Source organism: Mesorhizobium sp. B2-4-12 (assembly GCF_006441575.1).
GTDB lineage: Bacteria > Pseudomonadota > Alphaproteobacteria > Rhizobiales > Rhizobiaceae > Mesorhizobium.
On sequence record NZ_VFVC01000043.1, the window covers coordinates 1 to 51548 of the forward strand.

Genomic DNA, 51548 nt, shown 5'->3' on the forward strand with positions numbered 1-51548 from the left:
TTCGAAAAGACGGTGTCGAACATGCAGGAGGTGGCGGCGCGCGGCGGCAAGATCATCCTGATCACCGACGCCAGGGGGGCGGCGCAGGCGAGCGTGACCACGATGGAGACGATCGTGCTGCCGGATGTGCCCGAAATCATCTCGCCGATCATCTACGCGCTGCCGATCCAGATGCTGGCCTACTTCACCGCCGTGTTCATGGGCACCGACGTCGACCAGCCACGCAACCTGGCGAAGTCGGTGACGGTGGAATAGGTTTCGTCCTTTCGTCATCCTCGGGCGGAGCAGGCGCGGAGCGACTGCGCAGACCCGAGGATCCATTCCGTGACCTTTGTGGCGGATCTAAACGGTGCAAAACCGAGCGCTACCATCCGATTCCACGGAAAAGCTCGAACCACTCTGAATTGGCCTTTTCGATCAGTTCGATCTTTCATTGGCGGCCAGCATTTCAGCGACTTCTCGCGCTGAATTGCATCGCGAATGTCGAAGTATTCCTCGTACCAGACCAGCCGCTGCACGCCGTAGCGCCCGGTAAAGCGCGAGCCTTCACCGGATTTGTGCTCTGGCATCCGGCGCCCGAGATCGTTTGTGACACCAATGTAGATGGTGCCGCGCTTCCTGCTTGCAGTCATGTAGACATAGCCCGTAACGAGCGAAGGGATAGCGGCCAGACGGCCCGGCGACAATCTTGAGGTTTTGCATTCTTCGGCGCACGTCACGGAATGGATCCTCGGGTCTGCGCAGTCGCTCCGCGACTGCTTCGCCCGTGGATGACGAAGGGAAGGATGTTTCGGCTAATCGAGGATGGAAGCGGCTTCCGCTCGAACCACTCGGGGCTGCGGCATAACAAGCGCTCTTTAAAAACTTCGCAGTTCCAAACCGGCTTCCGGTTCACTAATGTTGCGTTGCAACCCGCGCCTCCGGTGAACCATGTCCGATGCTCCGAAGACCTCCGGCATGACCCGGCTGAGGAACTATTTCCTCACGGGCTTCATCGTCTGCGCGCCCTTGGCGATCACCGCCTATATCGCCTGGTCGTTCATCGGCTGGGTCGATTCCTGGGTAAAACCCTATATTCCGGCACGCTACAGCCCCGATACCTACCTGCCATTCCCGGTGCCCGGGTTCGGGCTGATCGTCGCGCTTATCCTGATCACGCTGATCGGTTTCTTCGCCGCCAACATTGTCGGTCGTGCCATTGTGGGTTTCGGCGAGCGCCTGCTTGGTCGCATGCCGCTGGTGCGCGGCATCTACGGCTCGCTGAAGCAGATTTTCGAGACCGTCCTGTCGAACAAGGGCGACATGTTCCGCCAGGTTGGGCTGGTCGAATATCCGCGCAAGGGCGTCTGGTCGCTGGTGTTTGTTGCCAGCGAAAAGGAGACAGAGATCAATGAGAAGCTTGACCAGGAGGGCGACCCGCTGATCGCCGTGTTCATGCCTTGCACCCCCAATCCGACGACCGGCTTCCTTATGTATGTGCCGAAGTCCGACATCGTGCTGCTGGACATGACGATCGAGGACGGCGCAAAGCTGATCGTGTCGGCTGGACTGGTGGCGCCGGAAGTAAAAACCAAAGTGGTGACGCTGAATGGCGAGCCAATCAACGGAACCGTGGCCAACCCGCCGCTAGGACCTCATCCGGCGCGAAGAAGCCGAACGGCCTCGTCGCGACCGAACAAATAGAGCAGCAGGCGCAGCGCTTCCCCACGGTCGGATTGCAGCTCCGGGTCGCGCGACAGGATCAGCCTTGCGTCGTCGCGAGCGGCCTCGAGCAGATCGGCATGCGCCTCGATGCGCGCCACCTGAAAACCCGGCGTGCCGGACTGGCGGGTGCCCAGCAATTCGCCTTCGCCGCGCAATTTCAGGTCTTCCTCGGCAATCAGGAAACCGTCTTCGGTCTCACGCATCACCGACAGCCGGCGTCTTGCGGTCTCGCCAAGCGGATCCTTGTAGAGCAGCAAGCAGGACGAGGGTTTGTCGCCGCGTCCGACCCGGCCACGCAGCTGGTGCAATTGGGCAAGGCCGAAGCGTTCGGCATGCTCGATGACCATCACGGTGGCGTCCGGCACGTCGACGCCGACCTCAATGACCGTGGTGGCGATCAGGATGCGCGTCTCGCCCTGCTTGAAGGCACGCATCGCCTCGTCCTTCTCGGCACCCTTCATGCGGCCATGGACGAGGCCGATCCGGTCGCCGAACAGCGGTTTCAGCGAGGTGAAACGGTCCTCGGCCGACATCAGCTTGATCTCTTCGGATTCCTCGACCAATGGGCAGATCCAATAAATCTTCTGGCCACCGGCGACGGCGTCGACCATGCGGCCAACCAGTTCATCGAGCCGCTCCAGCGGCAGTGTCACGGTGCGGATCGGTTGGCGGCCGGCAGGTTTCTCCGTTAGCTTCGACACATCCATGTCGCCGAAGGCGGTCAGCACCAGCGTGCGCGGGATGGGAGTTGCCGTCATCACCAGCATGTCGGGCGCATCGCCCTTGGCGGTGATGGCAAGCCGCTGGTGGACGCCGAAGCGGTGCTGCTCGTCGATGACGGCCAGCACCAGACCATGGAAGGCAACGGTCTCCTGGAACAGAGCGTGGGTGCCGACGACGATGTCGATGTCGCCGCTTGCCAGGCCGGTCAGCGTGTCGATGCGCTCGCGGCCTTTCTCTCGGCCGGTCAGGATGGCGATGCGCAGCCCGACCCTGGCGGCAAGCGGCGCGATCGTCGCTAGATGCTGGCGCGCCAGGATTTCTGTCGGCGCCATCAGTGCCGCCTGGCCGCCGGCCTCGACGGCGCGCGCCATGGCCAGTAGTGCGACAACCGTCTTGCCGGAGCCGACATCGCCCTGCAGCAGCCGCAGCATGCGTTCGGGGTCGGCAAGGTCGGCATTGATCTCGGCGAGCGCGAATTCCTGGCTTGATGTCAGCGAATAGGGAAGGGCGGCGCGCAGTTTCTCAACGATGCTGCCGTCACCCACCAAAGGACGGCCGGACAGCCGGCGGACCTTTGCCCGGACTAGCGCCAGCGAGACCTGGCCTGCCAGAAATTCGTCATAGGCGAGGCGTCGCCAGGCGGCGCCGTCAACCGAGACATCGATCGGGTCCGCTGGATTGTGAATACGGGAAAGCGCGTCGGCAAAGGCGGGAAAGGTGTGCCGGCGCATGAAAGCGCCATCCTGCCACTCTGGCAAATCGGGCACGCGCGCCAGCGCCTGGCCGATCGCGCGGCGCAGCACCTTGCCCGAGAGGCCGGCGGTGAGCGGATAGACCGGTTCGACGAGCGGCAGGTTTTCCGCTTCGCTGGCCAGCGCGATATGGTCGGGGTGGACCATGGTCGGGCGGCCGTTGAACCATTCCATGCGGCCGGAGACCACGACATGCTCGCCCACGGGCATTGCTTTTTCGAGATAGGCAGCGTGGGCATGGAAAAAGGTCAGGCCGATTTCGCCGGTATCGTCATGCGCGAAGACCCGGTAGGGTACCGACCTGTTGCCGCGCGGTGGCGGCTGGTGGCGATCGATGCGCACCTCGAGCGTGACGATCGCGCCTTCGGCGGCAAGCGCAATGCCGGGCCGGTTGCGGCGGTCGATGACGGTGTGCGGCAGCACGAACAGAAGATCGCCGGCGCGCGCGGCGCGATCGCCGAGATCGGCGGCTACCACCTTTTCGATCAGCGCGCCGACCTTCGGCCCGACGCCGGCAAGCGAAGTGATCGGGACAAACAGCGGATCGAGGATGGATGGGCGCATGATGTCAGCTTATGTCGCGACGGCCGCAGCGCAAGGCTGACAGCACCTTCTATCCACGCTATATGCGCCGCAGCAAGCGAGGATGCGGCACAATGACCGGAACGAAACGATCAAGCGAGGGGCTGGATGCCCGCCGCCGCAAACTCCTGTTCCGCTCCTGGCATCGCGGCCTGCGCGAGATGGACCTGATCCTCGGCACGTTCGCCGACGCCGAGATCGGTTCCTTGACCGGCGAGGAAATCGACCAATATGAGAGGCTCCTCGACATTCCCGACGCCGAATTCCTGCCGCTGGTCACCGGCGAGCGCCCCGTTCCGGCGGATATCGATTGTGCTGTCCTGCAAAAAATCCTGGCGTCCCGCCGGACCATGACTTTCTGAACACAAGCAATTCCAGGAAAAGTGCGAAGCGGTTTTCCGTCCGGAATTGCGACAACCAAGACCGTGATTTTGATGAGCCTCATTCCAACCATTGGCCTGCCGAAGGGCCGCGCCGGCCAGTTCATCGTCGATGGCGTCGCCGACGGCTATGAAGCCTTTGCCCTGGTGCAGACAGCCCTCGAAATCGCACCCGACAAGCCGGTGCTGTTCGTGGCGCGGGACGGCCAGCGCCTGCCGGCGATCATCGAAGCGCTGTCCTTCGCCGCACCCCGCCTGCCGGTACTGGAGCTGCCGGCGTGGGATTGCCTGCCCTATGACCGGGTGTCGCCGGGTTCGGATGCCGCCGCCAAACGGCTCGACGCGCTGACAGCCATGATCGCGTTGGCGAAGAAGCCGCATCGTGCCGTCATCCTCACCACCGCCAATGCCTTGCTGCAGCGCGTCCCGCCGGCCGATCTCGTCGAGGCGCAGACCTTCCATGCCAGGCCGGGCAACCAGATCGACATGAACGTGCTGATCGCCCGACTGGAAACGTCAGGTTTCGAACGCGTGCCGACGGTGCGCGGCATCGGCGAATTCGCGGTGCGCGGCGGCATTCTCGACCTGTTCGCCCCCGGCTGGACCGAAGCGCTGAGGCTCGATTTCTTCGGCGACACGCTGGAATCGATTCGCGTCTTCGATGCCGCCACCCAGCGCACAACCGGCCAGCGCAAGTCGATGGCGCTGCAGGCGATGAGCGAAGTGGCGCTGACGCCCAAAACCATCAGCCGCTTCCGCCGCGCCTACATCGAAGCATTTGGCGCGCCGTCGCGTGACGACGGCCTCTACGCCGCGGTCAGCGAAGGCCGGCGCTTCGCCGGCATGGAGCATTGGCTGCCGTTCTTCTATGAGCGGCTGGAGACGGTATTCGATTATCTGCCGGACACACCCGTAGTTTTCGACCATCTCGCTCATGAGGCGCTTGCCGAACGCCACACGCTGATCCTCGACCATTACGAGGCGCGCAGGAAGCAGGCCGACAGCGCGCTAAAGGATGCCGTGCCTTACAAGCCGGTGGCGCCGGATCTGCTTTACCTCTCGCCGGAAAACCTGATCGCCTCGCTAGGACCGCGCGAAGCGATCGATTTCACGCCCTTCGACGCGCCCGATGCCGGCGCCAAGAAAGTCTATCACGCCGGCTCACGCCATGGCCGCAGCTTCGTCGAGGAACGCGCCGATCCGAACGTCAATGTCTTCGATGTTGTCGTCAGGCATATCGCCGACGAACGCGCGGCGCGCCGCCGTGTCGTCATCGCCGGCTGGACCGAAGGTTCGCTCGACCGGCTTGGGCAAATCCTGGCCGAGCATCATCTCGGCAATCTCAAACAGGTCGACACGCTGGCGGAGGCCGAACAGCTTGAGCCGGGGCAGGCGGCATTGGCCGTTCTGCCATTGGAATCCGGCTTCGAGACCGGAAAGCTGGTCGTCGTCGCCGAACAGGACATTCTCGGCGACCGGCTGATCCGGCGCTCGAAGCGCAAGAAGCGCGCGTCCGACTTCATTGCCGAAGCTTCGGCTCTATCGGCCGGCGATATCGTCGTCCATGCCGACCATGGCATTGGCCGTTTCATCGGCCTGCGCACCATCGAGGCGGTCGGCGCGCCGCACGACTGTCTCGAGATCCATTATGCCGGCGACGACCGGCTGTTCCTGCCGGTGGAAAATATCGAGCTTCTGTCGCGCTACGGTTCGGATTCGGCCGAAGCGACGCTCGACAAGCTCGGCGGCGGTGCCTGGCAGTCGCGCAAGGCAAAGCTGAAGCGGCGCCTGCTCGACATGGCCGGACAGCTGATCCGCATCGCCGCGGAGCGGCAGATGCGCGCCGCACCGCCGCTGGTGCCGGCCGAAGGCCTCTATGATGAATTCGCCGCCCGGTTCCCCTACGAGGAGACCGACGACCAGCAGACAGCGATCGATTCGGTGCGGGACGACCTCGGCGCCGGCAAGCCGATGGACCGGCTGATCTGCGGCGATGTCGGCTTCGGCAAGACCGAAGTGGCGCTTCGTGCCGCCTTCATCGCGGCGATGGAAGGATTTCAGGTCGCCGTCGTGGTGCCGACGACGCTGTTGTCGCGCCAGCATTTCAAGACGTTCTCCCAGCGTTTCTCAGGGCTTCCCATCCGCGTCGCCCAGGCCTCCCGGCTGGTCGGCGCCAAGGAGCTCGCGGAAACGAAGAAGGCTTTGGCCGAAGGTCAGGTCGACATCGTCGTCGGCACCCATGCGCTGCTCGGATCCTCGATCTCGTTCAAGAATCTCGGCTTGCTGATCATCGACGAGGAGCAGCATTTTGGCGTCAAGCACAAGGAACGGCTGAAGGACCTGAAGACCGATGTGCATGTGCTGACGCTGTCGGCGACGCCGATCCCGCGCACGCTGCAACTGGCGCTGACGGGCGTGCGTGAACTGTCGCTGATCGCCACGCCGCCGGTCGACCGCATGGCGGTGCGCACCTTCATCTCGCCGTTCGATCCGCTGGTCATCCGCGAAACGCTGCTTCGCGAGCGCTATCGCGGCGGGCATTCCTTCTATGTGGTTCCGCGCATCAGCGATCTCTCGGAAATTCATGATTTCTTGAAAGAATCCGTCCCCGAACTGAAGGTGGCGGTGGCTCATGGCCAGATGCCGCCTGGTGAACTCGACGACATCATGAACGCCTTCTATGACGGCCAGTACGATGTGCTTCTGTCGACGACCATCGTCGAATCCGGCCTCGACATCCCGACCGCCAACACGCTGATCATCCACCGCGCGGACATGTTCGGCCTGTCGCAGCTCTACCAGCTGCGCGGCCGTGTCGGCCGCTCGAAGGTGCGCGCCTACGCGCTCTTCACGCTGCCGGCCAACCGCAAGCTCACCGACACGGCCGAGCGCAGGCTGAAGGTGCTGCAATCGCTCGACACGCTGGGCGCCGGCTTCCAGCTTGCCAGCCATGATCTCGATATCCGTGGCGCGGGCAATCTTCTGGGCGAAGAGCAGTCCGGCCACATCAAGGAGGTCGGTTTCGAGCTCTACCAGCAGATGCTGGAGGAGGCCGTCGCCGAGGTGAAGGATTCCGGCGAGGTTCAGGATGGCGGCTGGTCGCCGCAGATCGCCGTCGGCACGGCGGTGATGATCCCGGAAAGCTATGTGCCCGACCTGCAACTCAGGCTGGCGCTCTACCGCCGTCTCGGCGATCTCGAAAGCACCGAGGAGATCGATGGCTTCGGCGCCGAGCTGATCGACCGTTTCGGCCCGCTGCCGGAGGAGGTGAAGCATCTCTTGAAGATCGTCTTCATCAAGGCGCTCTGCCGCAAGGCCAATGTCGAGAAGCTCGATGCCGGGCCGAAGGGCGTCGTCATCCATTTCCGCAAGCGCGAATTCCCCAATCCGGTCGGGCTGGTCAAATTCATCGGCGAGCAGGGCTCGCTGGCCAAGATCAGGCCAGACCACAGTGTCGTCTTCGTGCGCGACTGGCCGAATGCCGAAAAACGCCTGGCGGGATCCGCGGTTGTGATGACGCAATTGGCGAAGTTGGCGGAGAAGGCGGCCTGATCTGAGGTTTCAGGCCGTCTTGCGTGCGGCAACCCATTCGCCAGCGCTGAAATTCCGGTCTAGAATAGGAAATCGGCTTCGTGTATGGAGCCGCCACCCCATATCGGGGCAGATAGTGTGGGCGAGGTCGCCCATTCGTTGGTTTGACGCAATTCCGGACGGAAAACCGTTTCATACTTTCCTGGAATTGCTCGGAAAGAGCGTTGGTGCAGCGATGACGAAATGGTCGCCGAATTCTTGGAGAGCAAAACCGATCAAGCAGGTTCCCGCCTATCCGGATCTTGCAGCTCTGAAGAACACGGAAGCCCAGCTCGCCACCTTTCCGCCGCTGGTCTTTGCCGGTGAGGCACGCAAGTTGAAGAAGCAGTTGGCGGCGGTCGCCGCCGGTGAAGCCTTCCTGCTTCAGGGCGGTGACTGCGCCGAGAGTTTCGCCGAGCATGGCGCTGACAACATCCGCGATTTCTTCCGGGTCTTCCTGCAGATGTCGGTCGTGCTGACCTTCGCCGGCGCGCAGCCGGTGGTGAAGGTGGGCCGCGTTGCCGGCCAGTTCGCCAAGCCTCGCTCCTCCGACAACGAGACCAAGGGCGATGTGACGCTGCCGAGCTATCGCGGCGACATCATCAACGGCATCGAGTTCGACGCCAAGTCGCGTATTCCCGATCCCGCCCGCCAGGAAATGGCGTACCGCCAGTCGGCGGCGACGCTCAACCTTTTGCGCGCCTTCGCGCAGGGCGGCTATGCCAGCCTGGAGAACGTGCATCGCTGGATGCTCGGCTTCGTGTCAGACAGCCCGCAGGGCGAAAAATACGAGTCGCTGGCCAACCGCATCACCGAGACGATGGACTTCATGAAGGCCGTCGGTATCACCTCGGAAACCAACTACGCGCTGCGCGAGACCGATTTCTACACCAGCCACGAGGCGCTGCTGCTCGGCTACGAGGAAGCGCTGACCCGCGTCGATTCTACCTCGGGCGACTGGTACGCCACCTCTGGCCACATGATCTGGATCGGCGATCGCACACGCCAGCCCGACCACGCGCATGTCGAATATTGCCGTGGCATCAAGAATCCGCTCGGCTTGAAATGCGGCCCCTCGCTGACGCCTGACGGCTTGCTGGAACTGATCGACCTGCTCAATCCCGAGAACGAGCCCGGCCGGCTGACGCTGATCGCTCGCTTCGGTTCGGACAAGGTCGCCGATCATCTGCCGAAGCTGGTGCGCGCGGTGCAGAAGGAAGGCCGCAGCGTGGTCTGGTCATCCGACCCGATGCATGGCAACACGATCGAGGCCGCGGGCTACAAGACGCGGCCGTTCGACCGTATCCTGAAGGAAGTGCAGACCTTCTTCGAGGTGCATCGCGCCGAAGGCACGCATCCCGGCGGCATCCACGTCGAGATGACCGGCAAGAACGTCACCGAATGCACGGGCGGCGCGCGCGCCATCACGGCCGAGGAATTGCAGGACCGCTACCACACGCATTGCGATCCGCGCCTCAATGCCGACCAGGCGATCGAACTGGCCTTCCTGGTGTCGGATCTGCTGAAGAAGAGCCATCCGGTCCAGCAGAAGCACGCCGTCAACGGCTGATTCGGCCAAATGGGCCGATAAACAAAGGCGCCTGGGAAACCGGCGCCTTTGCTTTTTCAGCTCATGGCTGGTGCCTCCGCCGATGCCGGCGCGATCGACGAACAGGAGGCATCAGTCCTTCTTGTAGAGAAGCCAGCTCTTGCCGGAGCGGCCGGCCATCGTCGAATGCCTGGTGACGCGGTTGCGGCCGCTGACCTTGGAGCGGTACAGCGCTCGGTCGGCCTTGGTGTAAAGGTCCTCGGGACCGTCGGCCTCGGATGCCATGCAGATGCCCATCGAGACCGTCACGGTACCGTATTTCATGCCGGTCTGGCTGCTGGTGAATGGCGTCTGTTCGATCAGCGCGCGAATGCGCTCCGCGATCTCGTAGGTGGCGTCCTCGCTGGCACCCTCGATGATCAGCGCGAACTCCTCGCCGCCGGTGCGCGCGACGAACATATCGCCGCGAATGCTGGTCTGGAAAATCTCGGCGATGATCTGGATGATCTTGTCGCCGACCGGATGGCCATACCGGTCATTGATGTCCTTGAACCGATCGATGTCGGCAAGGATCAAGGCATTGAACAGGATGCCCTTGTTGCTGTTGTAGATTCGGGTGATTTCCCTGTCGAAGGCGCGACGGTTCCAGATCTGGGTCAGCGGATCGGTGTTGGCCAGCCGCTTGTATTCCTCGAGCTTCGACTTGACGCTCTCGAGCTCCGCCGTCTTGTCATTGAGCGTCGAGGCGACCTGTCGGCCGTGGTCGATCGTCGAATTGGTAGCGATCGACATGGCGTTGGCGATTTTTTGCAGAAGATCCTGGGAGAGCAGGCTGCGGCTGTTCAGGCCGTTCGATGTCTCATCGAGAATCCTGCCGTATTTCTCGATGTGGCTGCGCTCGCTGCGCAACAGCGATGCGACTTCCTCGAGTTCCCTGGCGATGACGTCCCGCGCATGCTCCACGATGCCTGGGCCATGGTTCTGGGCAAAGAAAGAACGGCCGATCTTGTCCAACTCGTCCTGTGTGGGCCGGCTGTTCAGCGAAAGCACCGCAAGGCTGAGCTCGCGATTGGTGCCACTCAGTGCTTCATAGAAGATCTCGTAATTGCGCGGCAGGCCGAGCACGCCCAACTGGCGCATCGTCGCGACAACAGCGGATGCGATGTCAGTGTTCTGTTCGGTTGGTGCTGCTGCCGGCTGCATGTATGATACACTCTTCCCTTGGATTCCGACGCAGAATATGCGGGTCCACTGATCGCCGAACTGGGGAGTGGCCTGCCGACATTCCAGAACATCTTGCGAAGATACGCGTCCCCACCCACGACCTTTGCTTAAGAGACCATAATTGCGTCAGCGCTAAAGTTTCCTTAATTCGCATGACTTCCACGGGTTTTTCTCTACCTGTGGCTGTAGAGACATGAATTTCCGCACCACCAATCGGGAGACAACACGCAGTTTGGCGGCTTTGAATTCGAAACCTCGCGGCGCGCTGCTGAAAATGAAATTGAATTTCGAAATCGTCACGCCAGTCGGAGTCGTATTTGCTTGCGCGTAACCAACGCAAAGCTGGAATCCTGATGACGATGATGGACGAGGTTCTTCAAGGAGTGCCGAAATGAGTGACAGTCACCAGGGATCGTGCCTGTGCAAAGCGGTCCGCTTCGGGACGCGCGGCGCGCTGCGGGGCGTCGTCTACTGTCATTGTTCGCAGTGCCGTAAACAAAGCGGGCACTTCTATGCCGCGACCAATGTCGCCGACGCCGACATCGTGATCGAAGGCGCGGAAAACATCACCTGGTACGAGGCGTCCGACTTCGCCAGGCGCGGCTTCTGCAAAGTATGCGGGTCAGTGCTTTTCTGGAAACCGAGGGATCGAGACTACATTTCGGTCCTGGCGGGATCGTTCGACAAGCCGACAGATCTCAAGGGCGAATACCATATCTTCGTCGGCGACAAGGGCGACTATTATTCGATCCACGACGGGCTGCCGCAGTTTGAAAAGTCGACGCCGTCGATACTGGTCGCTGAATGAATTTTGGACAAGACGCCTTATTCCATTGACCGGGCCGTTGCTTTATCCCGTGCCGGTGGTTCGCAAAGGGGTCTAGCATGCAGCGGCTGATCGATGCTTTTATCAATTCGGTGCGGGCATTTCGCAAGCTCGCCGTTAGCGAGAAGGCTTTCCAGCAGGAACTGATGCTGCTGGTGCTGGCTTTGCCCGCGGGCTGGTTCATTTCGGTGTCGTGGCGCAGCTACGCGCTGCTGATCGGCGCAGTGCTGCTCCTGATCATGGTCGAGGTGCTGAACACCGGCATCGAGGCGGCCTGTGACGCAATTTCTCGTGAATTCCACATCGACATCCAGCTCGCCAAGGATTGCGGCTCGCTGGCGGTGCTGATTTCGGTAGTGATTGCTGGTGGCGTCTGGGGCATCGCTCTCATCGAGCGCGTAACCGGGGTTCCGATCTGAGACTCTGATCCCTACATGATGGTCACCAGAGCCTGATCCCGATGAAATCGGGACGCTCTGGTTTATGTTGGCCATGATCTTTTCCGAAGACCGATTTTACGTTTCGGGATCATGGCTAAGGAAACCGTCATGTCCGAATTTACAAAATCCCTGCTTCTCGAACGCAAAGGCTTGCCGGATGACCTGCGCTGGCTGACCGAGAAATATCCACGCGAAACCTGGCGGGGCCATGCCAACGTTCACGGCATCGCCAATATGTGGCTGCAGCGGCACGACATGTTCCGCGAGCTCGGCGGCATGCTCACCAACGGCATTGGCGACTATCGCGAAGGCAGGCTGGCGGCACCCGATTTCGCGCGCTGGTTCGCACCGCGTCTCAATCATTTTCTTGGAAATCTCGATGGTCATCACAATGTCGAGGACCATCATTATTTTCCGGTCTTTGCCAAGGCGGAGGCGCGGCTCAAGCGCGGCTTTGAAATCCTCGACGCCGACCACCACACGATCCATGAAGGACTGGAACGTAACGCCGAGGCGGCGAATGCCTTTATCCGCACGCTTCAGGAAGGCGAGGACAAGCAGCGCTTCGCTGCCGATGCCTATGCCGACGAGAACAGCCGGCTGATCGCGATGCTGACCCGGCATCTCGCCGACGAGGAGGATCTGATCATCCCGCTGATCCTCGACCGGGGCGATCGGGCGCTGGATATAGACTGACGATCAGCTCAGCTTTCCCTGGCGCGCTCCTTGCTGGCGACATGGCGCGCCACAAGCCAGGCAATGATGGCCACCGCCAGACCGATCCCCAGACCGATCAACAGCCGCTCGTGGCGGGCCAATGCCTTGCCGATAAGCTGCTCGGCTCCCAGCCCGAAGACGTAGCCGATCGTGCCGAACAGGATTGCCCAAACCGTCGACGAGACGGCGTTGAGGACGACGAAACGCAGCATCGAGATGCGCGACAGTCCGGCCGCTATGCCGCCGACGAGGCGCATGCCGTAGACGTAACGGTTCGACAGTACGAAGATGTTGGGATGGGTGTTGAGCAGATGGTAGGCGCGGCGGAAACCGGGGCGCCGGCGCAATCTCACGACATAGCGATGATCGGCAAAGCTTCGCCCAAGGATGAAGAAGCCCGTATCGCCGGCGAAGGCGCCGAGTGCTGCCGCGACGAAGGCATGCCACAGCACGAAGATATGCTGGTGGGCGAAGAAGCCGCCGAGGATGGCCGCACTTTCTCCTTCGGCAACGCAGCCGAGAAAGACCGCAAGCAGCCCGTATTGTTCGATGAAATGATGGATCGGGTCGGTCATGAAGCCGACTGCTGCTGCGACAGCCTTTCATCGATCCGTTGTACCTGTTCGGCCAGCCGCACGATCTCGTCGCGCATGCCGAGGATCTGGCTGTGGCGCAGTTCGTCGAGCTTTTCATGCAGCGCCATGATTTCGATCTCTGCCTTCAGATTGACCTCGTAGTCATGGGCGGCATCGATGCGGTCGCGCTCGGTCTGCCGGTTCTGCGCCATCATGATCACCGGCGCCTGAATGGCGGCAAGCATCGACAGGATGAGGTTGAGGAAGATGAACGGGTAGGGGTCGAAGGCATCGCGTGACAGAAGCCAGACATTGCCAGCGGTCCAAAGGACCAGGAAAGCCAGAAAGGCGAGGATGAAGGACCAGGAACCGCCGATGCGGGCGATGGTGTCGGCAAGCCGGTCGCCAAAGGTCTGGTGGAAGGCGACAGCCTTGTTGGTGTCTCTGGTGATGGTGGTGCGCTCGAACGTTGACTGCAGCACACGGCTCTCCAACTGGGTGAGGCCGTCCGGCCGTCGCTTGAACCAACGATTCGCCAGTTCATCGATCGTCTTGTACATGGGTGTCTCCAGGTCTGGGCTGGCGATAGAGGTAGAGGCTGCCGGCTCCCACGGGAAGTGCTACATTGCGGCGGACAGCGAGGACCGATGGCCGATTTTCAGAAAATTCGCCTGCGCGCGGCAAAACGCAAGGGCGGCGAAGCGGAGCTTTCGACGCTGCTGGGCCCGGTACCCGACAACACCGCCGTCGCCGCGATCGCGGACGACCGCATTCTCTCGACCATGGCCGAGCGGATTTTCGCCGCCGGTTTCGTCTGGCGCGTCATCGAGCAGAAATGGCCAGGCTTCGAGGAGGCGTTTCTGCGTTTCGAGCCGAAGCGGCTGTTGTTCCAGCCTGACGATTTCTGGCACGATCTGGCTTCCGATCAGCGCATCGTGCGCAATCCGCAGAAGATCAGGTCCGTTCGCGACAATGCCGCCTTCGTCGAGCGTGTGTCCAAAGAGCATGGCGGCTTCGGTCATTTCCTTGCTGAATGGCCGGCCGACGACCAGGTCGGACTGATGGCCTATCTCGGCAAGCATGGCAGCCGGCTCGGCGGCAACACCGGCCAGTATTTCCTGCGCTGGCTGGGCTGGGATGCCTTCGTCATTTCGACCGATATGGCGGCGGCACTTCGCGACGCCGGGCTCGACATCGCCGAAAGCCCGACCTCGAAAAAGGATCTCGACAAAGTCCAGGCGCAGATCAACCGGTGGGCTGCCGAGACAGGTTTGCCGCGGCGGCACATTTCGCGCATCCTGGCGATGTCGATCGGCGACAACCATTCTCCGCAAGCGCTGCGCGAGTATATGGGCGAGGACTGATCATCGGTCTGGACACTGTTCACCCAGGTCATTCGGCCTGACACGACTGACGTATGTCACTTGGTCCGAGTGGTCCAAGCGAACGCCATTGCGAGGCGGATTTTGCCGCGCTAAGTCAGCAGGCATGACCAAGAAGCCTGACATCCTGCGCATCGCAATCGCTCAGCTCAACCCGACTGTCGGCGATGTCGCCGGCAACCTCGCCAAAGCCCGCGAGGCGAGGGCGGATGCCGCCCGCCAGGGGGCCGATCTCGTGCTCTATACGGAGCTTTTCCTCGCCGGCTATCCGCCGGAGGATCTGGTGCTGAAGCCGGCCTTCCTGAAAGCCTGCGAGCGGGCGGCGCAAGACTTCGCCGCCGACACCGCCGATGGCGGCCCCGGTGTCATCATCGGCACGCCGCTGAAGCGCAAGAGCGGCACGCACAATTCGATCGTCTTCGCCGACGGCGGCAAGATCATCGCCGAACGCTACAAGCTCGATCTTCCCAACTACGGCGAATTCGACGAGAAGCGCGTCTTCCAGGCCGGGCCCGAGATCCAGGGGCCGGTCAATTTCCGCGGCGTGCGCATCGGGATTCCGATCTGCGAGGACATCTGGGGCGAGATCGGCATCTGCGAGACGCTTGCCGAAAGCGGGGCGGAAATCCTGCTGGTGCCGAACGGCTCGCCCTATTACCGCGCCAAGATCGATGTCCGCCAACAGGTCGTCATCAAGCAGGTCATCGAGTGCGGCCTGCCGATCATCTATGCCAACCAGCTCGGCGGCCAGGACGAGCTGATCTTCGACGGCGCGTCGTTTGCTATCGGCGCCGACAGACGGCTTGCCTTCCAGATGAGCCAGTTCGAGGAAGCGGTCGACGTCACCACCTGGAAAAGACAGGACGATCATTGGGCCTGCTCTGAGGGGCCGATGTCGAAAATCCCCGAGCGGGAGGAAGCCGACTACCGGGCCTGCATGCTGGGTCTGCGCGACTATGTCAACAAGAACGGCTTCAAGAATGTCGTGCTCGGCCTGTCGGGCGGCATCGATTCGGCGATCTGCGCGGCCCTTGCCGTCGACGCACTTGGCGAGGAACGGCTGCGCGCGGTGATGATGCCTTACCGCTACACGTCGAAGGATTCGCTGAAGGACGCCGAGGACTGCGCCCGCGCGCTCGGCTGCCGCTATGACATCGTGCCGATCTTCGAGCCGGTCGAAGGCTTCATGCATGCGCTGACGCAGCTTTTCGAGGGCACCAAGGAAGGCATCACCGAAGAGAACCTGCAGAGCCGTGCGCGCGGCACCATCCTGATGGCGATCTCCAACAAGTTCGGCTCGATGGTCGTCACCACGGGCAACAAGAGCGAGATGTCCGTCGGCTACGCCACTCTCTATGGCGACATGAACGGCGGCTTCAACCCGATCAAGGACCTCTACAAGATGCAGGTCTACGCGCTGTCGCGCTGGCGCAACAGCCATGTGCCGCCGGGCGCGCTCGGGCCTTCCGGCGAGGTCATCCCCAAGAACATCATCGACAAGGCGCCGTCGGCGGAATTGCGCGAGAACCAGACCGACCAGGATTCGCTGCCGCCCTATCCGGTGTTGGACGACATCCTGGAATGCCTGATCGAGAACGAGATGGGCGTCGATGACATCGTGGCGCGCGGCCACGACCGGGCGACGGTGACGCGTATAGAGCATCTGCTCTACATCGCGGAATACAAACGCCGGCAGGCGGCACCGGGCGTGAAGATCACCAGGAAGAATTTCGGCCGCGACCGCCGCTATCCCATCACCAACCGTTTCAGGGATCGCGGATAGGCGCGTTTCGCCTGCTGACCGAAAATTTCGCCGCACTGTGGCGAGGACAGAGCCATGCCTGAGTGTGAAATCAGCTTCGACCTGTCGCGGATCGATTTCCGGGCGACGTCGGATCTGTTGATGGCGAGCTACTGGGGCGACGGGCGCAGCGATGAAACGCACCGCCGCGCCTTTGCCCATTCGTTCTGCGCCGCCGCCTATATCGACGGCAAACAGGTCGGCTTCGGTCGGGCCATCACCGACCGCACGGTGTTCGCCTATCTCGCCGACATCATCGTCTGGCCGCAGCATCGCGGGCGAGGCATCGGGTTGCGGCTGGTGCGGGCACTCATCGACCATCCGGAGCTAAGCACCGTTTCGCATTGGAGCCTGTCGACCAGCGATGCGCATGGGAGATCGAGCATGCCGCCAGACTGGCGAGCGCGCATGATTTCATCGTCAACCTGCCGAAGGGCTACGGCACGCTGGTTGGCGAGCGTGGCGTGAAACTGTCGGGGGGCGAGCGGCAGCGCGTGGCCATCGCGCGCGCTTTCCTTGCCGATGCCCGCATCCTGATCCTGGACGAGGCGACATCGAGCCTCGATTCGGAATCGGAGGTGCTGATCCAGCAAGCCATGGAACGGCTGATGGTCGGCCGCACGACGCTTGTTATCGCGCACCGGCTGTCGACGGTGCGGGCGCTCGACAGGCTGCTGGTCTTCGACCGAGGCAAAATCGTCGAGGAAGGTTCGCACGACGAACTGATCCGGCTGAAGGGCGGCATCTACCGTCGTCTGTTCGAGCGCCAGGCGCTGGAGCTGACCAAGGGCATGGTCATCTGACGGGATCGGGGCCATGCAACACGCATGGCCCCGCTCTTTTCATTATGCGCGCCATGTTCTATGTCTGCGGCACGGTGCGGGGGCGCATCTTGTCAATCACAAAAGCATCCGGTACGCCCCGCTCATGACAGTTACCGTTCGTTTCGCTCCGTCACCGACCGGCCGCATCCATATCGGCAATGCGCGCACCGCTTTGTTCAACTGGCTGTTTGCCGTGAACAACAAGGGCCGTTTCATCCAGCGCTTCGACGACACCGACATTGCCCGCTCGAAGCAGGAATTCTCCGACGCCATCCTCTACGACCTGCATTGGCTGGGCATTTTCCCGGATGCCACCGAATATCAGTCGCGGCGCTTCGAGGTCTATGACGCCGCGGTCGAGCGGCTGAAGGCGGCGGGGGTTCTGTACGCCTGCTACGAAACGCCGGAGGAACTGGATCTCAGGCGCAAAGTGCGCCGCACGCGCGGCCTGCCGCCGGTCTACGGCCGCGAGGCCTTGGCGCTGACCCACGAGCAGGTGGCCGAATATCAGGCTGATGGCCGCAAGCCGCACTGGCGCTTCCTGCTGCCCAATTTCACTGGCGATCCGCAGCAGCCAGAGCGCACCGAGGTGCACTGGAACGATCTGGTGCGTGGCGAGGAAACCGTGGATCTGGCTTCGCTGTCCGACCCGGTCCTGGTGCGCGAGGACGGCACTTATCTCTACACGCTGCCATCGGTCGTCGACGACATCGATATGGGCGTCAGCCATGTCATCCGCGGCGACGACCATGTCACCAACACCGGCGTGCAGATCGCTCTGTTCAAGGCGCTGGGCGCCGAGCCGCCGGTCTTCGGCCACCACAATCTCTTGACCACCGTGTCGGGCGAGGGACTGTCGAAGCGCACCGGGGCACTGTCCATCGAAAGCCTGCGTGAGGAAGGCATCGAGCCGATGGCTGTCGCTTCGCTGGCCGTGCTGGTCGGGACTTCGGAGAATGTCGCGGCCGCGCATGACCTGACCGAACTGGCCGGTCATTTCGACCCGGCCGCGACGTCAAAATCGTCGGCCAAGTTCGATCCGGACGAGCTTTTCGTGCTCAACCGGGCCCTGCTGCACCACATGCCGTTCGACGAGGCACGAGACAGGCTGATGGTGCTCGGTATCTCCGGCGAACAGGCCGAGCCCTTCTGGCTGGCCGTGCGCGGCAACCTTGACCGGCTCGCCGACGCCGTGGGCTGGTGGCGCATCCTGCGCGAGGGGCCGCAGGAGCGGTCCGAATTCTCCGCCGACGACCGCGATTTTCTGCATCAGGCCTTTGATATCCTGCCGGAGGAGCCCTGGAACGGGACGGTCTGGAAGGACTGGACGGGCAAGATCAGGGAAGCGACCGGGCGCAAAGGCAAGGGGCTGTTCATGCCGCTCAGACTTGCCCTTACTGGGCTGCCTTCGGGGCCGGAGCTTGCAGATTTATTGCCGCTGATGGGTCGGGAAGGAACGTTGGCCCGACGACCCTGACCTTGCGCTGCTCCGGCGGCAGGGCCGAGACGGGCGACGTCACCGGCTTCGCGGAAAGCCGCTTGATGGCTTCACGGTCGAGCCCGCCTTCTCTATTGGCCAGCGTTTCCGAGTCGGCACCCGGATCTGGCTTGGAGGCCGGAACGGGAACGAAGGGCGCGGCCGCTTCGGGCTGCGGTTGCGTCGGGTTCGACGGATTGCCGCCAATGATCTGGAAATTCTGCGCGGCGTTGCAGCCGCAGGCCGGCGGCCGCGACACATTGGACTGCTTGTAGAGATAGGCGGTCGGCAATTCGCTGTAAGGCCTGCCGGTGACCGACGACGTCATCGAGGCCGAATCGTCATCCATGCCGCGCGAATAGAAAACCTGCATTTCGGTGCCGGGGCAGCTCGATTCGCAATTCTTCTGGTCGCGTTCGAAATCGCCGGCCGAGGCAGCGTTCGACATGGGGAAGAAATAGCCGTCGCAAGTACGCACGCAGGTGGTGTGGAACTCTCCGCCGGTGCCCGCAAAATCCGGAGTGCCGGGCAGGTTCAGGACGCGGCGGACGTTGCGCTCCTCGCCGGAATCATCGGGCTGGTCCAATGTATCGACCTGTCGGCTGTCGCCGCCGAAAAGCTGGTCGAACAGGTTCGTGTTGTCGTCTTCCCCGCGCTCGGCGTCCTGCAGCGGAGCGCGGCGTTGGGGGGCAGCATCGTCGCGGCAGCCATTGGCGTCGAGCGCCGCCAGGATGCGGCCACGATCGCGGCGTGAGCCGCCGCCGGCGAGCTGTGCACGCTTGGCCTGCAGGCTGTCGAGATTGGCGTTCATGCGGTCGATGGTGGCGTTGAGACCGGCGCATTGATTGATGTTGCGGGAAAACAGCGAAAATCCGCACCCGACGCTGCTCGCCTGATCGCGTGCCCTCGATATCTGTTGGCGCTGCCTATCGATCGCGGCATCGTATTTCCGGATCATTGCCGGACCTCCGCCCCCGCCGCGCGAAGCCGCGGCAAGATCGGCCTCCAACTGGCGGCAGACCCGCGAGGCGGCCTGCGGCTTGGTGATCGCGGCACCGGACAGGAAGAGGCCGAGCAGCACGGCAGCATGCGCCTGCTTCCACCCTCCGCCTGTCATCCGCCCAACTCCGCCATCGTCCGCAAGGCTACCGTGTTCGCGGTTAATCGCAGTTTACCGCGAAATCGTGGCTCAGCCCAGGTTGGCGATCGCCTGTGCCTTGTGCGCGGCCTCGACCACGGCCAGCGCCGTCATGTTGACCACACCGCGTGACGTGACCGACGGCGTCAGAATGTGCGCCGGCTTGTCGGTGCCGAGCAGGATCGGCCCGACATGCAGGGCATCCATCATGGCGCGCAGCGCCGTCAGCGTGATGTTGGCCGAATCGAGGTTCGGGAACACCAGCAGATTGGCTTCGCCCTTCAGGCGCGAATGCGGATAGACGCGCTGGCGCAGATGCTCCGACAAAGCGGAATCGGCATGCATTTCGCCGTCGCACTGCAGTTCCGGCGCGATCCGCGCCAGGATCGCCGCCGCCTGCCGCATCTTGAGCGCGCTCGGCGAATCGCGCGAGCCGAAGTCCGAATGCGAGAGCAGCGCTGCCTTCGGCTCGATGCCGAAGCGCTGGATTTCCTCCGCCGCCAGCACGGTCATCTCGGCGATCTCCTCGGCCGTCGGGTCGACGGAGACGTGGGTGTCGGTGAGAAAGATAATGCCGCGCTGCGAGATCAGCATCGACAGCGTCGACAGGTCATAGTCCCTGATGCCGGCGCGCGGCCCGATGATCAGCGTGACGTTGCGCAGATGCCGCTCGAAGCGCCCTTCGAGGCCACAGACCATGGCGTCCGCATCGCCGCGCTTCAGCGCCAGGGCCGCGATCACCGTATTGTCGGTGCGCACCATCGTGCGCGCGGCCTCCGTCGTCACGCCGCGCCGGCCCGCGAGTTCGATCAGGAGGTCGACATAGTGGCGATAGCGCGGATCGTCCTCGGGGTTGATCAGGCCGAAATCGACGCCCGGCTTGATGCGCAGGCCGTAGCGTTTCAGCCTGACCTCGACGACATGCGGACGGCCGATCAGGATCGGCTCGGCGATGCCTTCCTCAAGCACCACCTGGGCGGCGCGTAGCACGCGCTCATCCTCGCCGTCGGCATAGATGACGCGCTTGGCGCTCGAAGCCTTGGCGGACGAGAACACCGGCTTCATCACCAGGCCCGAGCGGAAGACGAAGCGATTGAGCTTGTCGACATAGGCGGCGAAGTCGGTGATCGGCCGTGTGGCGACACCGGTGTCGCATGCCGCCTTGGCAACCGCCGGCGCGATACGTAGGATGAGACGCGGATCGAAGGGCGAGGGGATCAGGAATTCGGGTCCGAAGATCGGCGTCTCGCCGGAATAGGCGCGTGCGGCGACGTCCGATGGCTCCTCGCGGGCAAGGGCGGCGATGGCCCGCACCGCGGCCATCTTCATCTCCTCGTTGATGGCGCTGGCACCGCAATCCAACGCGCCTCGGAAGATGTAAGGGAAACACAGGACATTATTGACCTGATTGGGAAAATCGGACCGGCCGGTGCAGATCATGGCATCGGGACGCGCCGCGCGCGCCACTTCCGGCATGATCTCCGGATTGGGGTTGGCCAGCGCCAGGATCAAGGGCTTCGGCGCCATATGCTCGAGCAGTTCCGGCTTCAGCACGCCCGCCGCCGAAAGGCCGAGGAAAACGTCGGCGCCTGGGAGGACATCGGCAAGCGTGCGCGCCTCGGTGTTCTTCACATAGGGGTCTTTCCAGCGATCCATCTCGTCGGCCCGGCCTTTGTAGGCGACGCCGAAGCGGTCGGTGACCCAGATGTTTTCGACCTTGGCGCCAAGTGAGACCAACAGGTTCAGGCAGGCGAGCGCGGCCGCACCCGCGCCGGAGGTGACGATCTTGATGTCCGATATGGTCTTGCCGGCGAATTCCAGCCCGTTGAGCACGGCGGCGGCGACGATGATGGCGGTGCCGTGCTGGTCGTCGTGGAACACCGGAATCCCCATGCGGGCCTTCAGCCGTTCCTCGACTTCAAAACACTCCGGCGCCTTAATGTCCTCTAGGTTGATACCGCCGAAAGTGGGCTCGAGAGCGGCGACGGTCTCGACCATGCGCTCGATCTCCGGGGCGTCGATCTCGATGTCGAAGACATCGATACCGGCGAACTTCTTGAACAGGACCGCCTTGCCTTCCATGACCGGCTTCGAGGCCAGCGGGCCGATATTGCCGAGGCCGAGCACGGCCGAGCCGTTGGAGACGACGCCGACGAGGTTGGCGCGCGCCGTGTAGTCGGCGGCGGTCGCCGGATTGTCGCGGATTTCGAGGCAAGGGGCCGCCACGCCGGGCGAATAGGCGAGCGCCAGGTCGCGCTGGTTGCCGAGCGGCTTGGTCGCCTGGATCTCAAGCTTTCCCGGCGTCGGATGCTTGTGGAAGTAGAGGGCGGCTTCGTCGAGATCCGAACGTGCCGTCTTCTTGTTCTCGCCTTCCATGCGGCCGCTCCCTCGAAACCTGCTTCGAGAGTCCTTTTAGCATGAGGTCAGCGGTTTTCGCGACGCTAATTGACGCGCCGATGGCTTTATGGGTCGGCACGTCGAAAATCACTAGATGTCAGATATTTGCGGCTGTTTCATGCCAGATGAGTCGCGCCGTTTTGCCGCCCCTCCGATCAGAAGGCGCTGACGTAGAGACCGCCGTCGACCGGCATGTTCTGTCCGGTCAGATAGCCGGCATGGACCGAGCACAGGAAGGCGCAGATCTGGCCGAATTCCTCCGGCGTGCCGAGCCGCTTGGCCGGCACATCGGCGCTGATGCGGGTCTTGCGCGCCGCGGCCGCCGCGGGATCCTCGACGGTACCGGCCTCGTGCGGGCCGCGCAGGCGGTCGGTGTCGAGCTTGCCGGGCAAGAGAGAGTTGATGGTGACGTTGCGATCGATCACCGTTCGCGCCACGCCGGCAAGGAACGAAGTCAGGCCGGCGCGCGCGCCGGACGACAGGTCAAGGCCGGGGATGGGGACATAGACCGACAGTGAGGTGATGTTGACGATACGGCCGAAGCCGCGCGCCGCCATGCCGTCGAGGACGGCCTGCACCAGCTCGATCGGCGTCACCATGTTCTGGGTGACGCCTTCAAGGATCTTGGCGCGATCGAGCTCGCGGAAATCGCGAAGCGGCGGCCCGCCATTGTTGTTGACGAGGATGTCGGGTTCCGGGCAGGCGGCAAGCAGCGCCTTCTGCACCTCCGATTTCGAAACATCGCCAACGACTTCCGTCACCGTCACGCCATAGCGCTGGCGCAGCTCGGCGGCGGTTTTCGCCACCAGCTCCGCGTTGCGGCCGTTGACGACGATATCGCAACCGGCTTCGGCCAGCGCCATGGCACAGCCTTTCCCAAGCCCCTTGCTCGAAGCGCAGACGATAGCCTTCTTTCCCCTGATACCGAGATCCATGACGAATTTCTCCTGTGATTTGCCCGGCAGGCTAGCGCCAGCGCTGGACCAATCGCAACCGTCATACGGTTGTTGCATGAATCGGCGCATAGGCTGCTCGAAAGCAAGGGTGAAATCGCGATGTCAGGCCAAGAGCCCCGCACTTTCCGCAGCATGTTCATTTCCGACGTCCATCTGGGCTCGAAGGCGGCGAAGGCCGAGTTCCTGATCGATTTCCTGCGTTATCATGACGCCGACATCATCTATCTGGTCGGTGATATCGTCGACGGCTGGCGGCTGCGGCGCAGCTGGCACTGGCCGCAAAGCCACAACGACGTCGTGCAGAAACTGCTGCGCAAGGCGCGCAAGGGCGCCAGCATCACCTATATCGCCGGCAACCACGACGAGTTCGCTCGCCAGTTCCAGGGCGTGCATTTCGGCGGCATCGTCGTCGCCGACCGTGCGATCCACGAAACCGCCGATGGCAAACGCCTGCTCGTCATCCATGGCGACCAGTTCGACACCGTCGTCCACAATCAGCGCTGGCTCGCCTATCTCGGCGATCATGCCTATGACGCCGCGATGATCGTCAACCGCGTGGTGACACGGCTGCGCCAATTGCTCGGCCTGCCCTACTGGTCGTTCTCGTCCTGGGCAAAGGTCAAGGTCAAGAAGGCGGTCAACTTCATCGGCTCGTTCCAGACCGTGCTCACCGAGGAGGCGCGCCGCTCGCATGTCGACGGCGTCATCTGCGGCCACATCCACCATGCGGCGATCGAGAATTTCGAGGACGTGCGCTACATCAACACCGGCGACTGGGTGGAGAGCTGCACGGCCGTGGTCGAACATTTCGACGGCCGGATGGAAATCCTGACCTGGGCGCATGTCCTGCCCGAGGCGCCGGACGAGCCTTTCATTCCGTTGCTCATCGAAGATCGGGTAGGGCAGGCGGCCTGAGCCGAATTTCCTCAGAGGTTCGGCACTAATCGATTAGTCCAACCGGTTTCGCCCGGTTTTCCCCTATGTTATGGGTCGACCCACGTTGCTGACCGGCTGACGGAATGCGGCGCAATTGGATCGATTCATGTCCCTGCCGCCGCTTTCGCCAGAACAACTCCTCAAGCCACGCCATTTCGAACTGCGCATGAGCCTGATCTTCGGCACGTTGTTCCTGTCGCTTGGCACGCATCTGCCCTATTTCCCGCTCTGGCTGCAGGCCAAGGGGTTTCACGCCGAGCAGATCGCCGTCATCCTGGCGGCGCCTATGTTCATGCGTGTGGTGACGACGCCGTTGCTGACCACACTCGCCGATCGGGCGAGGGACCGCGCCGATGTCTATGTCGCGCTGGTGGCGGCCGCGCTGCTTTTGTCGGCGGGGTATTTTCTCACGCCGACCTACTCGACGGTGCTGGCTGTGTCGCTGGCGCTGACTATCGTCTGGACGCCGCATTCGCCGATCGCCGATTCGCTGGCGCTTTCGGGCGTGCGCCGCTTCGGCTCGAACTACGCCAGCATGCGCAAATGGGGTTCAATCTGTTATCTCTGCGCCAATGTCGCGGGCGGCTTCATCCTGGCGGCCAGCGGTCCTCAAGCCGTTCCGGTCATCATATTCCTGGCCCTTGGCGCGGCACTCACTGCAGGGCTGCTGGCGCCGCGCATGGGGCGGCCGCGCAAGGCCTCGCCGTTGTCGGCGGTGGAAATCCAGCACGCGGCGCCGAGTCTCTTCAACGCCTATTTCCTCTACTTCACCCTTGGCGTCGGCATCATCACCGCCAGCCATGCATTCCTCTATGGCTTCGTTTCCATCTACTGGAAATCGATCGGCCTCAGCGATTCGGTCGTCGGCCTGCTGTGGGCCTGGGGCGTGGTTTCCGAAGTCTGCATGTTTTTGTTTTTCAACCGCATTTTTGCCTCTGTGCCCGTCGTCAGGGTGATGGTCATCGCCGGCATCGGGTCGATCGTACGCTGGATCATCTTTCCACTGGTATGGCCGCTCGGCCTTGGCATCGCCGGCTTCTTCGCCGTGCAGTCGCTGCATTCGGTGTCCGTCGCGATGGTGCTGATCGGCCTGCAGAAGATGATCGGCGAGACCGTCTCGGAAGAGCGCACGGGCGCTGCGCAAGGCATCGCCTATTTCTTCAACGGCTTCTTCATGGCCGCCGTCACGCTGGCTTCCGGTCCGCTCTATGATCGTCTCGGGGTCGACGGTTTCCTGGCGATGATTCCGATCGCCATCGTCGGCCTGGTGCTGATCGGGCTTGCCGCGCGCTCAGCCCCACAGCACCCGGTCCGGCGGTGAGACCAGCGAACCCTTGTAGACCAGGCCCGGCTGGCGGTCGCGCGCAAGCAGCAGCGGGCCATCGAGATCGACGAAATCGGCTCCTTGCGCAAGCAGCACCGCCGGCGCCATCGCCAGCGATGTGCCGACCATGCACCCGACCATGATGCCGAACCCCAGATCCCGAGCCCGGTCGCGAAGCACGAGCGCCTCCGTCAGGCCGCCCGTCTTGTCGAGCTTGATGTTGACCGCGTCATAGAGGCCGACCAGCGAACCGAGGTCCTTTGTCTCATGCACGCTTTCGTCGGCACAGATCGGCACCGGATGCGCAATTCGGCGCAGGATCTCGTCGTGTCCAGCGGGCAGGGGCTGTTCGACAAGCGCGATGCCATGTTGTGCGGCAAAGGCGAGATTGGCCTCGATGTTCTCGTCGGTCCACCCCTCATTGGCATCGAGGATGATACGGCCTTGCGGCGCAGCCTCCGTGACAGCGCGAATCCTGGCCATGTCGTTGTCGCCCCCGATCTTGACCTTGAGCAGAGGCCGCATGGCATTGGCACGCGCCTGCGCCGCCATCGCCTCCGGTTCGGCGAGCGACAGGGTGTAGGCTGTTTCGAGGCTCGACAGCGGAGCGGAATGCATGGCGTCGGCCACCGGTATTCCGCTGATCTTTGCCTCGAGATCCCACAGGGCACAGTCGACAGCGTTGCGCGCGGCGCCGCCCGCCATGGCCGAGAGCAGGGCGGTCCGATCCATGCCGCCGGCAATCCGTTCGCGCATGGCCTCTATCGCGTCGCGCACACCGTCCATGGTCTCGCCGTAGCGTTTGTAGGGAACGCATTCGCCGCGCCCGACATGTCCGTTTTCACGGATCGTGCAGGTGATGACCTCGGCCTCGGTCTTGGAGCCGCGCGAAATGGTGAAGGTTCCGGCGATCGGGAAACGTTCCGCCTCGACCGAAATGACACGCGCCATATTTTTCTGCTCCGGCTGTGCGAGAAGGGTTGTCGGCAAATCGACAAGGTCGGACCCATCAGGCTAAACAGGACGCCATGTTGACCATCGGCAAGCGCGACGCAAGCGGTACGACCGCCTCGGAGGCTGACCACGGCCCACGCGTGGCGGTCGGCGAGGAGGGCGACGTTCTCGGTTGCGCGTTCTCCGGAATCTGGACGACACGAACCGTTGCGCTGATCGACGCCGACATGCGCAAGATCGAGAAGCGAAGCGGTTTCAGGACCTTGGCCCTCGATCTTTCGAAAATCGAGAAGATCGATACCGCCGGCGCCTGGTTGATCGACCGGCTGGTCAGCGTGTTCGAGAAGAAGAACGTCGAGGTCCGGATGCAGGGCCAAAGCGAGATCGCCTCCATCCTGCTCGACGCCGTGGGCGAAGCCGTGCGCCGCGAGCCCGAATCGGGGCCGGCGCGGCCGCCGAACATCATCATTCGTGCCCTGGAGGCGGTTGGCCGGCGCGTTTACGAGATGCGCGACGATTTCCTCGCCTCGATGAACATATTGGGCGCCACCATCCGCGGCGCGCAGATGAAGCTCGGCCGCGGCCATGCCGTCAACCCGGCGGCGATCTTCAACCAGATCGATCGCATGGGCGTCGGCGCCATTCCGGTGGTGGTGCTGATGTCGGCGATCGTCGGTGCCATCGTTGCCCAGCAAGGCGCCTATCAGCTCCGCTATTTCGGTGCCGATATCTTCGTCGTCGACCTCGTCGGCGTGCTGATCCTGCGCGAACTCGGCGTGCTGATGACGGCAATCATGATCGCCGGCCGCTCCGGCAGCGCGATCACCGCCGAGATCGGCTCGATGAAGATGCGCGAGGAGGTCGACGCGCTGAAGGTCATCGGTCTCAATCCGATCGGCGTCCTGGTCTTTCCGCGCCTGGTTGCGCTGGTGATCGCCTTGCCGTGCCTGACGATCATCGCCAACTTCGCCGCACTCGGCGGCGGCATTGTCGCGGCCTGGCTCTATTCCGACATTCCACCGGCCGCTTTCCTCGACAGGCTCCGGGTCGCCATCGATCTCAGCACCATCTTTGCCGGGCTGATCAAGGCGCCGTTCATGGCGATGATCATCGGCACCATCGCTTCCGTCGAAGGCATGAAGGTCGGCGGCAGCGCCGAGTCACTCGGCCAGCACGTGACTGCCTCGGTGGTGAAGTCGATCTTCGTCGTCATCATCCTCGACGGGCTCTTCGCCATGTTCTACGCCGCGATCGAGTTCTAAGATGGCGAAGGGCAGTGGGATGACGACGCAGGAACAGGACGAGAGCGAAATCGTGCTCTCGGTGCGCGACGTCACCGTTGCCATCGAGGACAAGCTGATCCTTGACAAGCTGTCGCTCGACATCAGACGCGGCGAGATCCTGGGTTTCGTCGGTGCGTCGGGCGCCGGCAAGTCCGTCCTGTTGCGAACCATTCTCGGGTTGGTGCCGAAGCAGTCTGGAACGATCCGGCTGTTCGGGGTCGATGTCGACAAGGCAAGCGACATCGAGCGGCTGCGCATCGACATGCGCCTTGGCGTGCTGTTCCAGCATGGCGCCCTGTTTTCGGCGCTGACCGTGCTGGAGAACGTGCAGGTGCCGATGCGCGAATATCTCGACTTGCCGAAGAAGCTGATGGACGAGCTGGCGCTGCTCAAGATCGAGTTGGTTGGACTGCCGCCGGATGCGGCGCAGAAATTCCCCTCCGAACTCTCCGGCGGCATGATCAAACGCGCCGCGCTTGCGCGCGCCCTGGCGCTCGATCCGGACATCGTCTTTCTCGACGAGCCGACGTCCGGCCTCGACCCGATCAGCGCGGCCGAGTTCGACGAACTCGTCGTCAAGCTGCGCGACACCATGGATCTGACCGTCTATATGGTCACGCACGACTTGGACACCCTGTTCACCGCTTGCGATCACGTGGCGGTACTCGGCAAGAAAAAGGTGCTGGTCGAGGGCACAATCGACGACATGCTGAAGAGCGAGGAGCCGTGGGTAAAATCCTATTTCCGCGGAAAACGCGCCCGGCAACTTGATCTTGCCACGCGTGCATAGCCATAAGTGAAGCAATGGAAACCAGAGCCAACTACGTCATTGTCGGCATTTTTACGCTGGTTGCGATCCTGGCGGCGTTCGGCTTCGTCTATTGGACAGCCGCGATCGGCGACAGGGGCGAGACGGCCCTGCTGCGCGTGCGCATCCCGGGCTCGGCTTCCGGCCTCGGCCGCGGCAGCTTCGTGCTGTTCAACGGCGTCAAGGTCGGTGACGTCAAGCGTGTCTATATCGACGTCGACAATCCGACTGTCGCCATTGCCGACACCGAGATCGATCGGCTGACGCCGATCACCAAGTCGACGCAGGCCGATATCGGCCTTGCCGGTCTTACCGGGCAGGCCAATATCGAACTCAAGGGCGCCGATCCCAAGGAAGTGAAGCTGCTCGACCAGGCGGAAAAGGAAGGCAAGGTCGCCGAGATCATCGCCAACCCGTCGGCCGTGACCAATCTGCTGCAGACCGCGCAGAACATCTTCAACCGCGCCGACAAGGTGCTGAGCGAACTCGAGGGCTTCACCAAGGATGTCCGTGGACCGCTGACGCAGACCGTGCACAACGTGCAGACCTTCTCCGATGCGCTGGCCAGGAATTCCGACGGCATCGACAAGTTCCTGTCCAGCGTCAGCGCGCTCTCCGACGAGTTGAAGGGTGTGTCCGGCAAACTCGACGGCACGTTGAAGGCGGCGGAAGGACTGCTCAATGCCGTCGACAAGGACAAGATCAAGAGCATCGTGGCCAATGTCGATACCGTGACCGCGAACCTCAAGGAAACGTCACGGCAGCTCGACGGCGTCATCAGGAATGTCGATACCGCGGTCGGGTCGGTCAATGATTTCGCCAAGCAGACGCAAGGCACGCTGGCCAAGGTCGACGGGGTGCTCGACGGCATCGACCCGGCGCAGGTGCGTACGGCTCTAGCCAACATCCAGAAGGCCAGCGAAAGCGCCAACAAGGCCGCCGCCGATATCGCCGTCGTGACCAACAAGTTCGCCAACCGCGCCGACGATATCAACCAGACCATCAAGGACGCCAAGCAGCTTGCGCAACGGCTCAACGATGCTTCGGTGCGTGTCGACGGCATCCTCGCCAGGGTCGACACCTTGCTCGGATCGGGCCAGGCCGATGGCGTGATGGCCGATGCCAGGGCGACGCTGAAATCATTCAAGCAGGTTGCCGATACACTGAATGCGCGGCTTGGGACCATCACCGACAATCTGGCGCGCTTCTCGGGCCAGGGACTTTCGAATGTCGAGGCGCTGGTGCAGGACAGCCGCCGTTCGATCGGTCGCATCGAGGAGGCGGTGACAGATCTCAGCCGCAATCCACAGCGCATTCTCTCGGGTGGCGAAGGCGAGGTTCGGCAGTTCGACGGCAGGGCGCGGCGTTGACTTCGGCGTCTGCTCGCCTCAGAAACAATCATTGCGGATGTAGGTTATTTTTGAGGTCGATAAATAACGGGGATGGTAGGGGGCGTGCGTGAAGTCGATTGTGTCCAGATCGGGCGTGGCATTGCTTGCCTTGGCCCTCGCCAGCTGCGCGGCTCTGCCGGGCGGCGGACCCGCGCCACTCGACACGTTTGAGCTGTCGGCACCTTCGGTCGAGGCACATGGCCACAGCCGTCGCCAGATCCTGATCGCCCAGCCTTCGGCGCTCAAGGCGCTGGACAGCCAGAACATCGTCATCAAGCCCTCCGACCGCTCGATCCAGTATCTGAAGGGCGCGCAATGGGCTGACCGCCTGCCCCTGATCGTGCAGGCGCGGTTGGCCGAGACGTTTCAGCGCTCGGGCAGTTTTGCCGGCGTCGGCAAGCCGGGCGAGGGGCTGGCGATCGATTACCAGGTGATTGTCGAGATCCGATCCTTCGAAGTTCGCGTCGAGGGCGGCGAACATGCCGAGGTTGACCTGTTCGTGCGCATCCTCAACGACCGCAATGGCGAGGTGCGCGCTTCCAAGAGCTTCACCGCGACCGCGCCCGTTTCGGGGCGCGGCAATCCCGCCTATGTCAGTGCGCTCGACAGCGCGTTCGGCGATGCCGCCAGGCAAATCGTTCGCTGGACCGATTCGGTGATCTGAGCGGCAGGGGCGGCGACGCTTTCTGGCTATCTGTGCTCGAAGACATCAGGCCGCAGCTTTCCAGTCTTCATCAGGTGCTGCAGGGTATAGGTCGGGGACAGCGCATCGTCGAGCGCGTCTTGTCCCCTGCAACGCGGGTGGTCGACGCGATAATAGTCCGCAAGCCTTTTGCTCGGCGTCCTGGCCAAATCCTCGATCGGCATCCCAACCGCGATCAGCAGCTTTACGGCGTTGCCAAACCGGGTGGCCGGGACGGAAGGGGAAATGCCCGCGACATGGCAACTGATGACGATCGTGTTCAGTTCGTCCTTGCCCCAGGACAGAACAGCGCCCCATGGGGACAGGGTCAGCATGCGCCGGAAAGTTTAGGATAGTCACAGGCGAGGCCAAGGCCCCGCCTGTTCAATTCCCGGTTTAATGCAAGCGACCGCTGGCGTGGGCCAGCATGGTGTAGACCTTACCGGTGTCCGAGGTCAGATAGGTCTGCGCCATGATGTTGTCGCGATCGTTGCGCGAGACATCCTTGAGCAGCTTCTCGAAGTCGTCGCAGTAGCGGTCGACGGCGGCGCGGAATTCGGCCTCGGCCTGATATTTGCGGCGAATCTCGTCGAATGTCTGCTGACCCTTCAGCGTGTAGAGCCGGCGGGTGAAGACGTCACGTTCGCCGCGCCGATAACGGTTCCACAACTCGATCGAGGCATCGTGGTCGATGGCTCGCGCGATGTCGACTGAGAGCGAGTTCAGTGATTCCACGACATGCAGCGGCGAGCGCTGGGCAGGGGTTGCGCGCGGTGCTTCCGCGGGCGCCGCCGGTGCCGTGGGCCCGAGGTCTGCGTCGTTCGATGCCGCGGTCAGAAGATCGCGCACCCAGCCGCCCTGCGGCGTCCGGGCACTGGCGTCGGAGCGCGGGCGCGGTGGCGCTTCGGCCGGACGATCGAGGTCGAGCGTGCCGCGCAGCGCCGTGCCACCCAGCGGCGCCTGCGGCGCACGAAGTTCCGGCTGCGGTGCAGGGGCACGACGCGGCGGTTCGGCGGCGCGTGGCGCCGGCGGCGCCGGGCGCAGGCCGCGCGGCTCCGAGGCGTCGCCACCGCGACCGGACTTCGCAACGATGTCCGAAAGCTCCTTCAAGGCGTTGATCTGCTCCGAGACGGCGCGGCGGATGGCAGAGGTCGATTCCTTTGCCTCTTCCGGCATCTCGATGACGCCCTTCTTGAGTTCGGCGCGGGTGAGGTCGAGTTCGCTCTTGATCGAGCCGGCGGTGCGACGCATCTCCTCGGTCGCATCGGCGAAGCGCTTGGTGGCCGAATCAACGACATCGGTGATGGCGTTGCGGATCTTGTCTGCGGACTCCAGCGTCTTGCCCTCGGCGTTCTGCAACGTCTGACCGACGAGGTTTTCGAAGGAGCGCATGACCCTTTCGAGGTCCTCCGACTTCTTGACCAGGCCGACGGCGAGCTCTTCGAGCGACGACTGCCTTTCCAGCGTGTGCTCGAGGTTGCTCTGGGCCGAGCTCAGGAGGTCCGAGGCGCTGACCAGCAGGCGGCTGTGCTCGTCGAACTTGGTGGCGATCGATGCCACTTCGCGCAAGGTCGACGACGACAGCTCTGTCAGTCTCGTGGTGTTGGAATCAACCAGGCGCGCCGAGCTGGCAAAGGTCTGAGCCGCCTTTTCGGTGGTGGCCGCGAAGCTTTGCGTGCTGCCGGTCAGGCGTTCGTCGACCTGGCTGAGGTTGACCGCGGCCTGCTCGATCAACTGACCGAGCTGCGAACTGGACTTTGTCATGCGGCCGATGAGGTCGGCGACGCTGTCGGACAGCGACGAGCGGGCGCCTTCGACCGCCGACAAGGTCTCGGCGGTGCGGCTGGCGAGCGCGTTGACAAGAGCTGCATTCTCGCTGCGCAGCTTCTCGGCGGCGCGTTCGGTGACCTCTTCCATGCTCTTTTGCAGTTCGGAGCCGCCCTGGGCGAAGCGCTCGACCAATGGCCGTGCGGTCTCATCGAGGATCTTCGACATTTCGGCCGACCGCGCCGCGAGCATGGAGTTGAGCTCGCGGGTATTGGCGCCGATCGTCTTGGCGGCGTCGTTGGTGCTTTGGCCGATATGCTGGCCTACCGCGGTAAAGGTCTCCGCGATCACATTGGCGCGCGAAACAAGCTGTGCCTCGGCGGTCGAAACCTGCTCATTGAGCTTTTGGCCGATCGTTTCCGTGGTGTTGGCGAGCCGGTTCTCGACCCCGGCGATCTGCTCCTCGACACGAGCGGCCGCGGCCGCCGCGCTCGATGCCAGACGCTCGTCTGCGCCGGCAAGCGCCTGCTCGATCTCGCGGGCATGCACGGCCAGTTCCTGGCCGGTCTGGCGCGCACGGTCGGCGACCCTCTGCTCGGTGCTGGCGAAAGCACCGACGATGGTCTGCGCATGCTCGCCGATCGTCGAAGAGCTGTCGGCGATGCGCGAAACCAGACGCTGGTCGGCCTCGTCAAAGATACGGCCGATTTCCGACGCACGGTTGGATAGCGCGTCCGATCCTTCCGCGATGCGCGCGACCAATTGCTGGTCGGCGGCGTCGAAAATACGGCCGAGATCGGATGCTCGGGCGGCGAGCGCCTCGGCCGATTCGCCGATACGCATGCCGAGCCTCTGGTCGGCGCTTTCGAAGTTGCGCAGGATGTCGCCGGCGCGGGCGGCCAGCGACTGTGCCGTCTCGACGGCACGGGCAACCAGCTTCTGGTCGGCGTCGTCAAACGTACCGGCGATCTCGCCCGCGCGGGCAGACAGATGATCGGCGGTTTCCTGGGCCCGGGCAGCAAGCTGATCCGCGGTTTCCCGGGCGCGCGCGGCGAGCTTCTGGTCCGCCGCGTCGAAGGTGCCGGCGATTTCGCTTACACGGGCGTTTAGCTGATCGGCGGTTTGCTGGGTGCGCGCGGCGAGCCTCTGGTCCGCCCTGTCGAAGGTGCCGGCGATTTCGCTGGCACGGGCAGCCAGCTGATCGGCGGTTTCGTAGGCACGGGCCAGCAGTGAGCTGGAGGTATCGTCGGCACGGGCAAGCAAGGCGTTCGACGTATCTTCCGCACGGGCGTGGAGGCGGCGATCGGCCTCCTCGAAGGTACGGGCAATATCTTCGGCCCGCGCCAACAGGGCCGCGGACGTCTGTTCGGCGCGCTCGGCGATCTTGCGGTCCGCGTCGCTGAAGGCCGCGCCGGCCTGCTCATGCAGCGCGCTAGTGACTTCCAGGACCTTTTCACGCAATGCGCCGGCAACGAAGACCGCGCTCCTCTCGAGCACGCCGCGAACATTGTCGACACCGGTCGAGAGCGCGCGCTCCATGGTCCCGGCGCGTTCCTCGATGATACCGGTCTGGCGGCTGAACGCCTGCTCGATCTTGTCCACATCGGCTGCGATAGCGGCCGAAATGTCGGTGCTCCTGGCCGCGATCTGGTCGATATGGCCGGACAGGGAGCGATCGACATCCTTGCGGGTCTCGGCGAGCTTGCCGAGATCGTCTTCCAGAGCGCGGCTCAGCATGTTGCGGCCTTCAGCCAGCTTGCCGACATGGCCGGAGATGATGTCATCGATGTCGCTGCGGCTTTCGGTCAGCTTCTGCAGATCGGCTTCGAGCGCGCGTTTGAGAATGTCGCGACCTTCGGCCAGCTTCTCCACCTGACCTGCGACCACGCCGTCGATGCTGGAGCGGCTTTCGGACAGTTTGGCCAGATCGGCTTCGAGAGCGCGCGTGAGAATGTCGCGGCCTTCGGCCAGCTTCTCCACCTGGCCGGCGACCAGACCGTCGATGCTCGAACGGCTTTCAGCCAGTTTGGCAAGATCGTCCTCGAGCGCCCTCGACAGGGTCGAACGATCCTGGACGAGCCGTTCGGCGTGGCTGTTTACCAAGCCGCTGACGCTTTCAAGGTCGGCTTCGAGAGCCCGGGCGAACTGTGCGCGGTCATCCACCAGTTTCTGCGACTGATCAGCAATGGTGCCCCTGATCGTCTCGAGATCGCCATCGAGCGCACGCTTGAGGATGTTGCGGCCTTCGGCCAGCTTCTCGACCTGGCCCGAAACCAGCCCATCAATACTCGAGCGGCTCTCGGCCAGTTTGGCGAGATCGTCTTCCAATGCCCTGGAAAGTGTCGATCGGTCCTGTGCAAGCCTTTCGGCATGGCCCTGGACAAGGCTGTTGACGCCTTCGAGATCAGCCTCGAGGGCCCGGGCGAACTGGGCGCGGTCATCGACCAGCCTCTGCGACTGGTCGGCAACGGTGTTCTTGATCGTGTTGAGGTCGGCTTCCAGCGCCCGCCGCAGGATGTCGCGGCCTTCGGCCAGCTTCTCGACCTGGCCGGCGACCAGCCCGTCGATGCTGGAACGGCTCTCGGCCAGTTTGGCGAGGTCGTCCTCGAGAGCCTTCGACAAAGTCGAACGATCCTGAACCAGCCTGTTCATGTGGTCGGCGATGACGCTGTTCACATTCTGCAGGTCGGCTTCCAGGATCCGCGAAAGCTGCCCGCGATCCTCCGCCAGTTTTTCCGACTGGCTGGATATGACGCCCTGAATGGTGTTGAGGTCCGATTCCAGCGCGCGCTTGAGAATGTCGCGGCCCTCGGCCAGCTTCTCGACCTGGCCGGCGACGAGGCCGTCGATGCTGGAGCGGCTTTCGGCCAGTTTGGCAAGGTCGGCTTCGAGCGTCTGCGACAGCAGGCTGCGGTCGCTGGCGAGCCTTCCCGAATGATCGTCGATCAGGGTCCTGATGCCCGAGAGGTCGTTCTCGAGCGAACGGCCAAGCTGGCTGCGGTCTTCCGCCAGCATTGCCGAGTGGGTCTCGATCAGGCTCTTGATGCCGACAATGTCGTTTTCGAGCGCCTTGGCGAGCACGGCGCGGCCCTCGGCGATCTTCTCGACCTGGCCGGCAACCAGTCCGTCGATGCTGGCGCGGCTTTCGGACAGTTTGCCGAGATCTGCTTCCAGGGCGCGCGACAGTATGTTGCGGCCCTCGGCCAGCTTGCCGACATGTCCGGCGACCATTTCGTCAATGATCGTACGAGCTTGCACAAGCTTCCCGGAGTCTTCGTTGAGAGCCAGCGAGAGCCGGTTGCGGCCTTCTTCCAGCCTTTCGAGATGACTGCCGAGCGAGGCATCGATGGCAGCACGCGATTCGTTGACCTTGCGCAGGTCCTCTTCGAGGGCACGCGCGATCAGGTTGCGGCCTTCGGCCAGCTTCTGCACCTGGTTGGTCACCGCCGCATCGATGCCTTCGCGGCCTTCGGCGAATTTCGCCAGATCCGCCTCCATCGCGGCCGCCATGCGCTCGCGGCTTTCGGACAGTTTGCGGCTGTGGTTTTCGACGGCTTCCTCGATGCCGGCGCGGGCATCGGCGAGCCGCTGGATATCGGCGTCGAAGGAACGCGAGACGACGTGACGCGCGGCTTCCATGCGCCCGGCGAAATCGCTAGCGCGGGCCTCCAGCATGCTCGATGTCGAGGTGACGATGTCGGCCATGTCGGCGCCGATCTGGGTCTTGCCCTGATCGATCATCGCGGCCAGCGCGTCCTTGCTCTCGGCGAAGGTGTGGGCAATTTCACGGGCGCGTTCGACCAGCGTCTCGTTGATCTGGCGCGCGCGGGCCTCGAGTGCCGCGTTGAGTTTCTGCGTGCCGGTGTCCAGCGCCTCGGCGCGGGTCTGGAATTCGCTGATCAATGCCTGGCCGCGTTCGGCGAGCGTGCGCTCGATGCTGTTGAGGCTGGCCTCGAATTCCGAATTGAGGGTACGCGCGGCGCCGCCGAGCAGCGACACCATGCCGGTGGTGCGATCGTCGAGCAGATCGGTCAACGACCGGGTCAGGCCGTCCGTCGTATCCGTCAGCTTGGCAATGCGCGTGTCGAGCAGGCTGGCGAAAGCCTCGCCGGAGGTCGACAGCCGGTCGGTGATGGTATCAAGCCGGCCTTCCACCGAATCGAAGATCGACAGCGAGCTTTCATTGATGCGGTCGATCAGCGTGTCGCCGGAATTGGTGATCGTCATCGACAGCTTGGTCGATGCGTTGAGGATGCTGTCGCGAATGATGTCGCTGGCGGCACCGATTTCGTCTTTGAGCGTCTCATGCGCGCCGGCGATCGAGGCGCGGACGCGCTCGGCATGGGTGACGACCGCCTCGCGCTCGCTGCCGAGCCCGTCGACGAGCGAACGGATCCGGTTCTCGTTTTCCGTATAGGAGCGCTCGATCTGGTTGACTTCGCTGTGGACCAGGGTTTCCAACTCCACCGCGCGGGCAAGCGTGCGTTCGATGCCTTCGCCCATGGCCGCCACCTCGCGGCGAACGGCTTGGCCGATCATCATGACGCGATCCTGAGCCATGTTTTCCGGCTCGGTCAGGCGGAAGGCCACTTCCGTCATCGACTGGGCGGCGATGCGCATATCCTGGGCACGGCGAATCATCGCCGCGAAGGCCCAGAACAGGATGACCGGCACGATCGCCGCGACCGCAAGGCCAATCAGCTCGGGACGGGCAAAGAACTGGTCAAGGGTGCGGATATGCCAGATGCTCGGTCCGAAAAGCAGGTTGGCCAGCCCGACGGCGCCCGCGATCCAGGCGAGCGAAACAAAGGCAATGACCCAATAGACGGTGTTGGAGGCACGCCTGTTCAGGCTGTGCAGGAGCGTCTTGTAGTCCTTCTGGCGATCGTCATTGGCAGGCGCGAAGCCCGCCGCGGGCTGGCCGCCGTTGCGTGTTTCCACAGGGCGCAGTTCGGTAGGCTTGGGCGTGGGCTGGGTTTTGGACGCGGGCTGAGCGGCCTCGGCCTGATTGGCGGCGGGAGCCGGCTTCTGGTCGCGCCCCTCGCGGGCCAGCTCGTCGGCGGCTTGGGATATCTGCGCTTCCAGATCTTCCATCGAAGCCGCGATATCGAGGTCGCCGCTGCCAAGATCACCGCTGAGGTCGAAATCGAGTGCTTTTTCGAGCTCCCTGGCCACATCGCTGTCGAGAGTTCTGGTCGTTGTCGTTGGTTTCTTCGCCATGCCTTCGCTACCCTGTACTAGCTGCCGCGGGCTTATAATTCTGTTTGTGGTACCCCCGCGCAGGAGGCTGAAAATGGACCCTCGTATCGTAATGACACAGGGGGGTAAAGAAAACATGCATTCGGCGGGATACGTAAAACTTTAAATATAAGGTTAACGGAACCGTGATTTGGGCGCCGCTTTCGCAACATTTTTCCGGGCCATTCGTTAACCCGTTATCCATTGGATTCGCCTAGTTTTTCAGGCGGCCGAAGAAAACGGAGTTCGAGTTCATGCGTAGCGAAAGCGGCATTGCCTTCTCAATGCCCGGGGGCGACGTATCGGGAACGGCGCGGTCCAGGCCGGTCGATTTGGCACACCTTGCCCGGCAGACGATGGGTGACCGCAGCCTGGAGCAGGAAGTGCTGGCGCTGTTTGTACAGCAGGCGCAGTCGGTGCGCGACAAAATAGTCGATGCCGACCTCAAGGACCGGCTGCTGCTGGCTCACGGATTGAAAGGGTCGGCTCGCGGTGTCGGCGCCTTCGCCATCGCCGATTGCGCCACCGAGATCGAGCGTCGGCCTGATGACGGCCAGACACTGAAGCGGCTTGGCACGCTGATCGACGAAGTGCGCGATTTCATCGCCGCCATCAGTCGCTGATCCAGTTTGCGGAAAAACGTCACCGAGCGGCGCTTTCGCGCGGCAGTTGACTTGTCTGCCAGAGTGATTATCTCGGCGGAAACTCCCTTCAGGTGACAAATGACCAAGCTGACCTTCATCGCCCATGACGGCACACAGTTCGACGTGGACGCCGAAAACGGCTCGACGGTCATGGAAAACGCCATCCGCAACGCCGTGCCGGGGATCGAGGCGGAGTGCGGCGGCGCCTGTGCCTGCGCAACCTGCCATGTCTATGTCGATGAGGCATGGACGGCGGAAGTCGGCGAGCCGGAAGCGATGGAAGAGGACATGCTGGACTTTGCCTATGACGTCCAGCCGAACTCGCGGCTGTCCTGCCAGATCAAGGTGCGCGACGCACTCGACGGCCTGGTGGTGCGGGTACCGGAGCGACAGGGCTGAACAGCCGATTTTTCCTGCTGCCGCTTGGCAGCAGGCCGGCGGTCATGCAGTCTCGCGCCAATCCAGCAGCGAGGCACACCGCATGACCGGCATCATCAAGACAGACGTCCTCATTGTCGGGGCAGGGCCGGTCGGCCTGTTTGCCGTGTTCGAACTCGGCCTGTTGGACCTGAAGTGCCGCCTGATCGACATTCTCGACAAGCCCGGCGGCCAGTGCGCGGAACTCTATCCGGAGAAGCCGATCTACGACATTCCCGGCTGGCCTTCGATCTCGGCACAGGGGCTGGTCGAGAAGCTCCTCGAGCAGATCCACCCGTTCAAGCCTGACCTCACCTACAACCGCATGGTTTCCAGCCTCGAGACGCTGGAAGACGGCAGCTTTCGCGTCACCACCGACGAGAACGAGGTGTTCGAGGCCAAGGTGGTGGTGATCGCCGCCGGCGGCGGCTCATTCCAGCCCAAACGCCCGCCGATTCCCGGCGTCGAAGCCTATGAAGGCAAAAGCGTCTTCTATTCGGTGCGACGGATGGAGGATTTTCGCGGCCACGACCTTGTCATTGTTGGCGGTGGCGATTCGGCACTCGACTGGACGCTCAACCTTCAGCCGGTGGCCAAAAGCGTGACGTTGGTGCATCGCAGGCCCGAGTTCCGCGCGGCGCCCGACAGCGTCAACAAGATGTATGCGATGCAGGAGATGAAGCAGCTGGAATTCAGGGTCGGCCAGGTGACCGGGCTCGCCGGCGCCGACGGCCAGCTGTCATCGGCGACAATCAAAGGTGGTCCAGACGGCGACATCGAGGTGCCTTGCACGCGCATGCTGCCTTTCTTCGGCCTGACGATGAAGCTCGGGCCGATCGCTGAATGGGGGCTCAACCTCCACGAGAATCTGATCCCGGTCGATACCGAGAAGTTCCAGACCTCGGTGCCCGGGATCTTCGCCGTCGGTGACATCAACTGGTATCCGGGCAAGCTGAAGCTGATCTTGTCGGGATTCCACGAGGTGGCGCTGATGGCGCAGGCGGCCAAACGCATCGTCAACCCGGGGGAGCGAATCGTGTTCCAGTACACGACCTCGTCCACCAGCCTGCAGAAGAAGCTTGGCGTTTCCGGCTAGGGCATTGATGCAATTCCGGACGGAAAACCGCGTCACACGTTCCTGGGAATTGCTTTACGGCGAAAAACCACCAAGCCCTTTTCTGCCACTCTACTCCGCCAGGATCGGCGCCGGAGTGTCGACATGACCGCGAAGCTCTTTCTCGGGCATCAGCGCCAGTGTGATGAGCCCCAGCACCAACGTGGCGGCCGCGACAAGAAAGATCATCACGAAGGGCTGGACCGATGCGGCATGTCCGGCCATCTGCACGCCTTCGCCGGCCAGCGGCAGCCCAAAGCCCAGAGCGACGGCGCCGAGCATTGCGACACCCAATGCACTGCCCAGCGAACGCAGGAAGGTCAGCACGCCCGTCGCGACGCCAAGATGCATGTGGTCGACGCCGTTCTGCACGGAGACCGTGGTCACCGGAAAAGTCGTCCCGGTTCCCAATCCCACGCAGATGGTCAGGATTTCGACAACAAGCAGCGATGCATGGCCGGCGACAAGGGCGAGCAAGCCAAGGCACAGAATGGCGAAGAAGACGCCGACCATCGCGATGCGCTTGTAATGGACGAAGCGTGGTATCAGGCGGCCGCTGGAGGCTGCGCCGCCCACGGTTCCAAGCAGAAGGCCAAGCATCGCAATGCCCGATTCGCTGGCCGTCAGGCCAAGCATCGATTGCAGATAGACGGGCAGATAGACGGCAAGGCCGACGCTGGAGGCCTGCAGCAGGAACATCGACAGAGTGCCGGCAAGGACGATCGGGTTGCCCAGCACCTCGAGCGAGACGAGTGGTTCGGCCGCCCGCATCAGCCGCAGGGCAAAGGCAACCCAGAAAACAGCGGAGCAGATCAGGACGCCAATGACTTCCCGCGATACCCAGGGATAGGCGCTGCCGCCCCAGTTCAGCGCCAGCAGCAGCAGTGCCGTGGCCACGATGAGAAGCAATGCGCCAAGACCATCGATGCTGTGATTCTTGGCGGCGATCGGCAGCTTCTTGAGCGGCTTGTTGATGATCGCCATCGCCAAAATACCAAGCGGGATATTGATCCAGAAGATGAGCGACCAGTGCAGATGTTCCGCGAAGGTGCCGCCCAGCAGCGGCCCGGCGACGCTGGCGACGGCCCAGGTGCCGGAGAACCACGCTGCATAGCGCGCCCGCTCGCGCGGCGGGACAAGGTCTCCGACCACGGTCTGCGTCAGCGCGAAAAGGCCGCCGCCGCCGGCACCCTGGACCGCGCGTCCCAGGACCAGCACGAACATGTTGGGGGCCAGTGCACTGACCAGCGACCCGGCAAGAAAGATGAGGATCGCCGCATAGACGGTCGGCCGGCGCCCATAGACGTCGGAAATCTTGCCGTAGAGCGGCGCCACGGCGGTTGCGGTCAAGAGGTAGCCGGTGACGACCCATGGCAGGTATTCGGCATGTCCGAGAGAGCGCCCGATGGTCGGCATTGCCGGCGCGACGATGGTCTGGTCGAGCGCAGCCAGCAGCATCGACAGGAGAACGCCGCCGATGATGGCGTTCTTCTCGATTTCGGTCAGCGGTGTGGCTGCAGCCGCCATGGTCTGCTTGTCGACAGCCTGGTCCATAGTCCTTTGTCCATGCGCTTGCGCACTGTTGGGATCACCGCTTGGGCTTGCCTGATGCATCCGCCGCGCGATCGGTCCTGGTGCTCGTGCTTCGAGGGTTGTGCCCTGTCAACCCGTGATATGTCGTTCCCTATAGGCCGATTTCGACGGCCACTCGAAAATTTTTCGAAGCTGGCACTACGCTTCGGCTCGGTTGGCTTGCACCGGCGTGCAGAGGAATTCACGCCGGTGGCGGCAGCTGGCCGTTCTTGATGCGCTCGACGCGATAATGCAGGAGCCGCAGGATGCGGCTTTCGAAATTGACGCTTTCGACGCGATCGAACTGAACCTGGGCGCGGTCGTGCTTGGCGAGAATGGCGGCGGTGATTTCGGCGGCCTTGGCCTTAGCCGTATCGCAATCCTTCTGCGGATAGGTCGCCTTCAGCGCGTCTTCCAGTTCGCGGGCATGGTTCTTGGCGATCTCGACATGGCGCTCCTCATGGCGCTTGATGTCCGCGGCCAGCGTATCCCAGAACAGCCGCACATCGGCATCGGCCTTGCGTGGGCGGCGCCATTCGGGGAGGATCACCTTGACCTTGATGGTCACGACGGCGTCCGCGATCCGGCAGGAGCCGGCACGCGTGGCGTAGCTGATGCGAGTGGTGAAGGCCATCCGGGTCGCACCAGGATGGCGCAAGCCCGTGCTTTTGACCTGCGGCCCATGTTTGGAAAGCTGCGCCTCGATATCGTCGAGGGTGCTGCCGCCAACGGAAAAATAGCTGTATGTCTTCACCAGATTGGCCGCGCCCGCCGGAATGGCGGTCACGGCAAGCAGCAATGCGCAGAGCAGGGATCGTTTCATCATGTTGCCTCTTCGGTCACCTTGCTTTACGGCCGTTGCCGGCGCAACGGAATTGACCCGATGCGGATCGCACATCCTTGATAGGCCCATGGTTGACGAGCAATGACGGCGAGGCGATGGCAACTGGCCCACGGACGCCATCTCGATCTTGGCCGCAAGGCCGTGGTCGTCGGTATCCTCAACGTCACCCCCGACAGTTTTTCCGACGGTGGCCTGTTTGATGCACCCGAAACGGCGCTGGGCCAGGCGCATCGCATGGTCGGGGAAGGGGCCGGGATTATCGATGTCGGCGGAGAATCGACGCGCCCCGGTTTCGCCGCGATATCGGCCAGCGAGGAACAGGCGCGTATCCTACCCGTGATCGAGGCTTTGGCGCGCTCCGGCGAGGTGCTGATTTCGGTCGACACCTATCGTGCAGAAACCGCGCGGCTTGCGGTGGCCGCCGGCGCGCATATCGTCAACGATGTCTGGGGTCTGCAGCGCGAGCCCGACATTGCGCGTGTCGCGGCCGAAACCGGCGCCGGGCTGATTATCATGCATACCGGGCGGGATCGCGAGAAGCTGCCCGACGTGATCGCCGACCAGTTTGTATTCCTGGAAAAATCACTGGAGATCGCCCGCGAGCACGGTGTGGCCGACGACCATATCGTGCTCGATCCCGGCTTTGGCTTCGCCAAGGAGACGGCCGAGGAAAACCTCGACCTGATGGCGCGGTTCTCCGAACTCCACGCGCTCGGCTTGCCGTTGATGGTCGGCACCTCGCGAAAACGCTTCATCGGCACCGTCACCGGCCGCGATGCAGCCGACCGCGCTGTCGGGACGGCGGCGACCAGCGTCATTCTCAGGCTCAAGGGCGCGCATCTGTTTCGCGTCCATGATGTCGCAATCAACGTGGACGCGCTGGCGGTGGCGGATGCTATGCTGGCGCGTGACACCGCCGCATCGGCCCGAAAATCGGAATAGATTTGCGGCAAGCACGATGCGTAGATTCAAAAGTGTTAGAGCGTACTTGTGCCTCCAGGTGGACGCACCTCGCCCTAACAGACCAGGACGCTGAGCCATGTATGTCATCCGCCTGAAGAACTGCGCTTTCTTTGCCCGGCATGGCGTGCTGGACGAGGAAGAGACGCTCGGCCAGCGTTTCTATGTCGACGCGGTGCTCTCGGTCGAACCCGGGCGCGCGCTTGTCGACGACGCCATCGGCGAAACGGTCAATTACGGCATCGCCTTCGCGGTGATCGAGAAGATCATCACCGGTGAGCGGCGTTTTCTGATCGAGGCCCTGGCAATGGAGGTGGCAAAGGCGCTGACCGAGCGGTTTCCCCAGATCAGGAAGGCCGAAATCACCGTGCGCAAGCCAAACGCGCCGGTGCCCGGCGTGCTCGATTACGTCGAGGTGACCGTTGTCTGGCCCGAGTAACACCGTCTATCTCAGCCTTGGCGGCAATCTGGGGGACCCGGCGGCCTCGATGGCCGCGGCACTGCGTATTCTCGACGCCGATGCGGAGACGCGCGTCACCGCCGTCTCCTCGCTCTACCGCACGCCGCCCTGGGGCAAGCTCGACCAGCCGGATTTTCTCAACGCGGCCGCCGAACTCTCGACGCGGCTCTCGCCGCGGGCGCTGCTTGATCTCTGTCTCGATGCCGAGCGCAGACTGAAGCGCGTGCGCGAAGAGCGCTGGGGGCCCCGGCTGATCGATATCGACATTCTGGTGTTCGATGACCGCATTATCCACGAGACCGGGCTGGAAGTGCCGCATCCGCGCATGCTGGAGCGCGCCTTCGTGCTGGCGCCGCTGGCCGAGATCGCGCCGGATCTTGCCGTGGGTGGGCGAGGTGTGTCGGAGCGCCTGGACGCCGTCGACGCGGCCGGCATCGAGCGGTTGCCATCCGGCCGTGACTGGTGGCTGCGGTAGCAGGCGTCAGCCTGAGAAACCGCCTTTGTCCAGGAATGCCTTTTCCTCTGCCGTGGTTTCGCGGCCAAGTATCCTGTTGCGGTGCGGAAAGCGGCCGAAGCGCTGGATGATGTCGCGGTGCTCTTCGGCGTATTTGAGATTGTCCGGCGCATTGGCCCGGGTGAGTTCCACCGACCTCTTCTGATCGGCGAGCAGTTCCGAATGTTCGAACGGCAGGTAGAGGAACACGCGGAACTCCGGTTCGAGCAGCCGATCCTGGCCGGCCATGACAGCTTTTTCAGCGAAATGCTTTGCCAGCGGGTCGGTGGCATACATGTGGCCGGTGCCGCGAAAGCAATTGCGCGGAAACTGGTCGAGCAGGATCATCAGGGCCAGCGAGCCTTCGGCGTGATTTGACCAGTTATCGCACTCCCGCCGGGCGGCTGCATAGTGCAGGTCGAGAAACTGGTCGCGAAACGCGGTGTCGAAGGCGTCGCTCTTCTCGAACCAGGCATCCTCGCCGGCGTCACGCCAGAATTTGGTGACCGACAGGGCTCTGCCATCCAATTCCATGCTTGTTTCCCTGTTCAATCGGCGGTTTCGGATTTGTGCAGAACGCCCGCCGTCTCTTCATTGAGGGCCTGGCCGGTGCGGCGCGGCTGGGTGAGGGGGGTGGGAATGGGCGTGCCGATATTGCCTCTCAGGAAACGTTGTCCGGCGCGAATGCCTTCGGCGAGCTGGGTTTCGAAACGGGCGGCGTCGCGGCGCCTGACGTCTTCGATCGTATCCGCGACCTCTTCGGGATCGACACCAAGCGACTCCAGGGCCGAGCCGCCGAAAACCAGTGCCGATTCGAAAGTCTCGCGCAGCTGGTAGTCGACGCCGACGCGGATGAGCTGCAGCGCGGTGCCCCGATCGAAGGCTCGGGCTAGGACGGTCAGCAAAGGAAACTCGGCCTTGACGAGTTCCGCGATGCGGACAGCGGCATCGGGTTTGTCTACGCAGATGAGCACGGCACGTGCCCGGCCGGCACCGGCGGCATGCAGGATGTCTAGCCGGGTGCCGTCGCCATAATAGACCTTGAAGCCGAAATCGGCTGCCGCCTGGATCATCTCCACGTCATTGTCGATGATCGATACGTCGATACCGCGCAGCAGCAGCGGCTGGCTGGCGATCTGGCCGAAACGGCCAAAGCCGATGACCAGCACGCTGCCGGTCAGGCCGTCGGCGACATCGACTCCGTCGAGTGACTGCTCGTCGCGCGGGGTGACGTACCGCAATGCGATGATCGCCAGGGGTGTAAGTACCATGGAGATGATGACGATCGCCGTCAGGGTAGCGTTGGCCTGGCTGTCGATGATGCCGACGGCAGCGGCGGCGGAATAGAGGACGAAGGCGAATTCGCCGCCCTGCGCCATAAAGACCGCGCGTTCGAGCGCTTCACGATGGCCTGTTCTGAGGATGCGGGCGACGATGTAGATGCCGAGAGCCTTCATCACCATGTAGGCGACGACATAGACAGCGATGAGCTTCCAGTTCGCCGCCACCACATGCAGGTCCAGCGACATGCCGACCGCAAGGAAGAAAAGGCCGAGCAGGATGCCGCGGAACGGCTCGATGTCGGCTTCGAGCTGATGGCGGAAGGTCGATTCGGACAGAAGAACGCCAGCCAGGAACGCGCCCATCGCCATCGATAGGCCGCTGAGCTGCATGGCAAGTGCCGATCCGAGCACGACCAGAAGTGCCGCGGCCGTCATCACCTCACGGGCACGGGCATCCGCCAGGATGCGGAAGAAAGGGTTGAGCAGATAGCGTCCGGCCAGCACAAGCCCGACAATCGCCGCAAGGCCGATGCCGACCTCGGTCAGCCGCTCCGACAGGCTGGTGTCGGCACCGCCGGGCGCCAGGAAGGCGATCAGGGCCAGCAGTGGCACGATGGTCAGATCTTCCAGAAGCAGGATGGAGACAATACGCTGGCCTTTCGGCGAGGCGATTTCGCCGCGCTCCTCGAGAAGCTGCATGACGATTGCCGTCGAGGTCAGCACGAAACCGGCGCCGGCGACGAAGGATTGCGAGACTGGAAAACCACCAGCCATTCCCACGCTGGTCAACAAGACGGCGCAGACCCCGACCTGAAGCGCACCGAGGCCGAAAATCTCGCGGCGCAGGCCCCACAGGCGCGACGGCTGCATTTCCAGTCCGATGATGAACAGGAACATGACGACGCCGAGTTCCGCGACATGGAGAATGGCACCGGACTCGGAAAAGATACGCAGGCCGAACGGGCCGATCACCACACCGGCTGCGAGATAGCCGAGAATGGAACCGAGGCCCATGCGCTTGAAGATGGGAACGGCGACGACACCCGCGGCGAGCAGCGCCACCACCTGAACCAGATCGCTGCCCGATGCCTCTGCCGCCATGCCTGTCGTTCCGTTCGTTGGGACCGCAACACGTGCGGTCGGGACCAAGGCGCCAAGGCTGGTCGCCAGGGCAAAGAATAGGGGCTTCGGCGGGGATCGAACAGCCCGAATCCGGAGCGCTGGCGAGGTTGCAGCCGCGTTCCACAAGTTGAGGCGGACGCTGCGTTGCATCTTGCCGCAATCGGAGGTCGACGCCTGCAAGGCCTATGACGAGGTGACTGCAGCGATCAAGGGCTGACGCCCGGTTCGACTGTTGTGAAAGGCGGTAGTGATGGGCTGCCGCCTCCTTGTTTTGGCTATTGAGTAAGGCGCGATAAGCGCTCAGTTCGGCGCGATTGAGCCGACTTCGACGGCGTCGACGCGCTTCAGGCTCATGCCGATGACCGGCACCAACTGGTCCTGGACGCGGACCGCAACCGTCACGGTCATCGAATTATCGTCGGGAATGCGGGCCTGCATCACTCCGCGAAGCTGGTTGCGGTTGATGGTGAAGACCACCTTGCGGGAATCGACGACATTACCGCCGATGATGTCGAGGCCAGCACCGGCAGAACCGCCCATGAAGGAGCCCTTGTAATCGCGGCCCTTGCGCTCGATCTTGGCTGACATCGGCTGTGTGAACATGCCGACCCGGCAACCGCCATCGAGTGTCATGCCCATCTTGCCGTCGGGCGTGGAACCGGTGAAGCTGCAGTTGAATTTGGTGCCCTTGTACTTGCCGGCGACGATCTCGCCCGGGCCGACCCACTTGCCTTCTGCCGACTGGAAGAACTGCTTGTCCGGTTCCGCCGCGGAAGCGCCCGAAGCAACACCGACGACTGCTGTGATCGCGGCCGCCAGGGGCAGGACGCTGGACAGAATTACGCTTTTCATCGACGACACCCGGCAACAACGAGGCTGTTTGAAACCAGTCCGACCATGAAGAATATTGGTTAATGCTTCGTCACTGCAAGCCGTTCGAAACGGCAATCCGCTTACCATCCCCGATGAGCGGCACACTATTTGCCGGCGTCGGCCGTTTCGGCGTCTTTCCTGGCGGCGAATGATGTCAGTGCGGACAGGAAATCGCCCAGCCCCGGACGCTTCGCGGCACTGAAGGGCAGGGGGCGTGCCGTCTCCATCGCCGCGATGCCGATGCGCGCCGTCATCATGCCGTTGACGACACCCTCGCCAAGCTTGGCCGAGAGACGCGCCGCCAAGCCGTGACCGACGATCTGCTGGACAAAACTGTCGCCGACGGCGATCGAGCCGGTGACCGCCAGATGCGCCAGCACGCTGCGCGCCAGGCGAAAGAAACCCAGCGTTCCCGGCCGCCCGCCATAGAGTTCCGACAGGCGGCGAATGAGGCGTCCGGCCTCGAACACGACGTAGGCGACGTCGACGAGCGCACGGGGGCTCACCGCCGTCACCAGAGAGACGCGTTTGGCGGCCTCGAGAATCATCACCTTCGCCCTGGCATCGAGGGGGCCCAGAATTTCCGCTTCGGCCAGACGCACCAGATTGCCGCCGTCGATAATTTCGCCGCGCAACTCGGCCAGTGCGCGCCTGCCGGCAGCGGTCTCAGGCTTGGCCGCGACGAAAGCCGAAAGCTCGTCGACCACCGATCGTGCCGCCTTGGGATCGTCGCGCGCGATGGCATCGAGCGCCCGCTTTTGCAGTTTTTCGACTTCGGCGAGGCGAGCGATCGCCAGGAATTCTCGGATCAGGATCACCGCGAGCGCCAGCACGGCGGTAGCAGCCATGCCGGCGGCCAGCCAGCCCAGCCATTCGGCGCGGGCGAAGAGATCGCGGATCAGCTGGTCGGTCCACAGGCCGACCGCCAGCGAAACCAGCACGCCCATGGCGCCGAAGAAGATGCTGCCAAGCAGCGAGCGTTTTCTGGAGCCGATCGCCGGCGGCGGTTCTGCGGTAATCATGTCGGGTTCGCCGAAAACATCGATCTCCGCCGGTATGACCAGCGCAACATCGGCTTTCATGGCTCGAGGTTTGCGCGGCGGTTCCGTCTGGCGCGCGCCTGGCGTCTGTTGTCTCTGTTGTCTCGTCTCGGCTTCCGGCTCGATGCGGAATGCCGCCGGCTTGCGGGGCGCGGTCATGCCAGATGGTCTCCGATCAGGAACTGCAAGGCACGGTCGAGCCTGATATGCGGCAAGGACAGCGTGACGCCCTCGGCCGTGCATTCAAGCTTTGGCGGGCGGAACCGGACGAAGCGGATTGCCGGGTCGGCGGAATCCTGCCTTTGGTCGGGCCTCGAAAGATCAAACACCTCATCAATTTTCTCCGGTAAGTCACCGGGAAATATGGCTGTTTCCGTCTTTCCATCGAATGTTTCGCCGTTGATCTTCTCGCCGGCTATCGGCGTGCCGATGATAACAGGCAACGTCTCACGGCCCTGCTTGACCGAGCCTTCGCGCGTCGCGCGCACCGCCGCCATGGCGACCACGTCGACGTCGGCGCCGGTAAAATTCGCCCGCGCCACGGCGCGATCGGCCAGCCGCCGCACGATCGCCTGCAGCCGGTCATGGCTTTCATGGTGCAGATGATCGGCCTTGGTCGCGGCGACCAGAATGCGATCGATGCGCCGTGAAAAGAGGTCGGTGAGGAAGCTGGCCCGGCCGGGGCGGAAACAGGCCAGGATCTCGGTCACCGCCCGCTCCAGGTCGGCCATCGCGCCGGGGCCGGCGTTCAGCGCCTGCATGGCGTCTATCAGCACGATCTGGCGGTCGAGACGCGTGATGTGCTCGCGGAAGAAAGGTTTGACGACATGCGTCTTGTAGGCTTCGTAGCGCCTCTCCATCATGGCGTGCAGCGACCCTGGACGCGGGCGCCTGTCGTCGAGGCCGGCCAGCGGCGCGAAGGTCAGCGCCGGTGAGCCTTCGAGATCGCCAGGCATCAGGAAGCGGCCGGGCGGCAACGTCGAAAGCGCCCGCTCGTCAAGCTTGCAAGCCTTGAGATAGGCGGCGAAGCTTTCGGCCTGGTGGCGTGCCGTCATCTCGTCGGCGTCGGCGTTCGGGTCGATCTCGGCGGCGATCGCCCGCCAGGCCCGCGACAAATCCTCGCGCACGGGCAGCGTGGCCATTTCAAAAGCTTCGCACGAAAAATCAGCGAAGGATTTGCCGAGTAATGGCAGGTCGAGCAGCCATTCGCCGGGATAGTCGACGATATCGATCGACAGTTTGCCTGATGAGAACATGCGGCTCCAGCCGGAGGCCGATTCATATTCGATCGTCAGCCGCAGCTCCGAAATGGCGCGCGTCGAATCAGGCCAGACGCGGTCGCTGTCCAATGCGGCGATGTGGTCCTCGTACTGGAAGCGCGGCACGGCGTCATCGGGCTGTTCTTCGAGGAAGGCGCGCGCGATGCGCCCAGATTTCTGGGCCTCGAACAGCGGCAGGCGCCCGCCGTGGATGAGATTGTGGACGAGGGCTGAGATGAACACCGTCTTGCCGGCGCGCGAAAGGCCAGTGACACCCAATCGCAGCGACGGAGAAAAGAGCCCGGTGGCGCGTCCCGACAGCGTATCGAGGGCAATTCTCGCCTCGTCGGTGAAGGTGGTCAGCGATGATGCCAAAATGCGGTCTCTCGGGCTTCAGTCCGTCCGATATAGGCTCTGGAACCCGGCTTTGGAATGCCACCGGAGATCGACGTCAAAGATCGGCCGGTGTCAGAAACGCTTCGAGATAACCCGCTTCCTGGGCTGCCTTTGTCAGATCATCCAGGAAACGCACGACCGCCAGCCCCGACGTGGGGAAGCCATAATTGAGCATGGCCCGTGCCGTCTCGTCGCCGTCGCCCGACACCGCCATGGCAAGATCCTCAGTCATCGGGTTGTGGCCGATGACCAGCAATGAACCGGGGCCGCCGTGCTCCCGGATAAGGCTGAGGTAACCGGCCGCGTCTTCGCTGTAGAGCGTGTCGAAAAACAGGACCTTGCCGGTGTCTGTCTGGCCGGCCAGGCCTTCGAGCGTTTCCCTGGCGCGCTTGGCATTGGAGCACAATGTCAGGTCCGGAACATAGCCGCGAGACCGCATGGCGGCGCCTATCAAGTCGGCATCGGCGCGGCCGGATGCGTCGAGCGGGCGATCGAAATCGCGCATGCCGGGCTGTGCCCAGCCGGCCTTGGCGTGCCGTAACAGATAGAGCCTGCTCACCCAACCCCCGTGATGCTGAATGCCGAAGTCGCACCGCGATTAGCCACAAGAACGGCCCGGCGCACAATGGTTCGTGTTCTCCGGCACGACGAATACTACGGGGTAAGGTGGCAAAGGGTGGGCGCGCCCTGTCGCCGGAACAGCTTGATCTTGCTCCGATCAAGGCCGTTGGGGCACTTTAACAATTGCGTGACCCGGTGGCCGATTGCGCTTGTGCAGGCGTCAGGTGGCGAATATATAAGCGCCAAATTTGGGGCTGTTTGGGTGAGTCGAATGAACGACATCGTTACCGCCGATTACGTACCCTCCGAAGACGAGCCGTTCATGAACGAGCGGCAGAAATCCTACTTCCGCCTGAAGCTCGTCACCTGGAAAAATGACATATTGCGCGAAGCGCGTGAAACTCTCGAAATCCTGCAACAAGAAAACGCCAACCATCCCGATCTTGCCGATCGCGCCTCTTCGGAAACCGACCGCGCCATTGAGCTCAGAGCCCGCGACCGTCAGCGAAAACTCATCTCAAAGATCGATTCGGCGCTACAGCGCATCGACGAAGGCACTTATGGCTATTGCGAGGAAACAGGCGAGCCGATTGCGTTGAAGCGGCTCGACGCACGTCCGATCGCCACCTTGTCGATTGAAGCGCAGGAAAGGCACGAGCGCCGCGAAAAGGTCTATCGCGACGACTGATGCGTCGCTTCCGGGCCGCGTTAAGCGCAGCTCACGTCGAGGCAACTATCAAAATGGCCGGACTTTCCGGCCATTTTTGTTGACCGGCGCGTCTACCCAAACAAACCAAAGCTAACGCCACCCGGTCCAAATTCCGAGCTGACGGCCGGCTTGGCCGACAGTCATCTCTTCTGGCTTGAAAGTTCGCCCAGAAGCTTGGTCATTTCATCGTCGAGCGACTGCGGCGCCTTGGCAGCCGGTTTGGTCACCGGGCCGCCGGCGCGAGGCTGGTCCAGCGAGACTTCAAGCTCCTTCATCAGCGTGTCGTCGATGCTTTCCTGCCGCGGCGGCGGCGCGTGTTTGACAACGCTGGCGTTGGCGGAGCCATAGGCAGGTAGCGGCGTGATATTGGTAGACTGGTGGGGGTGCGCCTCCGCCTTCGG

The 51548-nt window shown here is 63.1% G+C and carries 41 protein-coding genes and 5 pseudogenes; 26 read left to right on the top strand and 20 right to left on the bottom strand.

Annotated features, from left to right (window positions below; genetic code table 11):
• A pseudogene (locus tag FJ934_RS21970) lies at positions 1-255 on the top strand (glutamine--fructose-6-phosphate aminotransferase); the annotation flags it as partial.
• Positions 256-364: 109 nt separating this feature from the next.
• On the opposite strand, the pseudogene FJ934_RS21975 reads toward FJ934_RS21970, so the two are convergent.
• Positions 365-632, bottom strand: a pseudogene (locus FJ934_RS21975) (GIY-YIG nuclease family protein).
• 298 nt (positions 633-930) lie between these two features.
• Between FJ934_RS21975 and FJ934_RS21980 the strand changes: the two are divergent.
• Positions 931-1683, top strand: coding sequence for a DUF502 domain-containing protein (locus tag FJ934_RS21980; protein ID WP_140612374.1), 753 nt, complete (start codon positions 931-933; stop codon positions 1681-1683).
• On the opposite strand, the gene recG is transcribed toward FJ934_RS21980, so the two are convergent.
• Positions 1635-3743: an ATP-dependent DNA helicase RecG gene (gene recG, locus FJ934_RS21985; protein ID WP_140612376.1), complete on the bottom strand. Its 2109-nt coding sequence runs from the start codon at positions 3741-3743 to the stop codon at positions 1635-1637. The two genes, FJ934_RS21980 and recG, sit on opposite strands and share 49 nt — an antisense overlap.
• Before the next feature lie 92 nt (positions 3744-3835).
• On the opposite strand from recG, the gene FJ934_RS21990 reads away from it, so the two are divergent.
• The 3 genes from FJ934_RS21990 to FJ934_RS22000 all read left to right on the top strand — a co-directional run bounded on the left by FJ934_RS21990 (position 3836) and on the right by FJ934_RS22000 (position 9281).
• Positions 3836-4123, top strand: a complete 288-nt coding sequence (locus FJ934_RS21990; protein ID WP_140612378.1) for a succinate dehydrogenase assembly factor 2 — start codon at positions 3836-3838, stop codon at positions 4121-4123.
• A gap of 72 nt (positions 4124-4195) precedes the next feature.
• Entirely contained in the window at positions 4196-7693 is a 3498-nt protein-coding gene (gene mfd / locus FJ934_RS21995) for a transcription-repair coupling factor (RefSeq protein ID WP_140612380.1), read from the top strand.
• A 214-nt stretch (positions 7694-7907) separates the two neighbouring features.
• The gene (locus FJ934_RS22000; RefSeq protein WP_140612382.1) at positions 7908-9281 is read left to right on the top strand and encodes a 3-deoxy-7-phosphoheptulonate synthase class II; all 1374 of its coding nucleotides are present in this window, start codon (positions 7908-7910) and stop codon (positions 9279-9281) included.
• 111 nt (positions 9282-9392) lie between these two features.
• On the opposite strand, the gene FJ934_RS22005 is transcribed toward FJ934_RS22000, so the two are convergent.
• Positions 9393-10463 (bottom strand): diguanylate cyclase, encoded by a 1071-nt coding sequence (locus tag FJ934_RS22005; RefSeq protein WP_140612384.1) that lies wholly within the window; start codon positions 10461-10463, stop codon positions 9393-9395.
• Positions 10464-10875: 412 nt separating this feature from the next.
• On the opposite strand from FJ934_RS22005, the gene FJ934_RS22010 reads away from it, so the two are divergent.
• From FJ934_RS22010 to FJ934_RS22020, 3 genes are all read left to right on the top strand, one after another.
• Positions 10876-11292 (top strand): GFA family protein, encoded by a 417-nt coding sequence (locus tag FJ934_RS22010; protein ID WP_140612386.1) that lies wholly within the window; start codon positions 10876-10878, stop codon positions 11290-11292.
• 77 nt (positions 11293-11369) lie between these two features.
• Entirely contained in the window at positions 11370-11729 is a 360-nt protein-coding gene (locus FJ934_RS22015; RefSeq protein WP_140612388.1) for a diacylglycerol kinase, read from the top strand.
• A 129-nt stretch (positions 11730-11858) separates the two neighbouring features.
• The gene (locus FJ934_RS22020) at positions 11859-12446 is read left to right on the top strand and encodes a hemerythrin domain-containing protein (RefSeq protein ID WP_140612390.1); all 588 of its coding nucleotides are present in this window, start codon (positions 11859-11861) and stop codon (positions 12444-12446) included.
• A gap of 8 nt (positions 12447-12454) precedes the next feature.
• Here FJ934_RS22020 and FJ934_RS22025 read toward each other — a convergent pair whose 3' ends face one another.
• On the bottom strand, positions 12455-13042 hold the full coding sequence (locus FJ934_RS22025) for a DedA family protein (protein ID WP_140612392.1): 588 nt from the start codon (positions 13040-13042) through the stop codon (positions 12455-12457).
• On the bottom strand, positions 13039-13602 hold the full coding sequence (locus FJ934_RS22030) for a DUF1003 domain-containing protein (protein ID WP_140612394.1): 564 nt from the start codon (positions 13600-13602) through the stop codon (positions 13039-13041). Before FJ934_RS22030 ends, FJ934_RS22025 begins: the two co-directional genes overlap by 4 nt.
• An 87-nt stretch (positions 13603-13689) precedes the next feature.
• Here FJ934_RS22030 and FJ934_RS22035 point away from each other — a divergent pair, with 87 nt between their 5' ends.
• The 5 genes and pseudogenes from FJ934_RS22035 (at position 13690) to gltX (ending at position 18526) form a co-directional block, all read left to right on the top strand.
• A complete protein-coding gene (locus FJ934_RS22035; RefSeq protein ID WP_140612396.1) occupies positions 13690-14406 on the top strand; it encodes a DNA-3-methyladenine glycosylase I in 717 nt (238 codons plus the stop codon).
• Between the two features lie 124 nt (positions 14407-14530).
• Positions 14531-16207 carry an NAD+ synthase gene (locus FJ934_RS22040; protein ID WP_140612398.1) on the top strand — a complete coding sequence of 559 codons (1677 nt, stop codon included), beginning with the start codon at positions 14531-14533 and terminating at the stop codon, positions 16205-16207.
• 54 nt (positions 16208-16261) lie between these two features.
• A complete protein-coding gene (locus FJ934_RS22045; RefSeq protein ID WP_246671594.1) occupies positions 16262-16693 on the top strand; it encodes a GNAT family N-acetyltransferase in 432 nt (143 codons plus the stop codon).
• Positions 16600-17028 (top strand): annotated as a pseudogene (locus FJ934_RS22050) (ATP-binding cassette domain-containing protein); the annotation flags it as partial. The gene FJ934_RS22045 and the pseudogene FJ934_RS22050, both read left to right, overlap by 94 nt.
• 124 nt (positions 17029-17152) lie before the next feature.
• On the top strand, positions 17153-18526 hold the full coding sequence (gene gltX / locus FJ934_RS22055; RefSeq protein ID WP_140612400.1) for a glutamate--tRNA ligase: 1374 nt from the start codon (positions 17153-17155) through the stop codon (positions 18524-18526).
• On the opposite strand, the gene FJ934_RS22060 is transcribed toward gltX, so the two are convergent.
• The 3 genes from FJ934_RS22060 to FJ934_RS22070 all read right to left on the bottom strand — a co-directional run bounded on the left by FJ934_RS22060 (position 18444) and on the right by FJ934_RS22070 (position 22996).
• Positions 18444-19643, bottom strand: coding sequence for a DUF2865 domain-containing protein (locus tag FJ934_RS22060; protein WP_140612402.1), 1200 nt, complete (start codon positions 19641-19643; stop codon positions 18444-18446). The genes gltX and FJ934_RS22060 overlap by 83 nt on opposite strands.
• 72 nt (positions 19644-19715) lie before the next feature.
• Positions 19716-22040: an NADP-dependent malic enzyme gene (locus tag FJ934_RS22065; protein WP_140612404.1), complete on the bottom strand. Its 2325-nt coding sequence runs from the start codon at positions 22038-22040 to the stop codon at positions 19716-19718.
• A gap of 176 nt (positions 22041-22216) precedes the next feature.
• Positions 22217-22996, bottom strand: a complete 780-nt coding sequence (locus FJ934_RS22070) for an SDR family oxidoreductase (RefSeq protein ID WP_140612406.1) — start codon at positions 22994-22996, stop codon at positions 22217-22219.
• Positions 22997-23116: 120 nt separating this feature from the next.
• On the opposite strand from FJ934_RS22070, the gene FJ934_RS22075 reads away from it, so the two are divergent.
• Positions 23117-23932, top strand: coding sequence for a UDP-2,3-diacylglucosamine diphosphatase (locus FJ934_RS22075; protein ID WP_140612408.1), 816 nt, complete (start codon positions 23117-23119; stop codon positions 23930-23932).
• Positions 23933-24059: 127 nt separating this feature from the next.
• The gene (locus FJ934_RS22080) at positions 24060-25274 is read left to right on the top strand and encodes an MFS transporter (protein WP_140612410.1); all 1215 of its coding nucleotides are present in this window, start codon (positions 24060-24062) and stop codon (positions 25272-25274) included.
• Here the strand turns inward: FJ934_RS22080 and dgcA are convergent.
• Positions 25245-26228: an N-acetyl-D-Glu racemase DgcA gene (gene dgcA / locus FJ934_RS22085; protein ID WP_140612412.1), complete on the bottom strand. Its 984-nt coding sequence runs from the start codon at positions 26226-26228 to the stop codon at positions 25245-25247. The genes FJ934_RS22080 and dgcA overlap by 30 nt on opposite strands.
• A 77-nt stretch (positions 26229-26305) precedes the next feature.
• On the opposite strand from dgcA, the gene FJ934_RS22090 reads away from it, so the two are divergent.
• The 4 genes from FJ934_RS22090 (at position 26306) to FJ934_RS22105 (ending at position 30377) form a co-directional block, all read left to right on the top strand.
• Complete coding sequence (locus FJ934_RS22090) at positions 26306-27493, top strand: ABC transporter permease (RefSeq protein ID WP_140612414.1); 1188 nt, start codon at positions 26306-26308, stop codon at positions 27491-27493.
• A 1-nt stretch (position 27494) separates the two neighbouring features.
• Positions 27495-28304, top strand: coding sequence for an ABC transporter ATP-binding protein (locus tag FJ934_RS22095; RefSeq protein ID WP_140612415.1), 810 nt, complete (start codon positions 27495-27497; stop codon positions 28302-28304).
• Positions 28305-28318: 14 nt separating this feature from the next.
• Positions 28319-29692 carry an MlaD family protein gene (locus FJ934_RS22100; protein WP_140612417.1) on the top strand — a complete coding sequence of 458 codons (1374 nt, stop codon included), beginning with the start codon at positions 28319-28321 and terminating at the stop codon, positions 29690-29692.
• Between the two features lie 88 nt (positions 29693-29780).
• Positions 29781-30377 (top strand): ABC-type transport auxiliary lipoprotein family protein, encoded by a 597-nt coding sequence (locus FJ934_RS22105; protein WP_140612419.1) that lies wholly within the window; start codon positions 29781-29783, stop codon positions 30375-30377.
• Between the two features lie 26 nt (positions 30378-30403).
• Here the strand turns inward: FJ934_RS22105 and FJ934_RS22110 are convergent.
• Positions 30404-30697, bottom strand: a pseudogene (locus FJ934_RS22110) (exonuclease); the annotation flags it as partial.
• Between the two features lie 94 nt (positions 30698-30791).
• Positions 30792-37382 carry a kinesin gene (locus FJ934_RS22115; protein ID WP_140612421.1) on the bottom strand — a complete coding sequence of 2197 codons (6591 nt, stop codon included), beginning with the start codon at positions 37380-37382 and terminating at the stop codon, positions 30792-30794.
• A gap of 272 nt (positions 37383-37654) precedes the next feature.
• Here FJ934_RS22115 and FJ934_RS22120 point away from each other — a divergent pair, with 272 nt between their 5' ends.
• The 3 genes from FJ934_RS22120 (at position 37655) to FJ934_RS22130 (ending at position 39557) form a co-directional block, all read left to right on the top strand.
• Positions 37655-38023 carry an Hpt domain-containing protein gene (locus FJ934_RS22120; RefSeq protein ID WP_140612423.1) on the top strand — a complete coding sequence of 123 codons (369 nt, stop codon included), beginning with the start codon at positions 37655-37657 and terminating at the stop codon, positions 38021-38023.
• Positions 38024-38122: 99 nt separating this feature from the next.
• Positions 38123-38443 carry a 2Fe-2S iron-sulfur cluster-binding protein gene (locus FJ934_RS22125; RefSeq protein WP_010909663.1) on the top strand — a complete coding sequence of 107 codons (321 nt, stop codon included), beginning with the start codon at positions 38123-38125 and terminating at the stop codon, positions 38441-38443.
• A gap of 82 nt (positions 38444-38525) precedes the next feature.
• Complete coding sequence (locus FJ934_RS22130; RefSeq protein WP_140612425.1) at positions 38526-39557, top strand: NAD(P)/FAD-dependent oxidoreductase; 1032 nt, start codon at positions 38526-38528, stop codon at positions 39555-39557.
• Between the two features lie 90 nt (positions 39558-39647).
• On the opposite strand, the gene FJ934_RS22135 is transcribed toward FJ934_RS22130, so the two are convergent.
• Both FJ934_RS22135 and FJ934_RS22140 read right to left on the bottom strand, forming a co-directional pair.
• Entirely contained in the window at positions 39648-41129 is a 1482-nt protein-coding gene (locus tag FJ934_RS22135) for an MDR family MFS transporter (RefSeq protein WP_140612427.1), read from the bottom strand.
• A 220-nt stretch (positions 41130-41349) separates the two neighbouring features.
• A complete protein-coding gene (locus FJ934_RS22140; protein ID WP_181165720.1) occupies positions 41350-41973 on the bottom strand; it encodes a DUF922 domain-containing Zn-dependent protease in 624 nt (207 codons plus the stop codon).
• Positions 41974-42072: 99 nt separating this feature from the next.
• On the opposite strand from FJ934_RS22140, the gene folP reads away from it, so the two are divergent.
• The 3 genes from folP (at position 42073) to folK (ending at position 43886) form a co-directional block, all read left to right on the top strand.
• Positions 42073-42933 carry a dihydropteroate synthase gene (gene folP / locus FJ934_RS22145; RefSeq protein ID WP_140612431.1) on the top strand — a complete coding sequence of 287 codons (861 nt, stop codon included), beginning with the start codon at positions 42073-42075 and terminating at the stop codon, positions 42931-42933.
• A 97-nt stretch (positions 42934-43030) separates the two neighbouring features.
• Positions 43031-43390, top strand: coding sequence for a dihydroneopterin aldolase (gene folB / locus FJ934_RS22150; protein ID WP_140612433.1), 360 nt, complete (start codon positions 43031-43033; stop codon positions 43388-43390).
• Positions 43374-43886, top strand: a complete 513-nt coding sequence (folK, locus tag FJ934_RS22155; protein ID WP_140612435.1) for a 2-amino-4-hydroxy-6-hydroxymethyldihydropteridine diphosphokinase — start codon at positions 43374-43376, stop codon at positions 43884-43886. Before folB ends, folK begins: the two co-directional genes overlap by 17 nt.
• Before the next feature lie 6 nt (positions 43887-43892).
• Here folK and FJ934_RS22160 read toward each other — a convergent pair whose 3' ends face one another.
• The 6 genes from FJ934_RS22160 to FJ934_RS22185 all read right to left on the bottom strand — a co-directional run bounded on the left by FJ934_RS22160 (position 43893) and on the right by FJ934_RS22185 (position 50436).
• Positions 43893-44438 (bottom strand): DUF924 family protein, encoded by a 546-nt coding sequence (locus FJ934_RS22160; protein WP_140612437.1) that lies wholly within the window; start codon positions 44436-44438, stop codon positions 43893-43895.
• A gap of 14 nt (positions 44439-44452) precedes the next feature.
• The gene (locus tag FJ934_RS22165) at positions 44453-46288 is read right to left on the bottom strand and encodes a monovalent cation:proton antiporter-2 (CPA2) family protein (protein WP_140612439.1); all 1836 of its coding nucleotides are present in this window, start codon (positions 46286-46288) and stop codon (positions 44453-44455) included.
• 321 nt (positions 46289-46609) lie between these two features.
• The gene (locus tag FJ934_RS22170) at positions 46610-47161 is read right to left on the bottom strand and encodes a hypothetical protein (RefSeq protein ID WP_140612441.1); all 552 of its coding nucleotides are present in this window, start codon (positions 47159-47161) and stop codon (positions 46610-46612) included.
• Positions 47162-47286: 125 nt separating this feature from the next.
• A complete protein-coding gene (locus FJ934_RS22175; protein ID WP_140612443.1) occupies positions 47287-48381 on the bottom strand; it encodes a YcjF family protein in 1095 nt (364 codons plus the stop codon).
• Positions 48378-49856, bottom strand: coding sequence for a YcjX family protein (locus FJ934_RS22180; RefSeq protein ID WP_140612445.1), 1479 nt, complete (start codon positions 49854-49856; stop codon positions 48378-48380). The genes FJ934_RS22175 and FJ934_RS22180 overlap by 4 nt, the downstream gene beginning before the upstream one ends.
• 76 nt (positions 49857-49932) lie before the next feature.
• Entirely contained in the window at positions 49933-50436 is a 504-nt protein-coding gene (locus FJ934_RS22185; protein ID WP_140612447.1) for a histidine phosphatase family protein, read from the bottom strand.
• 273 nt (positions 50437-50709) lie between these two features.
• On the opposite strand from FJ934_RS22185, the gene dksA reads away from it, so the two are divergent.
• Entirely contained in the window at positions 50710-51126 is a 417-nt protein-coding gene (gene dksA / locus FJ934_RS22190; protein ID WP_006202025.1) for an RNA polymerase-binding protein DksA, read from the top strand.
• 161 nt (positions 51127-51287) lie between these two features.
• Here the strand turns inward: dksA and FJ934_RS22195 are convergent.
• Positions 51288-51548, bottom strand: a pseudogene (locus FJ934_RS22195) (hypothetical protein); the annotation flags it as partial.

What these genes read in the sequence shown, in the direction of transcription:
- FJ934_RS22140 (WP_181165720.1), bottom strand. Translation starts at nt 41,973, where the DNA reads ATGATGAAACGATCCCTGCTCTGCGCATTGCTGCTTGCCGTGACCGCC.
- dksA (WP_006202025.1), top strand. Translation starts at nt 50,710, where the DNA reads ATGAACGACATCGTTACCGCCGATTACGTACCCTCCGAAGACGAGCCG.
- dgcA (WP_140612412.1), bottom strand. Translation starts at nt 26,228, where the DNA reads ATGGCGCGTGTCATTTCGGTCGAGGCGGAACGTTTCCCGATCGCCGGA.
- FJ934_RS22005 (WP_140612384.1), bottom strand. Translation starts at nt 10,463, where the DNA reads ATGCAGCCGGCAGCAGCACCAACCGAACAGAACACTGACATCGCATCC.
- recG (WP_140612376.1), bottom strand. Translation starts at nt 3,743, where the DNA reads ATGCGCCCATCCATCCTCGATCCGCTGTTTGTCCCGATCACTTCGCTT.
- FJ934_RS22125 (WP_010909663.1), top strand. Translation starts at nt 38,123, where the DNA reads ATGACCAAGCTGACCTTCATCGCCCATGACGGCACACAGTTCGACGTG.
- FJ934_RS22045 (WP_246671594.1), top strand. Translation starts at nt 16,262, where the DNA reads ATGCCTGAGTGTGAAATCAGCTTCGACCTGTCGCGGATCGATTTCCGG.
- FJ934_RS22065 (WP_140612404.1), bottom strand. Translation starts at nt 22,040, where the DNA reads ATGGAAGGCGAGAACAAGAAGACGGCACGTTCGGATCTCGACGAAGCC.
- FJ934_RS22135 (WP_140612427.1), bottom strand. Translation starts at nt 41,129, where the DNA reads ATGGACCAGGCTGTCGACAAGCAGACCATGGCGGCTGCAGCCACACCG.
- FJ934_RS22080 (WP_140612410.1), top strand. Translation starts at nt 24,060, where the DNA reads ATGTCCCTGCCGCCGCTTTCGCCAGAACAACTCCTCAAGCCACGCCAT.
- FJ934_RS22060 (WP_140612402.1), bottom strand. Translation starts at nt 19,643, where the DNA reads ATGACAGGCGGAGGGTGGAAGCAGGCGCATGCTGCCGTGCTGCTCGGC.
- FJ934_RS22170 (WP_140612441.1), bottom strand. Translation starts at nt 47,161, where the DNA reads ATGAAAAGCGTAATTCTGTCCAGCGTCCTGCCCCTGGCGGCCGCGATC.
- FJ934_RS22095 (WP_140612415.1), top strand. Translation starts at nt 27,495, where the DNA reads ATGGCGAAGGGCAGTGGGATGACGACGCAGGAACAGGACGAGAGCGAA.
- FJ934_RS22175 (WP_140612443.1), bottom strand. Translation starts at nt 48,381, where the DNA reads ATGACCGCGCCCCGCAAGCCGGCGGCATTCCGCATCGAGCCGGAAGCC.
- FJ934_RS22120 (WP_140612423.1), top strand. Translation starts at nt 37,655, where the DNA reads ATGCGTAGCGAAAGCGGCATTGCCTTCTCAATGCCCGGGGGCGACGTA.
- gltX (WP_140612400.1), top strand. Translation starts at nt 17,153, where the DNA reads ATGACAGTTACCGTTCGTTTCGCTCCGTCACCGACCGGCCGCATCCAT.
- FJ934_RS22015 (WP_140612388.1), top strand. Translation starts at nt 11,370, where the DNA reads ATGCAGCGGCTGATCGATGCTTTTATCAATTCGGTGCGGGCATTTCGC.
- FJ934_RS22090 (WP_140612414.1), top strand. Translation starts at nt 26,306, where the DNA reads ATGTTGACCATCGGCAAGCGCGACGCAAGCGGTACGACCGCCTCGGAG.
- FJ934_RS22035 (WP_140612396.1), top strand. Translation starts at nt 13,690, where the DNA reads ATGGCCGATTTTCAGAAAATTCGCCTGCGCGCGGCAAAACGCAAGGGC.
- FJ934_RS21980 (WP_140612374.1), top strand. Translation starts at nt 931, where the DNA reads ATGTCCGATGCTCCGAAGACCTCCGGCATGACCCGGCTGAGGAACTAT.
- FJ934_RS22025 (WP_140612392.1), bottom strand. Translation starts at nt 13,042, where the DNA reads ATGACCGACCCGATCCATCATTTCATCGAACAATACGGGCTGCTTGCG.
- folB (WP_140612433.1), top strand. Translation starts at nt 43,031, where the DNA reads ATGTATGTCATCCGCCTGAAGAACTGCGCTTTCTTTGCCCGGCATGGC.
- FJ934_RS22020 (WP_140612390.1), top strand. Translation starts at nt 11,859, where the DNA reads ATGTCCGAATTTACAAAATCCCTGCTTCTCGAACGCAAAGGCTTGCCG.
- FJ934_RS22030 (WP_140612394.1), bottom strand. Translation starts at nt 13,602, where the DNA reads ATGTACAAGACGATCGATGAACTGGCGAATCGTTGGTTCAAGCGACGG.
- FJ934_RS22165 (WP_140612439.1), bottom strand. Translation starts at nt 46,288, where the DNA reads ATGGCGGCAGAGGCATCGGGCAGCGATCTGGTTCAGGTGGTGGCGCTG.
- FJ934_RS22100 (WP_140612417.1), top strand. Translation starts at nt 28,319, where the DNA reads ATGGAAACCAGAGCCAACTACGTCATTGTCGGCATTTTTACGCTGGTT.
- FJ934_RS22010 (WP_140612386.1), top strand. Translation starts at nt 10,876, where the DNA reads ATGAGTGACAGTCACCAGGGATCGTGCCTGTGCAAAGCGGTCCGCTTC.
- folP (WP_140612431.1), top strand. Translation starts at nt 42,073, where the DNA reads ATGACGGCGAGGCGATGGCAACTGGCCCACGGACGCCATCTCGATCTT.
- FJ934_RS22160 (WP_140612437.1), bottom strand. Translation starts at nt 44,438, where the DNA reads ATGGAATTGGATGGCAGAGCCCTGTCGGTCACCAAATTCTGGCGTGAC.
- FJ934_RS22130 (WP_140612425.1), top strand. Translation starts at nt 38,526, where the DNA reads ATGACCGGCATCATCAAGACAGACGTCCTCATTGTCGGGGCAGGGCCG.
- FJ934_RS22040 (WP_140612398.1), top strand. Translation starts at nt 14,531, where the DNA reads ATGACCAAGAAGCCTGACATCCTGCGCATCGCAATCGCTCAGCTCAAC.
- FJ934_RS22070 (WP_140612406.1), bottom strand. Translation starts at nt 22,996, where the DNA reads ATGGATCTCGGTATCAGGGGAAAGAAGGCTATCGTCTGCGCTTCGAGC.
- FJ934_RS22115 (WP_140612421.1), bottom strand. Translation starts at nt 37,382, where the DNA reads ATGGCGAAGAAACCAACGACAACGACCAGAACTCTCGACAGCGATGTG.
- FJ934_RS22000 (WP_140612382.1), top strand. Translation starts at nt 7,908, where the DNA reads ATGACGAAATGGTCGCCGAATTCTTGGAGAGCAAAACCGATCAAGCAG.
- FJ934_RS22075 (WP_140612408.1), top strand. Translation starts at nt 23,117, where the DNA reads ATGTCAGGCCAAGAGCCCCGCACTTTCCGCAGCATGTTCATTTCCGAC.
- mfd (WP_140612380.1), top strand. Translation starts at nt 4,196, where the DNA reads ATGAGCCTCATTCCAACCATTGGCCTGCCGAAGGGCCGCGCCGGCCAG.
- FJ934_RS21990 (WP_140612378.1), top strand. Translation starts at nt 3,836, where the DNA reads ATGACCGGAACGAAACGATCAAGCGAGGGGCTGGATGCCCGCCGCCGC.